Raw genomic sequence first — 57249 nt, forward strand, 5'->3', positions numbered from 1 at the left:
TGACCTGGTCGCCGCGGGTCGCGTCGACGCCGGCGGCGTTCGCCACCAGGTCGTTGATGCTCTGCAGGTTGACGCCCTGCACGGACTTCGCCTTGGAGTTGAGCGCGACGGAGATCGTCTGGCGGTCCATCGCACCGGCCGGGATCTGCGTCGTCTCGGTGGTCTTGTCGACGGCGTTGTTCTTCGTCGCGGACTGGTTCTCGTACCCGCCGTCGCCGTTCCCGGTGCCCGAGTTGGCGGTGCCGTTCGGGACGGCGATGTTGTCCGGTCCGAGGACGCCCGTCGCGCCGGCGCCGGCACCGGTGGCCCCGGCGCCGTACTGCTCCTTCGTGGACGACTCGTTGAGCGCCACCGGGCCGGTCGTCGGCGTCGTGTAGGACTCGGTCGTGCGGGTGCCGGAGTTGTCGCTCATCGTCGCGGCGACGACGACGCTGGCGTTGCCGGCACCGAGCGTGGTGTCGAGCAGGTCCTGCACCTTCTTGCTCGTGGCGGCGTCGTAGTCGGCGGCCTGGTCGGTACCGGAGCCGGTCGCGCCGGTGCCGACCGCCGACAGGGTCTGGCCCTTCTGGTCGACCACGGACACGTCGGTCGGCTGCATGCCCTCGACGGCGGCGCTGGTCAGGTGCACGATGGCCTGGACCTGGTCGGTGCCGAGTTGGGCGCCGTTCTTGGTGGCGATGAAGACCGACGCGGTGGGGTCCTTCTCCTCGGACACGAACACGGACTTCTTCGGGATCGCCAGCTGCACGCTCGCGGTCTGCACGCCGTCCATCGCGGAGATCGTCTTGGCGAGTTCGCCCTCGATCGCGCGCTTGTAGGTGACGTCCTGCTGGAACTCGGAGCTCGTCACGCCCATGGTGTCGAGCAGCGAGTAGCCGCCCTCGTTCGACGACGGCAGCCCGTTCGAGGCGGCCTTGAGTCGCTCCGTGTAGACCTTCGCCTGCGGGACCAGGATCGTCGCGCCGCCGTCGGTGAGTTGGAAGGGCACGCCGTCGGTGGTGAGCTGGTCGGTGACCGAGCTCGCGTCGGCAGCGGCCAGACCGGTGAACAGCGGCGCGTACGACGGCTTGCCGAGCCAGGACGCGAGCGCGATGCCGCCGAGCACGAGTGCCGCGACGCCGATGACCGCGATGGTCCGCTGCGCGGCGGTGAACCCCTTGACGTACGCGCCGAGGCGGCCGAGCACGTTCTGCATGCCGGCGGGCATCAGGCCTGCATCCGCATGATCTCGTTGAACGCGTCGACGCCCTTGTTGCGGACGGCGGCGACGAGTTCGAGGGTGACCTGCGCACGGGTGGACGCGATGGTGGCGTCGTGGATGTCGTCGAGGTTGCCCGTGACGGCCTTCAGGGCCAGCGTCTTCGAGTCGCTCTGCAGCTGCTGCAGCCCGTCGACGGCGTTGCCGAGGCTGGCGGCGAACCCGTCGCCCCCGGTCCCGGTCACCGGGGACGAACCGAGGTCGCTGCTGGTGCCGGTGACGTTCGTCACGGCGTTCGTCATCGCGTTGGTGGTCACACCGTTCACGGCGTCGATGGGCATCAGTTCTTCCCGATCTGCAGTGCCGCCTCGTAGGCGGTCTTGGCACGGTCGACCACGGCGGCGTTCGCCTGGTAGCCGCGCTGGGCCATGATGAGGTCCGCCATCTGCGTGCCGAGGTCGATGTCCGGCATGCGGACGTAGCCTTCGGCGTTCGCGAGCGGGTTGTCCGGGTCGTAGGTGACCCGGCCGGCGGCACTGCCGAACGCGGCGCCCTTGACGTAGGCGCCGGAGACGCCGTTGCCCTCCTGGACCTCGACGTAGCGGGCCTGGAACGCGGAGTCGTCCATGGACCGGACGGTGTTGACGTTGGCGATGTTGTCGGAGATCGCGTCGAGCCACTTGCGGTGCACGGTCATGCCGGTGCTCGCGATCCCGATCGCGTCGAAGGTCGTCACGAGTTGGTCCGCATCGCCGCACGGACGCTGGTGAGCTCGGAGTTCATCGCCTGCGTCGCGAACTGGTACCGCAGCACCGTGTCGACGTTCGACAGCGTCTCCTCGTCGAGGTTGACGTTGTTGCCGTTCGTGTTCGTCGGCTCCAGGCTCCGCGCGACGGTCGGCGTGGCGCGGCCGTTGCCGTCGACGATCGACTTCGCGAGCGCGTCCTCGAACTGGACCTTGCCGGCCCGGAAGTCCGTGGTGTTGATGTTCGCGATGTTGTCGGCGATCACGCGCTGACGCATCGACAGGCCGTCGAGTGCACTCTGCAGCGCGGCAGACGTCACGGAGTCGAACACGGATGGGTCCCCTCGTCGGGCGTCGTCGGGGTGACGTCGCCGTGGCGGTGGTGGCCGATCCGTGGCCGGTGGTCGAGCGATCCGTGCTCAGAGAGGCCTATCGGCGGCTCCGCTGAGCCGTGTAAGCCGTCGCCCCGAACGGGGGCCGGTATGGCGTCAGGCGCTCGCGTCGAGGTAGACGGAGGCCTGCGGCGTGCGCGTGGCGTCGACCGCGCGGAGCGCGCCGAGGTGCTCGAGCGTCACGCGTCGGGCGTCCTCGACCGCCGTCATCCGGTCCCGCTGCGCGGCGAGCAGACGGGAGGCACGACCCACCAGGTCGCGTGGGATCGGTCCCAGCCCGGTCGGCTCGGGCCACGGGGTGCTGTCACCGGCCGCGGCGGTCACGTCGGCGGTGTCGCGCTCGAGGGTTGCCTCGAGGTCAGCGAGGGCCGCTTCCCAGCGGTCGTGGGTGTCCTGGTCAGGCGACACCGAGCGCCCCGCCCGCGGTGTGCTGCGGTGCGACCGGGGCCGCCGGCAACGAGGCAGCGGCGTCGTGCCACGCCTGACGGAGCGGGTCGAGGATCCGGATGCAGTCCCGGGTGGCCTGGACGTCACGGTGGACGTTCGCGGTGATGAGCGACGTCGACGCGTAGTTGTACACGGCGAGCAGTCCCTCGCCGCCGTCCCACACGTCGATCTTCAGCGTCGAGGACAGCTCCCCGACGATGGCCTGCGCGTGCAGGAGCTGCTCGCGGGCGGCGTCCCAGTCCGCGGCGACCTGGGCGGTCTCGGCGCGGTGCAGGTCGAGCAGCAGGCGGTCGTACAGCATCGTGACGAGCTGCGCGGGCGTCGCCGACAGCACGGCCTCGTTCGTGTACTGGGCGCGGCGCTGGTCGGTGACGGACCGGGGCTGCGCGGCCTGCCGGAAGGCGGCGGCGGCGCTGAGGTCGAAGGCGTTCATGACGGTTCTCCTGCGGCTCAGCTGGACAGTGCCGACAGCTGACCGGCCAGCCAGCTCGACTGCGACTGCAGTTTGCTGAGGCTGGTCTCGAGCGCGGCGTACTGCGTCTGCAGGGTCGCGCGGCGCAGGGTCAGTCGGTCGGTCCAGGAGTCGATCTGCGTGTTGAGGTCCTTGACCACGGACTGCTTGCCCGTGATCGCGGTCGTGATGGAACCGGTGTACTTGTCACTGGCGGCCGTGGCGGCGTCCGAGACGGCTTTCGCCACGCCGGACAGCATCGCCTGCGTGCCGGCCGGGTCGGCGGCGAGGGCCTTCTGGAACGCGGCGGCGTCGAAGTCGAAGTCGCCGTCCTTCGAGATCACGATGCCGATCGACGACGGCGACTTCCCGTTGACCGGGGTCGACATCGCGCTCGTCAGCCGCTGGACGGCGGAGCGCGTCGTGCCGTCGCCGAGCAGGACCCCCGCCGTGGTGCTCGTCGTCCCGCTCGTCGGACTCGTGGTGCTCGTGACGCCGGTGTTGGACGCGTAGTACGACGTGACGGCGTTGATCGCGTCGACGAGCCCGGAGGCCACGGCCTGCGCCTTCGTGCTGTCCCGTCCGACCGTGATCGTGACCGGGTCCGTCGACGCCTTCGAGACGGTGACGTCGACGCCGGGCAACAGGTCGTTGAACGCGTTCGTCGCACTGGTGACGGTCTGCGCGGCCGCGGTCCCGGCCCACAGGGTCACCGACGCGTCAGCGGCCCGGGTCACCACGGCCGCACCGGTCTCCGACAGCACGTCGGTCGCGGTCCCCGCGGTGACGTCCGCCGCGGTCCCCCGGTGCAGGGTGAACCCGTTCGCGGCACCCGTCGCGGTGCTCGTCACCTGCAGCCGGTAGAGTTTCGTGCCGCTGGCGTCGGTCCCCGCGGCGACCTTCGTCGCGGTGACCCCGGCGGCGGAGCCGTTGATCGCCGTCACGGTGTCGTCGAGCGAGCCCGACGCCGGGGTGATCGTCGTGCTGGTGCCGTCCGGCTTCGTGAAGGTCAGCGGCGCCGCGGTGTCCCCCCAGGACGACATCGCGGCGGTGACGCCGACCTGCGCGGCGGCGGTCTGACCGACCGTGAAGGACACCGAGCCCGCGGTGGCGCTCGCGCTCGTCGACACGCTGGCGTTCGTGGCGCTCGACGTGGCCGTGAAGGTGTCGAGCGAACCGGCCTTCGCGGCGGCTGAGGCCTTCGTCGCGAGGGACTGCACGAGTCCGTTGATCGTCTGCAGCGACGAGATGAAGGAGTTGGTCGTGGTGACCTTGGACTTGAGCAGGGTCTGCGGGACCTGCTCGACGCTCATCAGCGAGTTGATGAGGTCGGTGGTCTTGAGCCCGGAGACCAGGCCGTCGATCGCGAGCGAGGTGCTCGTCGCGGACGTGGTGGACATCGCTGGCTCCCCGGTGGGCGGCGGCTCGGAGTGTGGGCGGACCGACCGAGGTCAGTCCGCAGGGGTGGGCGCCACCACCGAGGAGCACCCGAACGGCTCCTCGGTGGTGACGACCGATGCGACTAGCGGAGCAGCGACAGGACGCCCTGCGTGCTCTGGTTCGCCTGCGCGAGCATCGACGTGCCGGCCTGGCTGAGGATGTTGTCGCGCGTGTACTTGACCATCTCCTCCGCCATGTCGACGTCGGTGATGCGGGACTTCGCCGCGGTGAGGTTCTCCTTGGCCACGTTCGTCACGTTGATGGCGTGGTCGAAGCGGTTCTGGATCGCACCGAGGTTGGAGCGGGCCGACGAGACCTGGGCGATCTGCTGGTCGATCAGCTTGATCGAGGCCTGGGCGTTCGCCGCGGTGTCGAACTTGACCCCGCCGGTCACGGCCGTGCCAGCAGCGCCGGCGCCGAGGCCGTCGCCAGCGGTGGCGTTGTCAGCGGTGGCGAGGGTGCCACCGTCGAGTGCCGTGACCACGATGCCGACACCGGCACCGTTGTCGTCCTTCTTGACCGCCACGGAGAAGTGCGACGAGAAGTCGGCGTCCGAACGGAGTGCCGACGCGTACTCGTCAACGCTCTGGAACTTGGCGGCTGAGCCGTCAGCGGTGTCCTTGAGCGTGCCGGTCTTGACCGTGGTGCTGACGCCGTCCTTCGTCGAGGTGAACGACACGGAACCGGTGGTCAGGTCCGCGACGTCGTCGATGGCGAAGGTGGTGCCGGTCAGGTCGAGGTCGCCTCCGGAGAGTGCGTTCGAGATCGACTTGACGTTGGCGCCCGACAGGTCGACCGTGATCTGGCTGTTCGCGTCACCGTTCGCGCCGACCTGGAACTTCATGTTGGTCTGGGACCCGTCGAGCAGGTTGATCCCGTTGAAGTTCGTGGACGTCGCGATGCGACCGAGTTCCTTCTGCAGCTGGTCCGACTCGGTCTTGATCGCCGCGCGCGACGTGTCGTTGTTCGAGTCGTTGCCGGCCTGGACGGCCAGGTCGCGCATGCGCTGGAGGATCGAGTGGGTCTCGGTGAGGCCACCTTCAGCGGTCTGCACGACGGAGATGCCGTCCTGCGCGTTGCGGGCGGCGACCGTGAGGCCACCGACCTGGGACTTCAGTCCCTCGGAGATCGACAGCCCGGCAGCGTCGTCGGCAGCACGGTTGATGCGGAGGCCGCTCGAGAGCTTCTCGAGCGACTTCGACAGGTCGTTCTGCGTCGCGTTGAGGTTCCGGTACGTGTTGAGTGCCGAGAGGTTGGTGTTGATGGACATACCCATGATGTGTTCCTCCGTGAAACTGGGCCGATCGTCAGCCCGTCCGTGGGCTGACATGTGTTCCTCTCGGCCGTTCCGCCGGAGGCGTTAGACGATCCGTCGGACGAGTTCGCGTCCGCTGGACCGCCGGACGGTCAACTGGCCGCGACGACGCCGACCGAGGTCGCGTCCTGCACCGCACGGGTGACCCCGGCGGCGGCGTTCGTGGCGACGCGGGCCAGGTAGGCGCTCCGGCGGGCGGCGGTGGTGCGGGACGCCGGCTCGGGGGCGGCACCACCGTCGCCGTAGTGCTCGGCGAGGCCGTCGCGGAGCAGGCGCATCGCCTCCGACCGCTGCTGCGAGACGGCGGAGTGGGTGATGCCCAGCTCGGCCGCGACCTCGGTGACCGTGCGGTCGGCGAAGTACACGGCCTCGACGATCAGGCGCATCCGGTCGGGCAGCGCCTGCACGGCGGCGACCAGGTAGCGGCGCTTCTCGGCTTCGAGCAGGTCCTCGCCGGGCAGTGGCAGGTCGGCGGCGACGGTGTCGTGCACGGTCTCGTCGATCGGGCTGACGGTGCGCGCGGCGTCGGTGAGGGCGTCCACGGCCGTCTGCCGGTCGACGCCCATCGCGTCGGCGATCTCCTGCGGGGTGACACGGCGTCCGAGCCCGGCGGAGAGGGCCTCCTGCGTGGCGAGGGTCTCCCGGATGCGCTTCCGGGTCCCGCGGCTGGCCCAGTCGCCGGCGCGCAGGTCGTCGGCGATCGCACCGGTGATGCGCGTGCGGGCGTACGCACCGAACGGCACACCGAGGGTCGGGTCGAAGGCTTCGGCGGCCTGCACCAGTGCGACGGAGCCCACCTGTCCGAGGTCGTCGCGGCTGAGGTGTGTGGCGCGAGCGCAGGTCTCGGCGACGATGTGCCCGACGAGCGGCAGGTGCTCGACGATCATCGCGTTGCGTTCGTTCCGGTCCATGGTGTTCCCCTGGTCGTCCTGTGTCGACTGACCCGTCCCTGGGCATGACGAGCACCGGCGTCGGGACCGCCGGATACGTCGAAGAACCGCCGGGATCCGTCCCTGCGGTGCGCTCGCGCCCGTGGACGCGAGTGTGGGGTTGTCCCCCGGTGCTGATCTCGAACCTATCGGCTGCCTGAGCGCCGGACGAGACCACTTCCGTACCCAATGCGGGGGGAGGTGCCCCCACGCCGGTCCGCCTTTCGGGGGACTGCGTGGTGTTTGTCCCCCGGTCGGAGGACGCGGTACCCGGTGCTTACGCCGGAGCGGTCAGCGTCGATAACTCCTGGTGACCGCAGCTGGCGGTCGCCTGATCCCGGAGGGAGCTGATGAGCGTGAACGACCTGTCCGCCGTCCTGTGGCGCGAACGCGAATTGCTCGAACTGCTCACGTTCAAGCTCGAGGAGGAGCAGCTCCTGCTCGCCGCCGGGCGCTCCCGCTGGATCTCGCACGCCAGCCGTGAGGTCGAGCAGGTCCTCGACCGGCTCCGCACCACCGGCCTCGAGCGCAGCGCCCAGAGCGCCGCCGTCGCCGAGGAGTGGGGCATGCCCTCCGACGCTCCCCTGCGTGAGGTCGTCGCCGCCGCACCGTCCGGCCCCTGGGGCGAGATCCTCGCGTCGCACCTCACCGCGATGCTCGAGCTCACCACGCACATCGGGTCCCTGCGCGACGAGAACGACCGCTTCCTCCGCGTCGCCGTGCAGGCGACGCAGGAGACCCTCGCCGGCACCGTGACCGATGCCGACACCTACGACGCCAGTGGGTCGTCCGGCAACGCCACCGACGGCGCACGACTCTTCGACGGGAACCTGTAGCGATGGTGAGCACCTTCGGCTCCCTCCAGACCGCCTACTCGGGTCTCGCCGCCGCCCGCGCGGGCCTCGACGTCACCGGCCAGAACATGGCGAACGTCGGCACCACCGGCTACACCCGGCAGCGGATCGTGCAGACCGAGGTCGGCGCTCCCGCCCAGACCGGGTTCGTCCGCGGCACCGCGGCGCTCGCGGGTCAGGGTGTGTCCGTCGACGCGATCGCCCGGCTGGCGTCCTCGACCCTGGACACCCGTGTCCGGTTCTCGGCCGGCGCCGCCGCGTACGCCGACACCCGGAGCGCCGCGCTCGACCAGCTCGAGACCGGTCTGCACGAGCCCGGCGCCGACGGCCTCTCCGCGAAGCTCGACGGGCTCTGGTCCGCCTGGAGCGACCTCGCGACGCACATCGACGACCCGGGCTCGGCCAGCGCGCTGATCGGCGCGGCGAAGACCGTCGCCACCGCCCTGTCCGCCGGCTCGTCCGCGATCGACGCGCAGTGGTCCGCCACCCGCTCGGCCCTCGCGACGCAGGTCGGCCAGCTCAACGACGCCGCGAAGCAGGTCGCTGACCTCAACGGAGCGATCCGCACCGCGGTGGCATCCGGCGGTACGGCGAACGAGCTCCTCGACCAGCGCGACCAGCTGACCGAGAAGATCGCGACCCTGACCGGCGCGGCCGTCCGCGACAACGGCGACGGCACGGTCGACGTCGTGATCGGCGGCAACCCGCTCGTGCAGGGCACCACCGCGCGCGGCGTCACGCTCGACGGACCACCCACCCTCGACGCCATGAACACGACGACGAGCACCGGGCAGCCGTCGGCGCTGTCCCTCGAGTGGGTCGGCGGCTCGGTCGGCCCGGTCGCCCTCGACGGTGGCTCGATCGCCGGCGGCCTGTCGCTGCTCGCACCGGCGGACGACGCCCACACCGGCGGCACCCTCGCCGAAGCCTCTGCCGCGTACGACCGCGTCGCCACCGACCTCGCCACGAAGGTCAACGCCCTGCACGCCACCGGCACGACCCCCTCGGGTGCGACCGGCACCGCGTTCTTCGCCCTCGCGACCGGCGTCCCCGCCGCCCAGGGTCTGTCCGTCGTCCCCACCGACCCCGGCGGCCTGCCGACCCGGAGCGCGACCGGACAGTTCGATGCGTCGGTACTCACCGCGATCGCGGGCATCGGCTCCGGCGCCGGAGCGCCGGACACGACCTGGGCGACGTTCGTGACGGGGGTGGGCAGCGCCTCCCGGACGGCCTCGTCGGAATCGACGCTCACCGGACTCGCCCTGACCAACGCGCGGACGCAACAGCAGTCCAGCGCCGGCGTCGACATGGACGAGGAGAACGTCTCGCTGCTCGCCTACCAGCACGCCTACCAGGGTGCGGCGCGGGTCCTCACCGCCGTCGACGAGATGCTCGACACCATCATCAACCGCCTCGGCCTCGTCGGGAGGAGCTGACCGTGATCGCCCGTGTGACCACCCAGATGACCATGGCGGCGGCGCAGGCGCGGCTGCAGGCCGGTGCCGCGAAGGTCGCCGACCTGACCGACCAGGCGACCACGCTCAAGGCGATCCGGAAGCCCTCCGACGACCCGGCCGGCACGGCCACCGCGATGCAGGTGCGCAAGGAGCAGGCGCAGGCCGCCCAGCACGCCCGGAACGCGGACGACGCCGCCGGTTGGCTGGCCACGACCGACTCCGCCCTCGCCGACGTCGGCGACGTCCTCGGCAAGGTCCGCGACCTCACCGTGCAGGCGGCGAGCGACGGCACCATGAACCCCACCGCCCGCGACGCGTTCGTGAAGGAGTTGCAGGGGCTGAAGGCCGACCTGCTCAGCACCGCGAACACGAAGTACGGCATCCGCTCGGTCTTCGCCGGGTCCTCGCCCGCCGGCACCGCCTACGCCGACGACACCACGTGGGCCGGCAGCTCGAGCTCGAGCGTCACCCGCACCATCGGCACCGGCGAGCAGGTCCGCGTCGACACCGACGGCAGCGCCGTCTTCGGGACCGGCAACTCGTCGGTCTTCGCACTCCTCGACGGCATCGTCGCCGACCTGCAGGCAGGCACGAACGTGAACCCACGACTCAACCAGATCGATGCCGCCCAGCTCGCCGTCCGCGGGGCTCAGGCCGACGTCGGCGTCCGGCACTCGGCCGCGCTGTCCGCGCAGGACTCGCTGAAGACCCTGTCCACCACGCTGGAGGGACGCCGGTCCGGTGTCGAGGACAAGGCCCTCGCCCAGGCCGTCCTGGACCTGCAGGTCCAGAGCACCAACTACCAGGCAGCCCTCGCCGTCACCGCGAAGGTCCTGCAGCCGACCCTGATGGACTACCTCCGATGAGCATCGACCTGACCTTCCTCGTCGCACCGTTCGGCCTCGAGCCGCTGCGCGCGTTCACGCTCGACCTGGTGGAGGGTGCCGAGGGCCTGTTCGCCCTGGTCGGTTCCGGCACCACGGCCTCCGGGGTGGACGCCCCGCGGCTGTACCTGCTCGACGCCGCGGTGCACCTGCCCGACTACGCGCCGCGTCTGTCCGACGAGCAGGCCGACGTCATCGGGCTGACCCGCGCCGAGGAGGCGATGCTGCTCGTCGTCGCGAACCCCGACGCGTCGGGCACGACGGTGAACCTCCTGGCACCCGTCGTCGTGAACGCCCGCACCGGTGTCGGCGCGCAGTTCATCCTCGAGGACCAGGACCTGCCGCTCCGCGCGGAGCTCGCGCGCCACTGACGCCCAGCGTCCCCGGGCACCCCCGGCGTAGCGTCGTCGGCATGTCCAGCACCCCTCGTGACCACGACGCACTCGTGCCGACGCCCGCAGCACCCGTCCAGTCCGCTCCCTCCCCCGATGGCGGGCACCTGCAGCCCGACGCCCCCGCCTGGAACGGCTGGCTCGACCGGGCCATCTCGGTCCAGCGTCCGGCCGTCGTCGCGCACGTCGCCCGTGTCCGTCGCCGGCACCCGGACGCGACCCCCGCGCAGGTCATCGAGATCCTGGAGCGCCAGTACCTGACCGCGGTCACGTCCGGCGGGGCCGCGGTCGGTGCCAGCGCGGTCATCCCGGGCGTCGGCATGATCGCGAGCCTCGGGCTGAGCGGCGCCGAGACCGTCGGGTTCCTCGAGGCCAGCGCGCTCTTCGCCCAGTCCGTCACCGAGGTGCACGGCATCACCGTCGAGGACCCCGAGCGGGCCCGCGCCCTGGTCATGGCGATGATGCTCGGCGCGCCCGGCTCGCAGCTCGTCAAGCAGCTCGCCGGGCAGGCCGGCGGCGGGCAGGGTCGGACCGCCTTCTGGGGTGAACTCGTCACGTCGTCCCTGCCGAAGCAGGCCGTCAGCGGCATCGGCGGCCGACTCCGCGCGTCCTTCGTGAAGCGGTTCCTGACCCGTCAGGGCACGTCGATCCTCGGCCGCGCGATCCCGTTCGGCATCGGTGCGGTCGTGGGCGGGCTCGGCAACCACGCGCTCGGCCGCAAGGTCGTGCAGACCTCCCGCAGCGCCTTCGGTCCGCCGCCCGCACACTTCACCGTCGTGCTGCCGCCGCAGGCCGGCGGCGTACCGAAGGACACGAAGCCGCTGAGCAAGCGGCAGCAGCGCGCCCTGGACCGCGGACGCGGCCGCTGACGCAGACGAGGCGGGAGGCCCGCCACCAACTGGTGGCGGGCCTCCCGTCCGTCGTGCGGTCGCGACCGGCGGCGCGTCAGCGCCGGACCGGCGTCATGACGACCTGACCGGCGTGCGCGAACCCGCCGCCGAAGCCGAACAGCAGTGCCGGGACGCCCTCGGGGAGCTCCCCGCGGTGCCAGGCCTTCGACAGCCCGAGCGGGACGCTCGCGGCCGAGGTGTTGCCGGACTCGACGACGTCGCGGACGACGTACTTGCCCTCGCCGCCGAGCGCGGTGACGAGCGGCTCGATGATCCGGAGGTTCGCCTGGTGGAACGCGAACACCCCGATGTCGTCGAGCGTCAGGCCGGCGCGCTCGACGACGGCGCGGGCGTGCCCCTCGGCCTCGGTGATCGCCCACCGGTAGATCGAGCGGCCCTCCTGCTGGAAGATCTCGGGGTCGTGCGTGACGCGGACGGCGTCCTGCAGGTGCGGCACGCTGCCCCACGACACGGAGCTGATCTGCGGCTCGTCGGACACGCCGAGGACCGCTGCGCCCGCGCCGTCACCGACCAGGACACAGGTCGAACGGTCGGTCCAGTCGGCGATCCGGGAGAGCGTCTCGGAGCCGATCACGAGTGCGGTGTCGGCGGCACCGGTGCGGATCGCCTGGTCGGCCGTCGCCATGGCGTACTCGAAGCCGCTGCACGCGGTGTTGATGTCGATCGGCGCGGGACCGTTCGACATGCCGAGTGCCGCCGCGACCCGGCCGGCCGTGTACGGCGAGCGGTCCCGGTGGGTGGTCGATGCGACCACCACCAGGTCCACGTCGGTCGGCGCGACGCCGGCGTCCGCCAGGGCGTTACGCGCTGCCTCGGTCGCCATCGACGTGACGCTGTCGTCGGGCCCGGCGATGTGCCGCGTCTTGATGCCGGTGCGGGTGGTGATCCACTCGTCGTTCGTGTCGACCATGGTCGACAGTTCGTCGTTGGTGAGGATCCGGTCGGGCTGGTGGTGGCCGAACCCGATGATCCGGCTGCCTCGGAGTGCTGGGATGTTCACACCCGGCACGCTACGCCTGTCGTCCAGCGCCGCATGCCCGGCACGGCATGCTCACTCCCGGGCCTTCGCCGTCGCACGACGGTTCGCCTTCTTGATCGCGTCCACGAGCTCGTCCTTCGTCATGCCGGAACGGCCGCTGACGTCCAGACGCTTCGCGACGTCGAGCAGGTGCGCCTTCGAGGCGTTCGCGTCCACGCCCTCCTCGGTCGTGCCGGAGCCGCGGGACCCTGCGGCGCCGGAGTCCGACGGGCCGGAGGAGCCCTTCTCCTCCCAGTGGTCGCCGACCTTCTCGTACTCGTGCTTCACCGCGGCCCAGGCCGTGCGGCCGGCGCGCTGCCCGTCGCCGTACTCGGCCTCGGCGGACTCCCGGGCGGCGCGGTAGATCTCCTGCGCGTGCTCCGGGGACCGCTGCAGGGTGCTGGGGAGGTCGTCGTCGGCGGGCATGGTCGCTCCTTCGTTGCGCGCTGGTCCGGCTCCTCACGGGTACTCCCAGTGCCTGGCAGGGCATCGAGGCAGGGGCGTAGACCTGGACCATGGACTACACACACCTCGGGCGGACAGGGCTGTCGGTGTCACGGGCAGTGCTCGGCACGATGAACTTCGGACCGGAGACCGGCGAGGACGACTCGCACGCGATCATGGACCGGGCCCACGAACTCGGCGTCAACTTCTTCGACACCGCCAACGCGTACGGCGGCTCGGTGGGCAAGGGCGCCACCGAGGAGATCATCGGACGGTGGTTCGCCCGGGGCGGCGGACGCCGCGAGAAGACGATCCTCGCCACGAAGGTCTACGGCGACATGACCGGCTGGCCGAACGGCGAGAAGCTCAGCGCGTACAACATCCGCCAGTCGATCGACGCCTCGCTCCGACGCCTGCAGACCGACCACATCGACCTGTACCAGATGCACCACGTCGACCGGGACACGCCCTGGGACGAGATCTGGCAGGCGATGGAGATCGCGGTCGGCCAGGGGAAGATCCTCTACGTCGGCTCGTCGAACTTCGCCGGGTGGCACATCGCCCAGGCGCAGGAGGCCGCGAAGCACCGGAACTTCCTCGGGCTCGTCAGCGAGCAGTCGATCTACAACCTGGTCGTCCGGGACATCGAGCGCGAGGTCCTGCCGGCCGCACAGCACTACGGCCTCGGGGTCATCCCGTGGTCGCCGTTGCAGGGCGGTCTGCTCGGTGGTGTCATCGAGAAGACCGAGAACGGGTCCCGCCGCCTGTCCGGCCGCAGCGCCGAGTACGTCGACGCGCACCGTGACCAGCTGACCGCGTACGAGTCGTTCGCGAAGGAGCTCGGACACACGCCGGGTGAGGTCGCGCTCGCGTGGCTGCTGCACCAGCCGGGCGTCACCGCGCCGATCACCGGCCCCCGCACGATGGAGCAGTGGGAGTCCGCGGTCCGTGCCGTCGACGTGCGCCTCGACCAGTCGGCGCTCGACCGCCTCGACGAGCTCTTCCCCGGCCACAAGACGTCCCCCGAGGACTACGCCTGGTGACCTGACCTCCCGCAAGACGCAACGTGGGCGGTGTCACGCAACGGTGTTCCGTTGCGCGGTGCCGCCCACGTTGCGTTTCCCGGACGGCTCGGGTGCGGGTCCAGCCGGCCGGGGCTACGGATGGCTCGACGGAACCACCGACGAAGGGACACGCACGATGACCACCTCGATGCCCAACGACCACGGCGGCGACGGCGGCAACACCGAGCTCGGTGAGGCGATGCAGCACGAGGCTGCGACCACCGGGGACACCGCAGGCGGCAGCACCCACGTCGAGGAGCGCGCTGACGACGACCGCTCCGGCCTCGATCTGGAGGACCGTGGGGACCAGGAGCAGTCCGCTCTGGCCGCCCTGGGGAACGACGCTCGTGGTGGCGATGCCCTCGTCGGCGGTGGCGACGACCTCGGCGACACCTCCGCCGGCACCCAGACCGACGACCAGGCAGCACCGGGCGGCTCGCGCGAGCGTGGCGCCGACACGGACTGACCTCGTCCCGTCCAGCCCCGCGAAACGCAACCGCGGCGGCACCGCGCAGCGGTACTCCGTTGCGCGGCGTCGCCGCCGTTGCGTTTCGCGGGCGCACGCACGACGACGGCCCCCGCTCGGGTGAGCGGGGGCCGTCGTCGTGCGGGAACGCGTGTCAGCGGACGCCGACCGGGCTCTTGTCCTCCTCGTCGTAGAGGACGTAGCCCTCTTCGCCGTGGACCGCGGTGTCGATGCCGGCGACCTCGTCCTCGGTCTTGACACGGAAGCCGATCGTCTTCTCGATGATGAAACCGATGACGAAGGCCAGGACGAAGGAGTAGACACCGACGGCTGCGGCGGCCGCGGCCTGCTTGCCGAGCTGCTCGAACGAGCCGGAGTAGATCAGGCCGGTGTCGTTGGCGAAGAAGCCGAGGAACAGCGTGCCGAAGATGCCGCCCACCAGGTGCACGCCGACCACGTCGAGCGAGTCGTCGAAGCCCAGGCGGTACTTCCAGTCGATCGCGAAGCAGCAGACGATGCCGGCGAGGAAGCCGAGCACCAAGCCCCATCCGGGCGTCAGGTTGGCGCAGGCCGGGGTGATCGCGACGAGACCGGTGACGGCACCCGAGGCGGCTCCGACGGAGGTGGCCTTGCCGTCCTTGAGCTTCTCGACGAGCAGCCAGCCGAGGATCGCGGCAGCCGGGGCGGCGAGCGTGTTCACCCAGGCGATCGAGGCGATGCCGTCAGCGGCACCCTCGGAGCCGGCGTTGAAGCCGAACCAGCCGAACCAGAGGATGGCGGCACCGAGCAGGACGAAGGGCGGGTTGTGCGGCTTGTGCGCACCCTTGGCGAACCCGACACGCTTGCCGAGCACCAGCGCCAGGGCGAGGCCCGCGGCACCCGCGTTGATGTGCACCGCGGTGCCACCGGCGAAGTCGATGACGCCCCAGGTGGCGGCCCAGCCGGAGGTCAGGTTGAACACCCAGGAGGCGACCGGGAAGTACACGACCGTGACCCAGACGCCGGCGAAGACCATCCACGCGCCGAACTTGGCGCGGTCGGCGATCGCGCCGGAGATGAGGGCGACGGTGATGATCGCGAACGTCGCCTGGAAGCCGACGAAGGCCATCGACGGGTAGGACGCGTCGATCTTCGAGGCCGTGGCCTCCTCGAACGCCTGGCCGAGGCCGAGCTGGTTCCAGTCGATGCTGAAGAAGCCGACGACGCCGGAGATCGCCGTGTGGTCGCCGGGGTTCGCGAAGGCGATCGCGTAGCCGTAGAGCACCCAGAGGACGCTCACCAGGGCGATCGCTCCGAACGACATCATCATCATGCTGATGACGGACTTCGCCTTCACCAGTCCGCCGTAGAAGAAGGCCAGGCCGGGTGTCATGAACAACACCAGGGCCGCCATGACCAACACGAACGTCGTGTTGCCCTGATCAAGCATGTGTGCACCTCTCGTCGCTGTGCGGCTCTCGTCCGCCTCGGGTGCGACCGAGTCTGGCGACGACGTGTTTCACCGGAGCGCTCGGTCTGTTTCGCGGAGGTAACGTCACGGCGCGTTCTGTGAACGCTGTGTTTCGTGGACCGGTCAGCGCGGTGTGCAGGCGCCCCGAGCGACGTGCGAGGACGGTCAGGAGGCCCGGGGCTCGGTCTCCGCGCTGGCTTCGGTCTCCGCGCGCGTCAGCGCCACGACACGACTGGCCGCGCGCAGGTACTTCTTGCGGTACCCGCCCTCGAGCATCACCTCGGGGTAGACAGTGTCGAGCGGGATGCCGGAGGCGACGATCCGCACCTGCGCGTCGTAGAGCCGGTCGACGAGCGCCACCCAGCGGAGGGCATCGGTCTGGTCGGTGAACGCCTGCACGTCGGTCAGTCCGACGGCGTCGAGGCCGTCGACCAGCGCGACGTACTTCGACGGGTGCACCGACGCCAGGTGGGCCACGACGGAGCGGAAGTCGTCCTGCGTGACGCGGGCCGGGCCTCCCGACCGGGACGTCGTCACCGAGGACAGGGTCGCCAGGACGGACGGGACGTCGTCGACCACCGAGGCGGACTCGTCGACGGCACGGCGACGGAAGTCGAGGCCGTCGATCCGCATCGTGTCGAACCGGTCCGACATCGCCTGGATCTCCCGCAGGAAGTCCTGCGCCGCGAACCGGCCCTCGCCGAGCGCTCCCGGCGGGGTGTTCGACGTCGCGGCGAAGCGGGTGCCGGTCTCGGACAGCTCCTTGATGAGCCGCGTCATCACCATCGTGTCGCCCGGGTCGTCGAGCTCGAACTCGTCGATGCAGACCAGCGAGGTGCCGCGGAGCAGGTCGACGGTCCCCTGGAAGCCGAGTGCGCCGACGAGGGCGGTGTACTCGATGAAGGTGCCGAACGTCTTCCGGCCGGACGCGGCGTGGTAGGCGGCGGCGAGCAGGTGGGTCTTGCCGACGCCGAACCCGCCGTCCAGGTACACGCCCGATCGCGCCGGGGTCTCGGGCTCCTTGCGCTTCCGGCCGAACAGGCCGCGCTTGGCGGGCTCCGGCTGTGTGGCGACGAACGCTTCGACCGCGTCGCGGACCTCGGCCTGCGACGCGTACTCCGGGTCGGGGCGGTACGAGGCGAACGACGCGGTGGTGAACTGCGACGGCGGCACCAGGGAGTCGGCCATCTGCTGCGGGGTCACCTGCGGGTCGCGGTCCACGAGGTGGGCGACGGGAGCGAGTTCGGGCAAGACGGCCTTCCGGTGCGGAGCGTGCGTGTCGTGTACGTCGTGCGTGTCGTCTACGTCGTGGAGTGTCACGGTGCGGCGGGGACTCGGCCCGTCCGCGTACCGTTGCCGTTGACGCGCAAGGACCGATCGTAGTCCGCGCGCCACCGATCCCCAGGAGGTACCCCCGATGACCGCACCGGTCGACCCGTCCGAGAAGTTCCGCTCCTACGCGCACCCCGAGCGCCTGGTGTCCACCGAGTGGCTGCAGGAGCAACTCGACGACGGAGCCGGATCGCCGGAGCTCGTCGTGGTGGAGTCCGACGAGGACGTCCTGCTCTACGAGACCGGGCACATCCCGGGCTCGGTGAAGATCGACTGGCACACCGACCTCAACGACCCGGTGCAGCGCGACTACATCGACGGCGAGGCCTTCGCCCGACTCGTCGGCGGCAAGGGCATCGGCCGCGACACCACCGTCGTCATCCACGGCGACAAGAACAACTGGTGGGCGGCCTACGCCCTCTGGGTCTTCACGCTCTTCGGGCACGAGGACGTCCGCCTGCTCGACGGCGGCCGGGCGAAGTGGATCGCCGAGGGCCGCGCGATGACCACCGACCGGACGTCCGTCGAGCCGGTCGAGTACCCCGTCGTGGAGCGCCACGACGAGCCGGTCCGCGCCTTCAAGGACGACGTCCTCGCCCACCTCGGCAAGCCCCTCATCGACGTCCGCAGTGCCCCGGAGTACTCCGGTGACCGGACCACCGCGCCGGACTACCCGGAAGAGGGCGCCCTCCGCGGCGGCCACATCCCCACCGCCGTGAACATCCCGTGGGCGACCGCCGCCGCCGCGGACGGCACGTTCAAGTCGCGGGACGAGCTCGACGCCGTCTACCGCGACGGCGCCGGCATCGGCGACGCGGACGAGGTCATCGCCTACTGCCGCATCGGTGAGCGCTCGAGCCACACCTGGTTCGTGCTGCAGCACCTGCTCGGCTACGAGAACGTCCGCAACTACGACGGATCCTGGACCGAGTGGGGCAGCGCGGTCCGCGTCCCGATCGCGGTGGGATCCGAGCCGGGTACGCTGCCTGCTCGATGACGGACGCAGCACTCCCCCAGCCCCTCGCCGAGATCCGCGACGACTTCCTCGCGCTCTCGTTGAACGACCGCCTGCAGCTCCTGCTCGAGTTCTCCGACGAGCTGCCTGCCCTCCCGCCGCGCCTGCAGGGACACGAGGACGAACTCGAACGTGTCGAGGAGTGCCAGTCCCCGGTCTTCATCTCCGTCACGGTCGGTGCGGACGGCGACGCACCCGACGTCGTCCGGATGCACGCCACGGCGCCGCGCGAGTCCCCCACCACCCGGGGGTTCGCCTCGATCCTGGCGCAGGGGCTCTCCGGCCTCACCGCCGAGCAGGTGCTCGCCGTGCCGTCCGACTACCCGCTCACGATCGGGCTGTCCGAGGCGGTCAGTCCGCTGCGGATCCGCGGCATGGTCGGCATGCTCGGCCGGGTGCAGCGGCAGGTCACGGCGGCGGTCGCGTAGCCGCCTCGTTCCGGACGGGCGCGGCCCGCTCAGCGGTCACGCGCCAGCGTCACGCGGGCCGCGCCGACCGAGCCTGCGAGGGAGGACGGTGCCAGCTGGTACCGCGCCTCCCGTCCGTCGTTCCCGCCGTCTGCTGAGCGTTCCGGTGGAGCGCACGGTGCACGTGGCAGGATGGGCCCGTCAACCGACGAGGGGAACGGGACGACATGGGGAAGATCCACGGCAACGACCCGACGGGGTACTCATACGGAGACGCCGACGCGCTGAAGTCCGCTACGACAGGGCTCGCGAGCGCGATCAGCGGCCAGAAGGGGTCACGGGCGTCGTACGTCACGACCGCGAGCCGGGAGTTCCGGGGGTACTTCTCCCAGGTCTTCGCGGACAACGCCGATGTCGCCTCACGCGGGGCGTCCGAGCTCGTCGACGCGCTGCAGAGTCTGTCGGGCTTCGTCGAGCAGCTGCGTGAGGCCGCGAAGCAGGAGGACGACCGGCGGGCGAAGGCGAAGGCCTGGGCGGCGCGCAAGAAGGAGCGCGAGGACAACTTGTTCGTCGCCGCGACCCACGAGGTCGGGACGTGGTTCGGCGCCGACGACGACCCGAAGCCACCGGAGCCGGAGCCAGAGCCGCACCGCCAGGCCGACGCCGTGACGGTGAGCGGCCGGACCATCCCGGCCGGTGGGGGCGGCGGAGGCGGCGGCACGTCGTCGGCGGTGCCCGCAGACCTCCGGTCGTTCCAGTCCGGCATCCGGTCGTGCGACGAGTCACTCGCTGGTGCGGTCTCGACCTTCCGCAACGCGCTGACCGACTACGAGTCCGGCTGCAACCCGTGCTGGGGCACGCTCAACGCGCAGTCGCTCGTGACCGCCGTGAACGACTGGCTGACCGCGAACGGGCAGGACGCCGCCTGGGCGGGCACCGTCGCGGCGCAGTTCGAGGCCGCAGGCGGTGGCACCGGACCCGCCACGCTGTCGGACGCCTCGATCTCGGCGGCCCTGGCGGCGGCCGGCATCGACGCCACCCGCGACGACCTGACCATCGGCCCGTTCTCGGCGATGGGCACCCCGCCGACGAACGGCTTCGCCGACGACCCGGTGAACACCGCGACGGGGAACTTCCTCGAGCCGGAGACCGATCTGCGCTTCGGCGGGGCCGCGGCAGCGCTGCACTTCTCACGGATGTACAACTCGCTCGACACTCGGGTGGGCTGGTTCGGCATCGGGTGGTCGTCGGTGCTCGACGTCCGGTTGGAGCTCGGGGACGAGGTCGCGTCGATCGTGCTCGAGGACGGGCGCCAGGTCGACTTCCCCCGGGACGACGACGGCTGGGCACGCGGGGTCGGCGAGGACCTCTGGCTCCGCCGCGAGGACGCCGTGCTCGTCGTCGCCGACAACGCCGGCGGCCGATGGACGTTCACGCCCGCCGGGCTCTGGCTCGGCACCGACCGGGGGCCGGGCACCGGCGTCTCGGTCGTCCGGGACGGCGACGACCGGATCACCCGGCTCGAGCACGAGCTCGGCCGCGCGCTCCACGTCGAGTACCAGGACGACCGCGTCGCCTCCGTCTCGGCGTCGGACGGCCGCCGCGTCGAGTACCGGTACGACCACGCCCGACGCCTCGTCGCCGCGCAGGACGCGGTCGGCACGCGACGCTACCGGTGGGACGACGCGGGCCTGGTCGACCAGGTGACCGCGGCCTCCGGCGTCGTCGAGTGCGTCAACGTGTACGACGCGCAGGGCCGCGTGGTCGAGCAGCGCACCCCGTTCGGACGCACCGTCCGGTTCGCGTACCTGCAGGGCCGGGTGACCTCGGTGTCGGACACTGACGGAACCGCCACGAACACCTGGATCTCGGACCGGAAGGGCCGCGTCGTCGGGATCGTCGACGCCGACGGCCGCCGTCAGTCGATGTCGTACGACCCGCACGGCAACCTGGTCTCGGTCACGGAGCGCGACGGCCAGACGACCGTCCACGGGTACGACGACCGTGGCCGACGCGTCCGCACCGTGACGCCGGAGGGCGCCGACCTGACGTACGGCCACGACGAGCAGGACCGCGTCACGACGATCGTCACGGCGGCCGGTGGCGTCGTCGAGTACGAGTACGCCGACGCAGCGGACCGCAACCCGTCGGTCGTCGTCGACCCCGTCGGCGGTCGGACCGAGCTCGAGTGGCGCGGCGGTGTGCTCGTCCGGTGCACCGACCCGACCGGGGTGACCGTCACCTTCCACCACGACCGGTTCGGCGACGTCGTCGGCATCGAGAACGCCGACGGCGCGGTCGCACGACTCGAGCGCGACGACGCCGGTCGTGTTGTCGAAGCCCGGACGCCCCTCGGCCACCGCACGCGCTACCGGTACGACGCCTCCGGACTGTTGACCTCGCGTGAGGAGCCCGACGGCGGCGTGTGGCGGTACGAACACGGTCCGGGCGGCCGGGTCACCGCGACGATCGACCCCACCGGTGCACGGACCGAGCTGAGCTACGGACCGCACGGCCAGGTCGTCGCGACGACGGACCCGCTCGGTCGGGTCGTCACGAAGGACTTCGACGCGCTCGGCAACGTGACGACGGCGACCCTGCCGGACGGGGCCGAGTGGCGCTTCGTCCACGACGCGCTCTCGCGTCTCGGCACCGTGGTCGACCCGGCCGGCGGCAGCTGGGCCCGCGAGTACGACGCAACCGGGCAGGTCAGCGCGACCGTCGACCCGACCGGCGTCCGGACCGAGACCGAGCGCGCACGTGTCGACGGCATCGCGGTCGTGCGGAACGCGTTCGAGGACGTCACCGTCCGCACGGACGAACTCGGTCGGCCGCTGTCGGTCGAACACGCGGACTCCTCCGCGGAGCTGACCACCCACGACGCCGCAGGACGCCCGGTGGAGCTCGTCGACGCCGACGGTGGTCTCACGGTCATCGAGCGCGACCGGGCCGGTCGGGTCGTCACGGTGACCACGCCCGCCGGGCGGACGAGCCGCTACGAGTACGACCGCTGTGGTCGTCCCGTCGCCGCCGTCGACCCGGCCGGCGCCCGCACCACGCTGACGTACGACGCCGATTCGCGGATCACGGCGCGGACGATGCCCGACGGGACGGTCGCACGGACCGAGTACGACGCCGTCGGCCGTGTCGTGCGCTCCCAGGTGCCGGGCGTCGGCACCGCGGAGTACCGGTACGACCGGGTCGGTCGGGTCGTCTCGGCACGTGACTCCCGGTTCGGGCAGCGGTCGTTCCGGTACGACGCCGCCGGCCAGTTGACCGCCGCGGTGAACGGGCTCGGTGGGGTGACCCGCTACGAGTACGACGAGCGCGGCCGACTCGTCCGCACCACCGACCCACTCGGCGGTGTGACGGTCCGGACGTACACGCAGCTCGACAAGGTGTCGTCGTCCTCTGATCCCCTGGGACGAACGACCACCGCGACCTACGACGCGGCCGGCCGCCAGCTGACCCAGACCGACCCCGACGGCAGGACCCTGCGATGGGAGCACGACGCCGCCGGGCTCGAGGTCGCCCAGTACGCCGACGACGCACTGCTCGCCCGCATCGACCGCGACCCGCGCTCCCGGACCGTCACGATCACCGACCACACCCGTGGCGGGGATCCGGTGGACCACACGCTGGATTACAGCCGGCTCGGACAGCTCGTCCGTCGCAGCACCGGCTCCCGTGAGACCCGGTGGAGCCACGACGCCGACGGCCTCCGCACCGCCGTGTACTCCCCCGACGGCACGGTCACCCGGTACGACCGCGATGCCGTGGGTCGTGTCAGCCGTGTCGAGCACACCGCCTTCGGCGAGGTCCGGTACGACCACGACCCTGCCGGACGCCTGACGGGCCTCCGGGCCGGTGACCAGCTGCAGTCCTGGCGCTACGCGGACGGCCAGCTCGTCGAGCACACGACGACCGACGCCGACGGGTCCGACGTGACCCGCATCGAGCGGGACCCCGACGGGCGGATCCTGTCGGTGGACGGCCCCGCCGGACGGACCAGGTACGGCCACGACGACGGGGCACAGCTGGTCTCCGCCGAACTCGTGTCAGCTATGGGTTCTGACCACCGGTCCGACTGGGTCTACGACGCAGCCGGACGGCTCGTCGAGGAACGCACCGATGATCGAGTCCGCCGGTTCCACCACGACGCGGCAGGTCAACTCCTCCGGGTCGAGGACGGTGACGCGTCCGTCACCTACGAGTACGACGGGCGCGGCCAGCGCACGCGCGAACTCCGGAGCGACGGCAGCACCACCGACTCACTCTGGGACGCCCGCGGGTGGCTCACGGGCACCCGGACACAGGGTCCGGATGGCTCAGCGTCGACCAACCTGACGGTCGATGCCCTCGGCGAACTCGCCGATGTCGACGGTGTCCCGATCGCCTGGGACACCGCGGCGGCCACGCCGACGCTCCTCGCTGTCGGCGACGCTCCGGTCCTCCGTGCTCCCGGTGGCATCACCGGAGTCGGTGACGCCTGGACGACCGCCGGTTGGCGCAGCGCTCGTGCCGCATCGGAAGCGGACCCGTGGCAGGTCCTCGCCGACGTCGGAGGCGCGTCCCTGCCCGCAGCCCTCGGTCTGGGTGCCGACGGCACGCTGCAGGTCGCCGGCCTGGAGTGGATGGGCGCCCGCGCCTACGACCCGACCACGCGCGGGTTCCTCTCCGTCGACCCGCTCGCTCCGCCCGCCGGAGCCGCGTGGGGTGGCAACCCGTACTCGTTCGCCGGGAACGACCCGCTGCACGCGCTCGACCCGCTCGGGCTCGCGCCGATCACCGACGCCGAGCTCGAGGCCTACGCCGCCAGTGAGCAGGGTCCCCTGGCCCGGGCTGCAGCGGCCACGGGCGAATGGTTCAAGGACAACTGGGAGTACGTCGCCGGTGGCGCGATGGTCGTCGGCGGTGGGCTCCTCATGGCCACCGGGGTCGGCGGCCCGGTCGGCATGATGCTCATCAGCGCCGGCGCGGACACCATCATCCAGAAGGCCACCACCGGCGAGGTCAACTGGGGGCAGGTCGCGGTCAGCGGGGCGTTCGGCGCCGTCGGCGGCGGCTTCGGTGCGGCGATCGGGAAGCACTTCGTCGGGAACGCGGTCGAGGGTGCTGTCGAGAACGTCGCGAACACCGTCGTCAGTGGGCAGCCGGTCACACCGGGCAGCCTGCTGCGGAACGCTACCGAGGGCGCCGCGACGTCGGCAGCCACCGGCGGGGTGCTCAACAAGGTGCATCTGCCGACAGCGGTGAACAAGCTCGGCGACGAGCTCCCGACGCCCTTCGAAGGTCAGAAGATCTACCGTGTCTACGGCGGAGATGCTCAGCCGACCGGTGCCTCATGGTCGCCGTCCCACCCTGGGTCTGTTGCCAACTACCGCGACGTCGCAGGACTACCGTCAGGGAAGACCGGGCCCGATTACAGCGTGAACTCGGGGCGGTTCCTGCTCGAAGGGACGTTGCGCGACCCCAGCGCGGTGGTGAAGACGAGGGCAGCGCTTCCCCTGGACGGCAACCGAGGCGGACTAGACGAGTACATCATCCCGAACGGCATCGACAAGGGCGCGATCCAGCTCGATCGCGTCAGCGGCATCAATCCGGAGTTCTGACATGCAAGAAGTCTTCTTCCTCTCGTCCATGGACAGCAAGCGGTTCTCGTCCGTCTTCCGGTGCGAAGTGGAACGACCGATCGAGCTCCCGAACGGTCACCATGCACTGATGGTCAGCTGCGATCCGCCGCTGAACGGTCAGGAGCTCGGCCATCCACTCGGCATCGGGGAGTTGTTGCTCTGGAGTCGGTTCGAGGACGAAGACCTCTGGACCTTCCCCGCCTTCCCGCACTTCGTGCAGATCTGTCTCCCTGACGTCGATCTGCCTGCCCATGCCATGCCTCCGAGCATCGCATGGGGCGAGATCTACAAGACCGAGGCCGACGCGCATGCCCACGAGATGAGCGCTCGCACGCGTTCCTCCCCGACGTGATCGAGTTGGTCGGCAAGCTCCCGCAGACTCGCGAACCGCTCTACGAGGCAGCAAGAAGCGATCCGTGCGAGCGAGCGAGCGAGCGAGTGAAGGTCATGTCGTTCCGAAGGAGATCAGGCAGTCCGACCACCAGGCGGCCGGAGCCGGGATTCGTCACCTACCACCGCTTCATCGGTTCGCAACCGACGGGCGCCCTGGAGTTCCGCAACGTCGTCATCAGAAACGATGAGATCATTTCCGGATTCCCTACCAACACACCGAAATACTCACGATGTGCGACCTTGGCAATTACCGAAATCAGGCACTCCGCATCATTAGCGGGCTCGAAGAGCGGCTCGGAATTCAAGCGCTGGAGGATGCGCGCGATCTCGTTGAATGCAACGAAGCCCCTCTCGGTCTGAGTATCGCAGCAGGGCTCATCGCGGAGCGCAACCTCAAGGTTCCCATGTGGATCGTCGAGGACATCAAACGTCTCTTGCAAGAGTGGCCAGAGGAACTCGCTGAGCTTCCCGAACACTTCGAGACGCACGGCTCTGATCTCCTCCGCGGCGATGTGCCACCCGAAGGGCCGAGCACCTGATCGAGGGTTCCGTTCAAATTTGTCGCGACCAGCGGGGCCGCGAAGGTAGGGGAATTTGCTGCTGGGTTGACTCACGTCTGTGGTCGCCGCCCCTCCTGGACACCGGGGCCTTGAACTGATGCCTGCTGAGAACCTTGCTCGGCAATGAGTCGAGCTCGGACGGCGTGAGCCGGCTCATCCTGGACAGCTTTGTCGTGAACGCCCGCGATCCCGGGAAGGAGGTCGACCTCGTCGACGCGTCGACCCGCGAGTTCGACGTCACCTGGCGGGTTGAGCAGGAGCGGATCGTCGCGTTCCGGGGTGCGCACCAGGATCGAGGCTGAACGTGGGTGTCCGGCGCGGATGGAACGAGAACGAATCTGAAGCCCTCACCCGCGGAGTGATCCGCGATACGAAAGTGGAGAGGTACGGCGACTGATGGGTGTCCTGACCGTCCGGGATCTCGACCGGATCCTCGCGCACTCGACGGTTCCCGTACCACCGGAGGTCGGGTCGGTGCTGGCTCGCGCTGAGAAGGGCGACGAGGTCTTCGCCAACCGCTTCAGCGCAGCGGAGTTCGTGACCATGGTGCGCACCCGGTACCTGGCCCGCGAACCGAACCTCCAGGAGCTGATCGAGCCGCTCGGAGGCCTGGGCAGCGCTCCGGTCCTCTTCTGCCAGGTGGAGTCCGGCGAGGAGGTGGTGTCGCTCGTGCTCGACGAGCACGAGCACGAGGTGCTCGCTGTGACCTACCTCGATCGATCTCGGACGGCGAGGACAATCTCGGTCGGGGACTTCCGCGGGCTCCTTCGGGCGTCGACACTCCCGGCCGCAGCCCGCGCCCGGTCCGCGATCGAAGCGCTGCCCGACGACCGGCTCCTCCGCCTCGGCGAGACCGAGGCCGCCAGCATCGCGAGGACGCTGTGGACGAAGTACAACCTGGCGCGCGAGAAGGGGGTCGCGGTGGTCGGACTCGAACAGTTCACGAAGGACCTCTCTGATGCTGGATCCATGGACGTTCTGCTGGGCTCGATCTGGCTACAGGAATCATTGGTGACCGCAGCCCTGGACGCGACTACTCGTCAGATCGTCGGCGTGCTCTACATCACTGATTTCCTGCCCTCGGCCGGACGCACTTCCCCCGCCCGATGATTGCCGAAGTGGCCCGGAGGAGGCGACGCAGCTTGAGCAGCAGGAAACAGCCGTACGAAGCACGGCCGGGAGACGTGTTCGGCATACCGTTCCAAGGCCGGCATCACCATGCAGAACTGTTCGACTGACGACCGGAAAGCCCTATCGTGGTGTCACTCGACAGCAGCGGAGGACCCCTATTGAGTACGAGCAAGGCGCTGAATGTCACAGCAGGCGATGTCTTCATGATCCCGATCAGCGACTCATCGGCGCATCTGGGACAGGTGATCGCGGAACGCGGCGTCAGCCTCTACATGATCGTGTTCGACCAGGTCGTGCAGATCAATGCACTTAGTGACAGTCGCTCATGGCCGCTCGATACGGAACCGTTGTTCGCCATCCAGACCTTCGATGGGAGATTCGACGAAGGAGCATGGCAAGTGATCGGCCACGCTGAGCCGGACCGTGTACGCTTCCTTCCGGCCTTCACGCACGGCCTCGTGGAGACCGGAGGGGTGCGCGTCACCGATTTCAGCGGCACTCGAGAACGCCTCGCGACGCCGGAAGAGTCAGCAACTGTCCCACACATGATCACTCGCTCTTCGCTACTGCTCGAGATGGCCGTTCGTGCGCAGGCTGGCTTGGAACCGTGGCTTCCAGCTTTCGACGGCATCCGATACAAGAAAACGCCTACTTCTGCAGAGCTCTTCGGCGCATGACACAAATGGCTGGTTGGCGAGCAGAGGACACCACATGCGCGAGCAACGTCACCGATTTGCAGGAGGAGGCCCGCATTGGACATGACGGAACCGGGGAATCTCGCGAATGCCGGCGACGTGTTCCTCATCCCCGTGGACAGCAGCCGGGGCTACCCAGGCGTGGTGGTTGCAGAACGAAACGCCAGCCTCTACGTCCTCGTGTACGACCAAACCCTTCCATTGCACAGCAGTGGGAACGCGTCCTCCTGGAACTTCACGGTCGATCCGCTCTTCGCTGTGCTCACGTTCGATGCCCGCTTCTACCACGGCGACTGGAAGATCATCGGGCAGAGAACTCCGGAGCCGGACCGCTTCCTACCAGCGTTCTGCTACGGATCCCCAGAAACCGGAGGAGCACGAGTCTCCAACTTCACCGGGACGACCAGCCGATCAGCATCCCCGGCGGAGATGCAGACCATCTCACCCGAGATTTATCGGAGTCCGATGCTTCTCGAGAGGGCCGTGCGGGCTCACGCAGGCCTCGACCCCTGGTACCCGGTGTTCGACGAGATCCGTTACACGAAGACGCCGACATCAGCCGAGCTGTTCGGCTCCTGATTCCGATCGCGCATCGCCGCCTGCACGCACGGGGCCCATGCAACGAACAGACACCAGCTGTCACAGCAGGATCGCCCTGTCTCCCCTTGAGCAGATAGGTTACCGATGCTGCGCCTCTTCACTCTCGACTTGATCCAGAACGAAGACGTGGATGTCGAACTCGACGACATCTTGGGATCTCTGTGTCTCCCCGAACTCTCTTGGACAGCCGAGGACATCTTCGTCAACGTCTCCCCTGGTTCCGGATTGGAGATTGGTGAACTCGAACGAGTGTCCAGCACGCCAGGTCTTCCGAATCCAGTGCTCGACCACGCCACGTTCACTCGTCTCGTTGCAGCCACGGTGCAGTTCATCGAGGGCGAGTTCATCGGCTTCGAGGAAGCCGATGTCGGTCAGCTCGACAAAGCCGTCATCGTCATCGATGTGGTGGACGGAGCGTGGTGGACGGGGATCCTCGACCTGGATCGAGTCGGAGTGCAAGACGGGTTCACTTCGATCTTCGGGGAAGGGACACCGGCGGCGGCCATGTCCCGCCGGCCACACGACGCCTGAAGGAAGGCCCGTGGTCGTCTTCGACTGGGTCGAGAACACCCCAGCGCGGCGGTGAGACGAAGGCACCGGTTCCCCTGGACGGCAACCGAGGCGGACTTGACGAGTACATCGTCCCGAACGGCATCGAGAAGGGCGCGATCCAGTTCGATCGCGTCAGCGGAATCAATCCGGAGTTCTGACATGCAAGAGGTCTTTTTTCTCTCCTCCATCGACAGCAAGCGATTCTCGTCCGTCTTCCGGTGCGAAGTGGAACGACCGATCGAGCTCCCGAACGGTCACCATGCACTGATGGTCAGCTGCGATCCGCCGCTGAACGGTCAGGAGCTCGGCCACCCGCTGGGCATCGGGGAGCTGTTGCTCTGGAGTCGCTTCGAAGACGAAGACCTCTGGACCTTCCCCGCCTTCCCGCACTTCGTGCAGATCTGTCTCCCCGACGTCGATCCGCCTGTCCATGCCATGCCTTCGAGCATCGCATGGGGCGAGATCTACAAGACCGAGGCAGACGCGCACGCCCACGAGATAAGCGCTCGCCCGCGCTCCTCGACGAAGTGATCGAGTTGGTCGGCAAGCTCCGGCAGACTCGCGAACCGCTTCACGAGGCAGCAGGAAGCGATCCGTGAGAGTGAGCGAGTGAAGACCATGTCGTTCCGCAGGAGATCAGGCCACCCGGCAACCAGGAGACCCCAGCCCGACTTCGTGACGTACCACCGCTTGATCGGCTCGCAACCGATGGGCGTCCTGACGTTCCGAAACATCGTCAACGGGATGACCATCCCCCCGCTGCGCTGGCTCGTCACCGACCTGGACATGGTCGCGCTGCCGGACTCGGACATCAACGTCCTCGAGTGGGAGCAGAAGCTGCGCGACAGCAGCGGCGCCGGACTGTGGATCACCGACGACGACATGCGGCGCTTCGTCCGGGACAACCACCAGATGATCGACGGCGAGTTCTTCGGCTCACCGGTCGGCAGCACCACGACGGACGCTTCGCAGGCCGTGACCCGCATCGACTTCTTCGACAGCACGACGGTCACGGTCACCCTGGATCGTTCGGTGATCGGGACCTCCTGGGAGTTCGAACTGTTCCTCGGACCCGGCGTTCCCGCGTCTGGCATCGGGAGCCGCGACGAGGAGATCGCGGACGAGCAGCGCCACGCACAGGAGGCACGCGACGGTCAGCAGATCCGCGCACTCGTCCGCGCGTGCCTCCAGAACGCTCGGATCGACGAGGCGCCGGCGCTCCTCACCCAGCTCGGCGCAGTGGTCGACGTCACGCCGTCCGGGCCGCGCGCGTGGGCGCTCGCGCTCGAACTCGCCGAGGCACCCCGCGTCGACCTCCCCGACGGACCACTGCCGGAAGCCGCCAGTTACCGAACCGACGCCGAGGCAGTCGGGGGCGAGTTGCTCATCTGGGCGCACGACGGCAGGATCCAGATGGTCGAGCTCCCGTGGTTCACCGACGAGATGCCGACCGAACTGCCGCGTCTCGATCAGCTCGTCTTCCCCGCAGAGCGAGACGCCGGAGACGGCGAGAGGACACCGTGACCAACACCACGTCGGCCCCCATCCAACTGCACGTCGCCGGCGACACGCTCGACGCCATCGTGATCGACACCGCTGTCACCGTCCGCTTCTCGAGCGGGGCGACCCTCCGGTTCGAGACTGCCTTCTCGCTCACCGAGACCGACGGCACGCACACCTTCATGGAACCCGGTGATCCGCCCTCGCTCCTGCCGCTCCTCGCTCTGCACACGAAGGAGGTGGAACGCGGCACCGTCACCGGCGCCCGCATCGCCGTCCGCTTCGCATCGGGCGAGTTGCTGGAGGGGTGGTCCCACCGCGACCGGCCCTCGTGGCACTGGTCCGAACCAGGACGAGCACGCCTGGACATCGACGTCCTGACCGGCGGCGAGGTCGTCGCCCGCACGCTGCCGGGAGGGATGCCGTTATGACGGACGTCGTGTCGGTCGACGTCCTGCGCCGACTCATCCCGTCGTCCGATCCGGTCGTCCCGGGCCGGGTGCAAGAGGTCTTGTCCGCCGTCGCCGACGATGCCGAGGTCCTCACCTACGACGTGCCGGCACGCTCCTTCGCCGAGGTCGTCCGGCGGAGCTACGCACAGGACGAACCCAACCTGCTGCCACTGGTCGAACCACTCGGGCCGCTCGGGGACGCACTCGTGCTCGTGTGCCAGGTCGAGTCCGGGCCGGAGATCATCACCGTCCTCCTCCGTGCTGCCGACCGTGGTTTCCTCTCCGCGACGGCGTACGACCGTTCGGCGATCACCAGATCGCCCATCCGACCGACGGAGGAGGCTCCGTGACCGACGATCTCCCACTCGAGTTCACCGCTGCGCAGGTGGACTTCCTCAGCTTCACCTTCCAGACGACCATCGGGTTCTCGAACGGCACGACGGTGCAGTTCGAGGCCGAGTTCGCGATCACCGGTCCGGACGGGGAACGCCGGCTCGTGGACCCGACGGACCCGACGTCGCTCGCACCCGTCCTGGCCCTGCCCGGCGACACGGTCACGAACGCGACACTCGACGGCGCCGACCTCCGGCTCCACTTCGCATCCGGGACGGTCCTCGAGGCCTGGCCCGACGAGTCGTACGAGTCCTCGAACTACCACGGTGCCGGGCCGGAGCGGCGGATGATGATCGCCATGCCCGGCGGTGGCCTGGCAGTCTCCGGACCACCAGCAACGTCCGACTGACCAGTCGTGCCACGATGAGGGTGTCATCGGACGAGGGGAACGGACGACGTGTTCGGCAAGCGCAAGAAGGACCAGCCATCGGGCTCCGAGTTCCACCAGACCAACAGTGAGCAGCAGCTCTTCGCGCAGTTGTTGGCCGAGACCCGGGCCGACCCGGAGAAGCTGTTCACGATCGAGATGATCGATCGTGGCAACCCTGGCCGCGACCTCGACGATCGTCTGAAGCGACTCCGCCACGCGGGCGTGACGATGACGCGGCCGTCCCCCGCCGAGGGTGTCCCGCCACGGTCGTCGTCGCACTCCGAGTCCGGGACCGCCGAGACGCCCGCCGACGAGCTGCTCCCGCTCAGCCGCGAGCCCTTCACCGCCGAGACCGGTGACGTCTTCTTCATCCCGGACGGCGGCGGCCGCGTGCTGCTCGGGCACGTCCTCGCGACGCTGCACGACGCCGTCTACGTCGCGGTCTTCCAGCGCCCCGAGGACCTGCCGCGCCCCGCCGACCCGCTCGTCGTGCTCGCCACGCAGCCGGTGGTGGCCGGGCTGACCCTGCCGGCACGGTTCCAGCCGGGCATGTGGGAGGTCGTCGGCAACGTCACTCCCGACACCGCCCGCCTGCTGCCCGCGTACACCTGGGGCACGGACCTCGACGGCGTGCACGTCACCGACTTCGACGGGTCGCGTTCCCGACCCGCGACCGAGATCGAGGCGACGACGATCCCCCGCCGCGTCGTCGTGTCGCCGTACTTCATCGACATCGCCGTCCGCGCCGTGGTCGGCCTCGTCGACTGGCACCCGGACTTCGAGCACCTCCGCTACCGCTCCACCCCGCGCTCCGTCGACCTCTTCCCCGCGCGCTGATCCGGGCACGCGCTGAAGCCGGACAGGCCGCCACCGACGGCGGGTGATGACCACCCGTCGGACGGGAGGCCCGTCACCGCTGGTCCCGCGCCTCCCGTCCGACGTCGGTCACCGCACGCGCGTCACCGCGCGTCGGCCGCCGGCCGCGACGCCACCACCTCGGTGAGCCACGCCAGGATCCGCGCGTCGAACCAGTCCGCGTCGTGGTTCCAGAGCTTGGTGTGCCGGGCGACGTGCGCGACCTCGAGCCGCACCAGGTCCGGTCGGGCAGCGGCGAGGGCGTAGGACGCCGATGCAGGCACGAACCCGTCGTCGTCGCTGTGCAGCAGCAGGATCGGCACCCGCAGTTCGTCGGCGCGGGCGACCATGTCGAGTTCCCGCAGGTCGATCGGCTGGTCGAGTCCGGCGACCCGGTGCAGCACGGGCGTGCGGAGCACCCACTGCGCCACCTTCCGGACCGGCCGGGGCAGCCGGAGCGCACGGCTCTGCGACTTGAGGACGGCGTTCCAGTCGACGACGGCCGAGTCCAGTACGACGCCGGTGACCAGACCCGCGAGCCCCGAGCGCACCAGGGTCTGCAGGACCACGGCACCGCCCATCGACCAACCCATCAGGACGATGCTCGTGGCACCCTGCTGGGCGACCCAGTCCAGGGCGGCGTCGACGTCCTCCCACTCGGTCGACCCGAGGCCGTACCGGCCGTCGGCGCTCGGGGGCGCGACGCCGTCGTTCCGCCACGACACCAGCAGCACCGAGTAGCCGGCAGCGCGGAACACCGGGACGGCGCGGATCGTCTCGGCGCGGGTCACGCCCCGTCCGTGCACCAGAACGGCCCAGGGCGCGGCCGGGTCGTCGGCGCGGACCACCCAGGCGGGCGCCGGGCCGTTCGGGGTCTGCACGTCGACGTCCTCGACCGGCACCCCGAGCTCCCCCGGGGTCAGGTAGAACCAGCCACCCCACCGGCCGCGTCGGGCCACGGTGGGGTCGCCGGCGTCCACGGCGATGACCCGCCGGGTGACGGTCGTGTCCGTCATGTCGAGCACCTCGCCGACGCGCATGTGCCCGGTCGCGCCGCCGAACCACAGGCTGTACCGACCCGGGGACTCGGTGTCGGGACTGCGTCCCAGGGAGACGGTGCGTGCCTCCAGGTCGACGGCGGTGATCGGCACCCGCTCGGCGCGCTTGCGGTCCGGGGTGACCACGGCCCGTGCGACGGCGGCGACCGACCCGGCGACGACGGCGACGCCGACCGCGGCGGTGGTGATGCCGGCACCCAGCGCGAGGAGGCCGACGGACCGGACGGCATCGGGACGGCGGGCCATGCGGGCCTTCCAGGACGAGGACGACTGCGGGCAGCACGACTGCGCGCGGAACGGCGTGCCGCCCGCGCCGGTGCTCGGTCCGGAGCCTAGTCTGCATCCGTGCCCGAATCCCGAGACCCCGACGCCGAACCGGAGGCGTTCGCGCGTCTCCGCGCGTTCGTGTCGAGTGGCAGGACCCGCACCGAGACCACGGTCACCGAGATCCCGTCGCCGAGCCGCATCGCACCCTTCTCACTCGCCCTGGCGGCGGACGTGTCGGGCGTCGTGCACGGTGTGGACTCGGACCTCGGCACCGGACGCTTCATCGCCCTGCACGACCCCGCGGAGCCGGAGGGGTGGGGCGGCGCGTACCGCATCGTCACCTTCGCGCAGGCCCCGCTCGAGCCGGAGATCGGCGTCGACGAGTTCGTCGCCGACGTCACCTGGAGCTGGCTCGTCGACGCCCTCGAGGCGCACGGTGCCCGGTACGGCAACGCGTCCGGCACCGCGACGAAGATCATCTCCCGCGGCTACGGCGAACTCGCGGCTCAGGGCGACGGCGCCCAGCTGGAACTGCGGGCGTCGTGGACGCCCCTCGACGACGACCTGACGCCGCACGTGCAGGCCTGGGAGGAGATCGTGGCGATGCTCGCCGGACTCCCCCCGGCCTCGGACGGTGTCTCGCTCCTGGCCCCCCGGAGGCTCGCCCGTGACTGACGCCGATCCCGCATACGAGGACGCGCACGCCGCCGTCCACGTCATCGAGGAACGCGACGAGTACCTCGACGCCGTCGCACGGCTCGCCGCCGGTACCGGCCCGGTCGCGGTCGACGCCGAGCGTGCCAGCGGCTACCGCTACTCGCAGCGCGCCTACCTGATCCAGATGTTCCGCCGCGGGTCCGGCTCGTTCCTGTTCGACCCGATCGCGATCGGTGACTTCAGCGACCTGCAGGCCGCACTCGTCGACGAGGAATGGGTGTTCCACGCCGCGTCCCAGGACCTGCCCTGCCTCCGCGAGGTCGGCCTCGTCCCGACCCGCATCTTCGACACCGAACTCGGGGCCCGGATCGCCGGGTTCCCCCGTGTCGGCCTCGGCGCGGTCGTCGAGCAACTGCTCGGCATCACGCTCGCGAAGGCGCACTCCGCCGCCGACTGGTCGACCCGCCCGCTCCCGCAGGCGTGGCTCGTCTACGCCGCACTGGACGTCGAACTGCTGCCCGACCTCCGCGACTCGCTCGCCGAGGTCCTGGACGCCGCCGGCAAGACGCGGATCGCGGAAGAGGAGTTCGCGGCCGTCCTCGCTCGCGGCCCGAAGCCCCCGCGTGCCGAACCGTGGCGTCGACTGTCCGGCATGAACGTGCTCCGCGGCGCCCGGGCCCTCGCGATCGCCCGGTCGCTCTGGGAGGCGCGGGACGCCTACGCGCAGGAGACCGACATCGCCCCGGGACGCACCATCCCGGACTCGGCGATCGTCGCCGCCGCCGCTGCTGCCCCGGCTTCACGTGCCGAACTCGGTGCGCTGAAGGCCTTCACCGGCCGCGCCAGCCGCTCCGAGCTCGACCGCTGGTGGGCCGCCGTGGAAGCGGGCCAGACCACCGAGGACCTGCCACGCCTGCGAGGCGGGAGCGAGCCGAGCCTCCCACCACCCCGCGCCTGGGCCGAACGCAACCCGGCCGCCGACCGTCGGTACCGTGCGGCCCGCGCGGCCGTCACGGCGCGTGCGGCGGAGCTCGACCTCCCCGTGGAGAACCTGCTGACGCCGGAGACGCTCCGTCTGGTGTCGTGGAACCCGCCGAAGACCGTCGCGACCGAGACCGTCGGTGCGACGCTCGCATCGCACGACGCCCGGCCGTGGCAGGTCGAGGAGACCGCGTCGGTCATCGCGCACGCGTTCGAGGTCGCCGCGGACCGGTCCGTCGAGGACCCGGCGGCCGCGGTCACGGCGACCACGGCCTCCCGTCCGGACGAGACGACGGCGGACGCCGACCACGCGACGCCCGACGCCGGCGCGCCCGGTGCGGTCGGTCTTGTCGCAGACGGACAGACCGACGCCACGACCGGGACGACCGGCTCGTAGGAACCGCCCAACCGACGTGCCCCCGCCCAGCCGGGGGTACTAGCGTCGGAGCGTCGCCGGGCGAGGCCCGGCCGGTCGGGGTGACACGTCGCTCCGGCCCGATCGTTGTGGATCTGGAGGCTCGCATTGCCGAAGACATCAGACGTCGTGTTCGTGGACGGTGTCCGTACCCCGTTCGGCCGCGCCGGTGAGAAGGGGGTGTTCTGGCGGACCCGCGCCGACGACCTCGCCGTGCACGCGATGCGTGGCCTGCTCGACCGGAACAGCTCGCTCGACGGTGCCGCCGTGGACGACGTCGCCGTCGCCGCGACCACCCAGCAGGGCGACCAGGGCCTGACCCTCGGCCGCACGGTGGGCATGCTCGCCGGCCTGCCGAAGACCGTCCCCGGGTACGCCATCGACCGCATGTGCGCGGGTGCGATGACGAGCGTCACGACGCTCGCCGGTGCCATCGCCTTCGGTGCCGCCGACGTCGCCATCGCCGGCGGCGTCGAGCACATGGGACGCCACCCGATGGGCTTCAACGCCGACCCGAACCCCCGCTTCGTCGCGGAGCGCATGGTCTCCAGCGACGCCCTCGTCATGGGCGCCACCGCCGAGCGTCTGCACGACCGCTTCCCCGCCATCACGAAGGACCGCACCGACGCCTTCGCCGTGCAGTCCCAGCAGCGCTACGCCGCCGCCTGGGGTGCCGGCAAGCTGCAGCCGGACGTCATCCCGGTCGAGGTCAACACCGGAGCGGGCTGGGACATCGTCTCGGCCGACGAGCCGCCGCGACCCGGCACCACCCTGGAGGCCCTGGCCGCGTTGAAGACGCCGTTCCGGCCCCACGGACGGGTCACCGCCGGCAACGCCGCCGGGCTCAACGACGGCGCGACGATGAGCCTCCTCGCGTCCGAGGACGGCGCGAAGCAGCACGGTCTGCCGACGAAGATGCGCATGGTCTCCTTCGCCTTCATGGGCGTGGACCCCGAGGTCATGGGCGTCGGCCCGATCCCCGCTACCGACAAGGCGCTGCGGAAGGCCGGGCTGTCGATCGACGACATCGGTCTGTTCGAGATCAACGAGGCCTTCGCCGTGCAGGTCCTGGCCTACCTGGACAACTACGGCATCGCGCAGGACTCCCCGAACGTGAACGCCTGGGGTGGCGCGATCGCCGTCGGGCACCCGCTCGCGTCGAGCGGCGTCCGCCTGATGAACCAGCTCGCAGCCCAGTTCGCCGAGCGCCCCGACGTCAAGTACGGCATCACCACGATGTGCATCGGGCTCGGCCAGGGCGGCACCGTCATCTGGGAGAACCCGAACTTCAGCAAGTCCGCGGCACGGAAGGCGGCCTGACCATGACCACCACCCCGATCGACCAGCTGACCGCCCTGAGCGAGGACGAGGTCGTCACGCATTCGTACGTCAAGCACGTCGCGCTGCCCTCGGGTGGCACGCTCGCGCTGATCACGCTCGACAACGGCAAGGACTACAAGCGGCCCTCGACGCTCGGCCCGCGCACGATGCGCGAGCTGTCGGACGTGCTCGACGCGCTGCGTGACGCCGCGTCGACGGGCACGATCCAGGCCGTCGCGATCACCGGCAAGGAGTACTGCTTCGCGGCCGGTGCCGATCTCTCCCAGGCGGCGGCGCTCCCCTCCCGCGAGGTCGCACACGAGCTCGGCGTGCTCGGCCACGCGACGCTCCGGAAGTTCAGCGAGCTCGGTGTGCCGTCGTTCGCGTTCGTCAACGGCATCGCGCTCGGCGGCGGGCTCGAGGTCGCGCTGCACTGCACCTACCGGGTGTTCTCGTCCGCTGCGCAGGGCATCGGGCTGCCCGAGGTCTTCCTCGGCATCATCCCCGGCTGGGGCGGTGCGACCCTGCTCCCCCGGCTCATCGGCCCGGAGAAGGCCCTGCGGGTCATCGTCGAGAACCCGCTGAAGAACAACCGCCTGATGGACGGCCCGGCCGCGGTCGACCTCGGCATCGGCGATGTGCTGATCCCCTCGGTGACGTTCCTGCCGTCCGCGGTCGCCTGGGCTGACGGCGTCGTGTCCGGCCGCACCAAGGTCGTGCGGAAGAACGAGCCCGGACTGATCGAGAAGGCCGCCTGGGGCACCGTCGTCAAGGTCGCCCGTGGGCAGGTCGCGTCGAAGATCGGCACGGTCCCGAAGTCGCCGTTCCGCGCGCTCGACCTCGTCGCCGCCGCTCGCAGCGGTTCACTGGAGGAGCGCTTCGCCGGTGAGGACGACGCCCTGGCCGACCTGCTCGCCGGGGACCAGTTCGCCGCGTCGATGTACGCGTTCGACCTCGTGCAGAAGCGGGCGAAGCGTCCGGTCGGCGCTCCCGAGGGCGTCGACGCGAAGAAGATCACCAAGGTGGGCGTCCTCGGCGCCGGGCTCATGGCGTCCCAGTTCGCGCTGCTCTTCGCCCGTCGTCTCGGCGTGCCGGTCGTCATCACCGACGTCTCGCAGGAGCGCGTCGACGCCGGTGTCGCCCGGATCCGCCAGTCCGTCGACGAGATGCTCGCCAAGGGCCGGGTCTCGCAGGACGACGCCAACCGCATCACCGCACTCGTCAGCGGTTCGGTGTCCTACGACGCCTTCGCCGACGCCGACTGGGTGATCGAGGCCGTGTTCGAGGAGATGAGCGTCAAGCAGGACGTGTTCCGCAAGATCGAGCAGGTCATCGCTCCGGACGCGATCCTCGCCACGAACACCTCGTCGCTCTCCGTCGACGAGATGGCCTCGGTGCTGACGAACCCGGAACGCCTGGTCGGCTTCCACTTCTTCAACCCGGTCGCGGTGATGCCGCTGCTCGAGGTCGTGCGGGCGGCGAAGACCTCCGACGAGGCCGTCGCCACCGCCCTCGCCGTCGCGAAGACGCTGAAGAAGACCGCCATCGTCACGGCCGACCAGCCGGGCTTCGTCGTCAACCGGGTCCTCGCACGCGTCCTCGGTGAAGCGATGCGTGGCGTCGAGGAGGGCACCTCGTTCGAGATCGTCGCCGACGGTGCCGCTCCCCTGGGCCTGCCGATGTCACCGTTCGAACTGCTCGAGCTCGTCGGTCTGCCGGTCGGTGCGCACGTGCTCGACTCGCACCACGCTGCGTGGCCGGAGCGCTTCTACCCGGGCGACGGGCTGAAGCGGATCGCGGAGCACGGCACGATCCTCACCCGCGACAAGAAGGGCAACGCGAGCGGGTACGACCCCGCTGCCGTGAAGCTCGTCGCACCGGCGAAGAAGGACGCGAAGCCGGTCGACGCTGCCGAGATGCAGCGCCGGTTCGAGGACGCCCTGGCCGACGAGGTGCACCGCATGCTCGAGGACGGGGTCGTCCAGCACGTCGAGGAGATCGACCTCGGGCTGATCCTCGGCGCGGGCTACCCGTTCCAGGCCGGTGGCATCAGCCCGTACCTCGACCGCTCCGGTGCGTCCGAGCGCGTCTTCGGCGGCACGTTCCACGAGCCGCCGATCGTCGGCCCCGCCTCCCGCTAGCCCGCACGGCGCTGCCCGGCGCACGGCGCTGACTGGCTCCGCACAACAGGAACCGCCCCGAACCACGGGATCCCGTGGTTCGGGGCGGTTTCTGTTGTGCGACGCCGAAGTGCACCGGGCGCGACGGGCGTCAGCGCTCGGGCGTCAGCGCTCGGCGGACTCCCGCGACCGCGCCGGCTTCGCCTGGGGCACCTTCGTGCCGACGACCTGGTCGATGACGTCGCGGGTGATCGCCTGCGCGGTCAGCCCCGCATCGCTGAGGATCTGACTCCGGCTGGCGTGGTCGATGAACGCGTCCGGCAGCCCGAGCTCGTTGACGCCGGTGTCGACCCCGGCAGCGCGGAGGTCCTGCCGCAGCCGGGTCCCGACACCACCGACACGGACGCCGTCCTCGATCGTGATGACCAACCGGTGGTCGCGGGACAGGTCGATGAGCGACGCCGGGATGGGCACCACCCAGCGCGGGTCGACGACGGTCACACCGATGCCCTGCGCCTCGAGCAGCGCGGCGGCCTCGAGCGCCGTCGGCACCATCGACCCGACGGCCACGATCAGGACGTCCTCGGCCGAGGTGGGCTCGTGCAGCACGTCGACACCGTCGCCGAGCCGTCGGAGTGCGGGGATGTCCGGCCCGACCTGACCCTTGGACCACCGGAGGACCGTCGGCGCGTCATCGACCGCCACGGCCTCCCGGAACTCCTCACGCAGGGTGACGGCGTCGCGCGGGGCGGCGATCCGGATGCCAGGGACGACCTGCAGCAGCGCCAGGTCCCACATGCCGTGGTGCGAGGGCCCGTCGGGGCCGGTGATGCCGGCACGGTCGAGCACGAAGGTGACGCCGGCCCGGTGCAGGGCGACGTCCATGAGCACCTGGTCGAACGCCCGGTTGAGGAACGTCGCGTAGAGCGCCACGACGGGGTGGAGTCCCCCGTACGCCAGCCCTGCGGCCGTGGTGACGGCATGCTGCTCGGCGATGCCGACGTCGATGACCCGGTCCGAGTGCGCCTGCTGGAACAGGTGCAGTCCGGTCGGACGGAGCATCGCGGCGGTGATGGCCATGATCCGCGGGTCCTCGTGGCCGACCTCGGCGAGCGTCGCGGCGAAGACGGAGGTCCACGACGGACCCGAGGCCTTGTCGAGCGACTCGCCCGTCTCCGGGTCGATGTGCCCGACGGCGTGGAACTGGTCCGCCTGGTCGCGGAGGGCGGGCTCGAAGCCGTGGCCCTTCTCGGTGATCGCGTGCACGATGACGGGCGAGCCGTAGCCCTTCGCCTGCCGGAGCGCCGCCTCCATCGCCTGCTGGTCGTGCCCGTCGACGGGTCCGACGTACTTGATGTCGAGGTTCGAGTACAGCGCCTCGTTGTTGGTGAAGCGCGACAGGAAACCGTGCAGCCCGCCGCGGAGCCCGCGGTACACAGCCCGTCCGGGCGCACCGAAGTGGTCGGCTGCGGCCCGGCTCTTCTCGTACAGGGTGCGGTACTCGCGACGGGTCCGGACGGAGCTGAGGAAGCGGGCCATCCCGCCGATCGTCGGCGCGTAGGAGCGGCCGTTGTCGTTGACCACGATCACCAGTCGGCGGTCGTTCTGGTCGGAGATGTTGTTGAGCGCCTCCCACGTCATGCCACCCGTGAGGGCGCCGTCCCCGACCACGGCGACGACCGTGCGGTCGGACTGCCCGGTCTGCTGGAAGGCACGGGAGATCCCGTCCGCCCAGGACAGCGACGAGGACGCGTGCGACGACTCGACGATGTCGTGCTCCGACTCGCTCCGCTGCGGGTAGCCGGCGATGCCCCCACGCTCCCGCAGACGCGAGAAGTCCTGCCTGCCGGTGACGAGCTTGTGCACGTACGACTGGTGACCGGTGTCGAAGACGAACGGGTCGTGCGGCGAGTCGAAGACCCGGTGCATGGCGAGGGTCAGCTCGACGACGCCCAGGTTCGGCCCGAGGTGCCCGCCGGTCTTGGCGACCTCGGCGACCAGGAAGGTGCGGATCTCCGCGGCGAGGTCGGTCATCTGCGCGTCGGAGAGACGCTTCAGGTCGCGCGGCGACGTGATGCTGGCGAGCAGGCTCACGGGCGCTCCTTTCGTACGGCGGTCGGCCCACTCTATGCGCGCGACCAGCGGACGGACTGGAGGCGCGGTGGCAGCCCGCCACGCGCCTCCCGTCCTCCGCGAAACGCAACGAGAGCGGCTCCCCGCAACGGAGTACCGCTGCGGGGAGCCGCCCAGGTTGCGTTTCGCGGAAGGGGTCAGACGAGCGAACGGAGGACGTACTGCAGGATGCCGCCGTTGCGGTAGTAGTCGGCCTCGCCCGGGGTGTCGATGCGGACGACCGCGTCGAACTCGATCGGCTGCTTGCCGGCGGGCGAGTGCTCGGTCGGCTCCGCCGTGACGTGCACGGTCTTCGGCGTGGTGCCCTCGTTGAGCGCGGTCAGACCGGAGATCGAGATGGACTCGGTGCCGTCGAGCCCGAGGGACTCGATCGACTCGCCGGCCGGGAACTGCAGCGGGACGACGCCCATGCCGATGAGGTTCGACCGGTGGATCCGCTCGAAGCTCTCGGTGATGACCGCCTTGACGCCCAGGAGGCTCGTGCCCTTCGCCGCCCAGTCACGGGAGGAACCGGAGCCGTACTCCTTGCCGCCCAGGACGACGAGCGGGGTGCCCTGCGCCTGGTAGTGCTCGGACGCGTCGTAGATGAACGACTGCGCACCGTCGGGCGTGGTGAAGTCGCGGGTGTAGCCACCCTCGACGCCGTCCAGGAGCTGGTTGCGGAGTCGGATGTTCGCGAACGTGCCGCGGATCATGACCTCGTGGTTGCCGCGGCGCGAGCCGTAGGAGTTGAAGTCCTTGCGGTCGACGCCGTGCTCGGCGAGGTACTTGCCCGCCGGGCTGTCGGCCTTGATCGATCCGGCTGGGGAGATGTGGTCGGTCGTGACCGAGTCGCCGAGCTTGGCGAGCACGCGGGCACCGGAGATGTCCGACACGGCGTCGGGCGTCATCGTCATGCCCTCGAAGTACGGGGGCTTCCGCACGTAGGTCGACTGCGCGTCCCACTCGAACGTGTCACCGGTCGGGGTCGGCAGGTTCTTCCACCGGTCGTCGCCCTCGAACACGGAGCCGTACTCGTGGGTGAACATCTCGGTGTCGATCGACGAGTCGATCACCTGCTGGACCTCGGCCGTGTCGGGCCAGATGTCCTTGAGGAAGACGTCGTTGCCATCGGTGTCCGTGCCGAGCGCGTCGGTGTCGAAGTCGAAGTGCATCGAGCCGGCGAGGGCGTACGCGATGACCAGCGGCGGGGACGCCAGGTAGTTCATCTTCACGTCCGGGTTGATGCGGCCCTCGAAGTTGCGGTTGCCCGAGAGCACCGCGGTCACGGCGAGGTCATTGTCCTGCACGGCCTGCGAGATCTCCTCGGGCAGCGGGCCCGAGTTGCCGATGCAGGTGGTGCAGCCGTAGCCGACCGTGTAGAAGCCGAGGTCCTCGAGGTAGGTCGTCAGACCGGCCTTCTCGTAGTAGTCCGTGACGACCTTGGAGCCCGGCGCGAGGGTGGTCTTGACCCACGGCTTGGCCTTCAGGCCCTTCTTCGACGCGTTGCGCGCGAGGATGCCCGCGGCCATCATCACCGACGGGTTCGACGTGTTGGTGCACGACGTGATCGCGGCGATCGCGACGGCACCGTGGTCGATCGTGAAGGGGTCACCTTCGGCGATCGCGACCGAGGTCGGCTTCGAGACCGTGCCGGGCGCACTGGACGCGTGGACCGGGACCTCGGACGCCGGAGCGTCCTGCAGGTCGTCGACGGCGTGCTCGTCACCGGGGGCAGCGGCGACCGGGTCGGACGCCGGGAACGTGTCCGCGACGGCCTTGTCCTCTTCGGTGTGCTCGATGCTCGCGTAGTTGGCGAGGTCGACCTCGAACTGGTCCTTCGCCTCGGACAGGACGATGCGGTCCTGCGGGCGCTTCGGGCCGGAGATCGAGGGGACGACCGTCGAGAGGTCGAGCTCGAGGTACTCCGAGTACGCCGGCTCGACCGAGGGGTCGTGCCACAGACCCTGCGTCTTCGAGTACGCCTCGACCAGGGCGATCTGCGCCTCGTCGCGACCGGTCAGCCGCAGGTAGTCGAGCGTGACGTCGTCGACCGGGAAGATCGCGGCCGTCGAGCCGAACTCGGGGCTCATGTTGCCGATGGTCGCGCGGTTCGCGAGCGGCACCGCGCCGACACCCTCGCCGTAGAACTCGACGAACTTGCCGACCACACCGTGCTTGCGGAGCTGCTCGGTGATCGTGAGCACCACGTCGGTCGCGGTCACACCGGCGGGGATCGCACCCGAGAGCTTGAAGCCGACGACCTTCGGGATGAGCATGGAGACCGGCTGACCGAGCATCGCCGCCTCGGCCTCGATGCCGCCGACGCCCCAGCCCAGCACGCCGAGGCCGTTGACCATCGTGGTGTGCGAGTCGGTGCCGACGAGGGTGTCCGGGTAGGCGTAGGTCTCGCCGTCGAAGTCACGCGTGTAGGTGACCTTCGCCAGGTACTCGATGTTGACCTGGTGGACGATGCCGGTGCCCGGCGGGACGACCTTGAAGTCCTCGAACGCCGTCTGGCCCCAGCGGAGGAACTGGTAGCGCTCCCCGTTCCGCTCGTACTCGAGGTCGGTGTTGCGCTGGAGGGCGTCGGAGCTGCCGAAGAGGTCCGCGATCACCGAGTGGTCGATGACCATCTCGGCCGGGGACAGCGGGTTGATCTTGTTCGGGTCGCCGCCGATCTCGGCCATCGCCTCGCGCATGGTGGCGAGGTCGACGATGCACGGGACACCGGTGAAGTCCTGCATGACCACGCGGGCCGGGGAGAACTGGATCTCGGTGTCCGGGTCTGCCTCCGGCTTCCACGAGCCGAGGGCGCGGATCTGGCCTTCGGTGACGTTCGCGCCGTCCTCGGTGCGCAGGAGGTTCTCGAGCAGCACCTTGAGGCTGTACGGGAGCTTCTCGTGCCCGGGCACGGCGTCGATCCGGTGGATGGCGTAGTCGACACCCCCGACCGAGAGCGTGTCCTTCGATCCGAAGCTGTTGACTGCAGCCACTGTGCCGCCTCCTGAGTTGATCGGTGTGCCCTCATCCTCGCGGGCCGCGGGACGTCCCACCAGCAAGGTGAACCTAAACCCGGGGACTCCGTCGTGCCCGGAGGAAAGTGTCTTGACGTCGAGACAACTCTACACCGCGGCGGGTTCGTCCCGGACGAAGACGGTCCGGACGAGCAGCCACGTCACCCAGAGCAGGGCTGCGTAGAGCGGGACGCCGGTGATCAGCTTGATGCCGGCGAGCAGCTCGACCTGCGCCGCCAGCCAGAGCGGGATCTCGAACGCGAGCCGGAAGGCGAAGAGCCCGGCCCACATCCAGGTCGCGACGGTCAGGACGCGACGCTTCGCCGGGTCGTCCCGCCAGTCGTGACCGTCGTCGTCGCCGGGCACGAGCAGGCCGACGACCAGGCCGATCAGTGGCCGGCGGATCGCCAGCGTGACGAGGATGACCGCCAGGAAGACGGCGTTGATGACGATGCCGGGGATGAAGTTGCTCTCGGCGCGACCCGTCAGCAGGGCGAGGCCCGCCGAGATCGCGACGCCGAAGATCCCCGCGAAGGACATCATGATCGACTGCCGCTGGAGCAGCCGGAGCACCACGAAGACGAGCCCGATCGCGACCGGGACGACGACGCTCGGCACGACCTCCTTCGTGATCGCGTAGACGATCAGGAAGGCGAAGCCCGGCAGCACCGACTCGGCGAGCCCGCGGACACCCCCGACCGCGGTCAGCAGGGCCTTGCCGGAGGGCGCCTCGCCCGGGGCGACCTGACCGATGCCGGCGTTGCGCACCGCGTCCCGCAGCTGGGCCTGCAGTGACAGCGGCTCCGCGCGCTCCTCGACGAACGGATCCGACGCGGCGGAGCCGGTGGTCGGGGTGACCCCGTCGGGACGGGAGCGGTCGTCGTGGTCCGTCACCGGGCCTCCAGGCTGGTTCGTCGGGTCGGCCGCAGCCGAGTCAGATGGTCGACTGGGTCGACTTCGGCATGTGCAACGGGATGAGGTCGCGCGGCGGCATCGGGGTCGTTCCACGAACGACGACGACGCTGCGGAAGAGCTCCTCGATGTCGGCGGCGTCCTCGGGCTGCTCGGCGGCCTTGCCGGCGATGACCCCACGGAGGAACCAGCGCGGGCCGTCGACCCCGACGAAGCGGGCCGCTCGGACCCCGTCGGTGACCCCCGCGCCGCCCACGACGGGCACCTGCGCGCGGAGTTCCGGACCGAACGGGCCGTCGACCTCCGTGACGACACCGCCCTGCTGCTGGATCTGCTCGGCGATCTGCGCACGGATCTCGTGCCAGAGGCCGGTCGAGCGCGGCGCGGCGAACGGCTGCACCTGCAGGGTCGACTCGTCGTAGTCCAGGCCGACGGCGACGACACGCTGCGAGTCCTCTTCGACCTCGAGGCGGAGGTGCAGACCCTCGCGCGGCAGGATCTTCACGCCGCCGAGGTCGACGTACGGTCGGACCAGGTTCGCCTCGGTCTCGTCGAGGGGACCGTTGTCGCCACGGTCCAGCGGAGCCGACTTGTCGGTCGACTCGGTGGCCAGGACCTCGTCGAAGCCCGCGTCGGCGTCGTCCGCGAGCTCGATCTCGGGCGAGGGCCCGGCGACCTCGACGTCGTCCACCACGGCCTCGGCGACCTCGACCTCGTCGCGCTTGCGTCGTCCGATCCTCATGACCGCGTCCCTTCCAGACCCTGCTCGTGCATGTCGACGGGCGTCACCGCTCCGTCGTTCCGATCGGCGTCCTGTCCGGCGCCGACGACGCCGGAGGACACCTCGTGACCGGTCCGGTCACCGTAGCCCGACGACCCGAACCCGCCCTGGCCGCGAGCGCTCTGCGGCAGCTCGGCGACCTGCGTGAACGTCACGCGGGGCACCGGCATGACGATCAGCTGTGCGATCCGGTCGCCGACCCGGACCTCGTACGGCTCGGTGGCGTCCGTGTTGAGCAACGCGACCTTCACTTCGCCGCGGTACCCCGAGTCGATCGTGCCGGGTGCGTTCACGATGGTGATGCCGTGCTTCGCGGCCAGACCGCTGCGGGGCACGACGAAGCCGACGTGCTGGTCCGGCAGGGCGATCGCCAGCCCGGTGCCGACCAGGCGGCGTTCCCCGGGCGCGAGCACGAAGGACTCGGCCGACACGAGGTCCGCTCCGGCGTCGCCGGGCTTGGCGAAGGCGGGAGCGGCGTTGCCGGTCCAGAGGACGTCGACTGCTTCGGTCACGAGTCGAGGGTAGTGCAGACCGTGACCGATCCGTGACCTGCTCGGAGCACGCAGCGGCTCGTGGTCGAATGGAGGGGTGACCGTGTACCGCGAACGACTGTGGGCTCCGCCCGCCCTGTACCTGGCGACGGCGCTCGTCATCCCCGCGAGCCTGCTCGTCTTCCTCCCCATCAGCGCGACGGCCGGGGTCGCCGTGGCCATCGGCATGGAGCTCGCTGTGCTCGTGCTCCTGTGGGCTCTCGCACCTGTCATCGAGGTGACGGACACCGAGTTCCACGCCGGTCGGGCCCATCTGCCCCGCTCGGTCGTCGGCGAGGTCGCCGGCTTCACCGGTGCGGCCGCGACCAGCCAGCGTGGACCGGAACTCGACGCCCGCGCCTGGACCCTGTTCCGCGGCTACGTGCACGGCGTCGTCAAGGTGGAGGTCCGGGACGCCGCCGACCCCACCCCGTACTGGCTGGTGAGCGTCCGTGACCCGGAGGCCGTCACCCGGGCCCTGACGACCGGCGCCGAGCGGACGAACCGGACCGAACCGGCCTGACGCGGGACCCCACACGCAGAACGGCCCGCATCCAGGAGGATGCGGGCCGTTCTGCGCTCGGTCGGTGCTTCAGAGTGCTGCGCACTCCATGCACACGGGGCCGAGCTTCGTCTCGTGGTCGAGCTGCGAGCGGTGCTTCACCAGGAAGCACTCGACACAGGTGAACTCGTCGACCTGCGGGGGCAGGACGACGACGTCGAGGTCGACGTCGCTGAGGTCCTGGCCCGCGAGCTCGAAGCTGCCCGGGTTGTCAGAATCGTCGTCGACGACTCCCGACATCTTGTCGGGGACGCGCTCCTTGAGGGCCTCGATCGACTCCGAGTCGGAGTTGTCGTCGGTCTTCCGGGGGGCGTCGTAATCGGTGGCCATGCCCATCCATTTCTCGTATCGAGAGGTCGTCGCCGGATTCGGCGGCGACAGTTTGCACCACGGCCCGTCCGAGTGCAAACCGAGTACTCGAGCGGTGCGTTCTGGCCGTGCAACCCGGCGCGCATCCCGACCATTCCCGAAGCCGGGGACGAGACGCACGGCACGCCGTGCGCCTGCGCGGAAAGTGCTGCAGCGGCCTGCATACTCCTCGGGTACGACGCACGACCGTACGCAGGCAGCGGAAGGCGGAACCATGCAAGACGTGAGAGTCATCGGAGTCGAATCCGGGTCACTCCTCCTGGCGACCGACGGCGGGACCGAGTTCCGGCTGCCCGTCACCGCGTCCCTCCCGGGTCAGGTCCGGCAGGCGAACCCCGACTCCGGGCCGCAGAAGCGCGTGTCACCGAAGGACGTGCAGGCGCGCATCCGCAGCGGTTCCGACGCCGCCGACGTCGCCGCGTCCCTCGGCGTCGAGGTCGACTACGTCCGCCGGTTCGAGGGTCCGGTCCTCGCCGAGCGCGCGTTCGTGCTCGACGCCGCCCGCCGGGTCAGCGTGACCCCGGTCGACGACGCGTCGCCGGACACCTTCGGCGAAGCCATCACGGCCCGCCTGGAGGCCGGGGACGCCACCGACATCGCCTGGTCGAGCTGGAAGCACGTCGAGAACGGCTGGCAGGTCCAGGTCCGGTACACCGCTGCCGAGGTCGAGCACGATGCCCAGTGGCGCTTCGACCCGAAGACCGCAACGCTCGTGCCGGACAACGGCGACGCGCACCGCCTGTCGCACACCGAGGACGAGGGCATCGCCCCGCGTCTCCGCGCCGTCGAGTACGAGCGTCAGGACGAGGACGGCACCCGCTTCGACTCCGGCGCCTTCCACGTCGAGGAGGCCGCAGCCGCCGAGGAGCCCACAGCCCCCGAAGCCGTCGAGCGCACCGCACTGCGCCCGCCGCTCCCCCGCATCGGCACCTCGTACGTCGAGGAGCGTGCGCCCGGCAACGAGACCGCCGACCTGCTGGAGGCCCTCCGCCGCCGCCGGGGTGAGCGCGAAGCCGCGACCTTCCCGGACCAGCAGGACGCCCCGCGCGGCACCTCGGTCGGCGTCGTCGACCTGCCCGTGTCGCCCGTCGACGACTCGGACACTGCCCCGCAGCCGGAGGCCCGCCCCACGGCCGTCCCGGACGCCGACGGCCGGTCCGACCGCCGCAAGCGCAACCGTCGCGCCATGCCCAGCTGGGACGAGATCGTCTTCGGCACCCGCCCGGACGACGACACCGTCTGACCCGTCCTGCCGACCGACCGGTCAGGAGGCCCGTCCCGCGTCCGTGGGGCGGGCCTCCTGTCCGTCCCGGCCTCGGTCCGTGCCGGCCCCGTCGGTTGCGGCGTCCGTTGCGGCGTCCGGACCGCCCGGGCCCCGGTCGGTCAGCGCTCCAGTCCGTCAGCGCGCGGGCTACTGGGCGAACGCGCCGGCCAGGCGCAGCGGGACGAGCAGTTCGTCGTCACTCATCGCCCCGTGCTGGCCGATCATCCGGCCGGGCTCCGTGCCCTCCGGGACCCCGCGGTCGTCGTTGAACGCCCACGATCCCTTCGCGACGAGCAGCACGTCGCCGATCCGCGGCATGACCTCCGGGTCGACCGGTCCGAACCACCCGGCGGCCACGGCTTCGTCGCGGCTGGCGACCACCGCACGCTTGCCCAGCGACGCCCGGAACGCCTCGACGAGCGCTGGCACGTCCGTTCCCGGCGCAACGGTCAGCTGACGGCAGCGTGGATCGCCCGCCACGCCGGCGACGTCCACCAGGAGTTCCGGGTCCATCGGGACGTTCGCGTGCGGCGGCACGTCGAGCACGCCGTGGTCCGCGGTGACGAGCACCCCGACGTCGGGCGCGATACGGTCGGCGAGGCGGGACAGCTCGGCGTCCACCAACTCGAGCGCCGCGGTCCACCGGTCGGACTGCCAGCCGTGCTTGTGCCCGATCGAGTCGAGCTCCGGGATGTAGAGGTAGACGAGCTGCTGCCCGGTCGCGGTCGCGTCGAGCGCGGCGTCGATGCGGGCCGGGATCGTGTCGCCGGGGACGAAGCGCGCGCCACCGAGGACGTTCGCCGTCATGCCCGAGGACCGGTAGCGGCTCGGGGCGACGACGACCGGGTCCACACCGAGGTCCGACGCCGCGGTGAACACCGTCTCGGAGCGCAGCCAGCCGGCGGGGACCTCGGTGTCCCACCCACTGAGCAGGTTCATCACCCGCGAGTCGTCCGGGTTCCACCCGCTGTACCCGACGACACCGTGCGCACCGGGTGGCCGGCCGGTCGTGAGCGTCGTCAGCGCCGCGGCGGTCGTCGTCGGGAAGCCGCTGCGCAGGCGCTTCTTCGTCGCGGTGAGGAAGCGCGCGTGACCCGCCCGTGCAGCGAGGGCGTTCGCGCCGAGGCCGTCGACCAGCACGACGATCGCGGAACGGGCGGGACGGAGGGCGATCCGGGCCTCCCGGCCGGTGTCCCGCAACCAGGCGTCGTCGGCGACGCCCAGCGCGACGAGGCAACTCGGCAGCACGTCGGCGAGGTTCACGGCGGCGTCGGGGGCCGTCGGTACGCTTGTTCCCACCCCCAGAGTCTTCCAGATCGAGCTGGGTCGGCAGGAAGGTGCCATGGCACGCACGGACGTCGTCGGACTGCCCGACGGTGAGCGCATCGAGGACGTCGACGTCTCGGAGGAGATGCAGGGCTCCTTCCTGGAGTACGCGTACTCGGTCATCTACTCACGCGCGCTCCCGGACGCCCGTGACGGCCTGAAGCCCGTGCAGCGCCGCATCCTCTACCAGATGGCGGAGATGGGCCTGCGGCCGGACCGCGGCCACGTGAAGAGCGCCCGCGTCACCGGTGAGGTGATGGGGAAGCTGCACCCGCACGGCGACGGCGCGATCTACGACGCGCTCGTCCGGCTCGCGCAGCCGTTCACCATGCGCGTGCCGCTGATCGACGGACACGGCAACTTCGGCTCCCTCGACGACGGCCCGGCTGCTGCCCGGTACACCGAGGCGCGCCTGGCCGAACCGTCGATGGCGATGACGGAGGGGCTCGGCGAGGACGTCGTCGACTTCGTGCCCAACTACGACAACCAGATCATGCAGCCGAGCGTGCTGCCAGCGACCTTCCCGAACCTGCTCGTCAACGGCGCCTCCGGCATCGCGGTCGGCATGGCGACGAACATGGCGCCGCACAACCTCGGCGAGGTCGTCGAGGCCGCGAAGCACCTGCTCATGCACCCGCGGGCCACGCTCGAGGAGCTCATGGAGTTCGTCCCCGGTCCGGACCTGCCCTCCGGCGGGACCATCGTCGGGCTCTCCGGGGTCCGCGACGCCTACGCGACCGGACGCGGGACCTTCCGGACCCGGGCGAAGGTCTCGGTCGAGAACCTCACCCCGCGCAAGTCCGGGCTGGTCGTCACCGAGCTGCCCTACCTGGTCGGGCCCGAGCGGGTCATCGAGAAGATCAAGGACGGGGTGCAGTCGAAGAAGCTCGTCGGCATCTCGGACGTCAACGACCTGACCGACCGCAACCACGGCCTCCGGCTCGTCATCGGCATCAAGTCCGGCTTCAACCCGACGGCCGTCCTCGAACAGCTCTACAAGCACACGCCGCTCGAAGAGAACTTCGGGATCAACAACGTCGCCCTGGTCGACGGCTCGCCCCGCACACTCGGGCTCCGCGACCTGCTCGACGTCTACGTCAAGCACCGCCTGTCCGTGGTCACCCGGCGCTCCCAGTACCGGCTGGCCCGACGTCGTGAGCGCCTGCACCTGGTCGAGGGGCTGCTCATCGCGATCCTCGACATCGACGAGGTCATCCAGGTCATCCGCACCTCCGACGACTCCGAAGCCGCACGGAACCGGCTCCGCGACGTCTTCGACCTGTCCGAGGTGCAGGCCGAGTACATCCTCGAGCTCCGTCTGCGCCGTCTGACGAAGTTCTCGCGCATGGAGCTCGAGGGCGAACGCGACCAGCTGCTCGCCGACATCGCCGCGCTCGAGGAACTGCTCGCGTCCGACGAACGGCTGCGCGCCCAGGTCGCGACCGAGCTGACCGCGGTGTCCGAGGAGTTCGCCACGCCCCGCCGCACCCTGCTCACCGAGGCCGACGCGCCCGTCCGTGGCGGTCGGAAGGCCACGGTGGACCCGGAGTCGCTCCAGGTCGCCGACGCCCCCTGCCGAGTGCTGCTCTCGACGACCGGACGACTCGTCCGTGTCGACATCCCCGCCGCGGAGTCTGGCATCGTGCACGTGCCGAAGCGCTCGAAGCACGACGCCGTACGCTCCGCCGTCGTCAGCACCGCCCGCGGGCAGGTCGGCGCGCTCACCTCGACCGGGCGTGTCGTGCGGTTCTCCCCCGTGGACGTCCCGGCCGTCCCGCCCGCGTCGGTGCGGCTCGACGCCGGAGTCCGGGTCAGCGACTACCTCGGTGTCTCGAAGAGCGAGACCGTGGTCGCCCTCGTGTCGCTCGACGCGTCCGTCGCGGACTCGGTCGCCATCGGCACCGCGCAGGGCATCGTCAAGCGCGTCGTGCCGGCGGCCTGGCCCGACAAGCCGGACTTCCCCGCCATCGGGCTGAAGCCGGGCGACCACGTCGTCGGCGCCACCCAGGCACCCGAGTCGGACGACCTGGTGTTCATCACCTCGAACGCCCAGCTGCTCCGGTTCCCGGCCGCCGCCGTCCGACCGCAGGGCCTCCCGGCCGGCGGCGTCGCGGGCGTGTCGCTCGCCGGTGGTGCCACCGTGGTCTGGTTCGGCTCCGTCGCCCTGACCGAGGACACCGTCGTCGCCACCGTCTCCACCACCTCGAGCGCCCTGCCGGGCACCGACGCGGGTCGCGCCAAGGTCTCCGCCCTCACCGAGTTCCCGGCGAAGGGCCGTGGCACGCAGGGCGTCCGGGCACACGCGTTCCTCAAGGGCGAGGACGGCCTCAGCGTCGCCTGGGCCGGCGTCGCGCCGCCGCATGCGGTCGGCTCCGACGGTGCTGCCCGGACCCTGCCGGACTGGCTGTCGAAGCGCGACGGGTCGGGCAGTCCGCTCGACGCCGAGGTCGTCACCATCGGTGGCAGCGCCGCCGCGGTCGATGGGACCCCGGGCGAGGTCTGACACGCCTTCGGCTCCGCGAGACGGCGCCGTGACTGCGGGACGCCGCCGTGTCCGGCGGCGTCTCGACATCGTGGCGGCGTCTCGACGTCACCGGTCAGGCGTCGATGCGCTCGCGGTCCAGGCCCTCGCCCGCCAGGATGAACTCCTTGCGCGGCGCGACGTCGTTGCCCATGAGCAGCTCGAACACCTTCGCCGCCGACTCCGCGTCCGACACGTTCACCCGACGGAGCGTCCGGTGCGCACGGTCCATCGTCGTCTCGGCCAGCTGGTCGGCGTCCATCTCGCCCAGCCCCTTGTACCGCTGGATCGGCTCGAGGTACTTCTTGTTCGACCGCTCGAGCTTCTTCAGCAGCGTCGTGAGCTCCTGCTCGGAGTACGTGTAGAGCGTGTCGTTCGGCTTGCCACGGTTCACCACGACGACCCGGTGCAGCGGTGGCACTGCGGCGAACACCCGACCCTGCTCGATCATCGGACGCATGTAGCGGAAGAACAGCGTCAACAGGAGCGTGCGGATGTGGGCGCCGTCGACGTCTGCGTCGGACATGATGATGACCTTGCCGTACCGGGCCTGGTCGAGCTCGAACGTGCGCCCGGACCCGGCGCCGATCACCTGGATGATCGACGCGCACTCGACGTTCGAGAGCATGTCCGACACGGACGCCTTCTGCACGTTGAGGATCTTGCCGCGGATCGGCAGGAGCGCCTGGTACTCGCTGTTCCGGGCGAGCTTCGCGGTACCCAGGGCCGAGTCACCCTCGACGATGAACAGCTCGGTGCCCTCGACGTCGTTCGACCGGCAGTCCGCGAGCTTCGTCGGCAGCGAGGAGTTCTCGAGCGCGTTCTTGCGGCGTTGCGTCTCCTTGTGCGCACGGGCCGAGATGCGCGTCTTCATCTCGGCGACGACCTTCTCGAGGAGTCCGGCTGCCTGTGCCTTCTCGGTGCGCTGCGTCGAGGTGAGGATCTCGGTCATCCGCTTCGACACGACCGAGTCGACGATGCGTCGGACCGCCGGCGTGCCGAGGATCTCCTTGGTCTGTCCCTCGAACTGCGGCTCGGGCAGCCGGACGGTCAGCACGGCGGTGAGACCGGCGAGCACATCGTCCTTCTCGAGCTTGTCCTGACCGACCTTCAGCTTGCGGGCGTTCGCCTCGACCTGGGTGCGGACCGCCTTGACCAGACCTGCTTCGAAACCCGTCTGGTGCGTCCCGCCCTTCGGCGTGGCGATGATGTTGACGAAGCTGCGGAACATCGTCTCGTAGCCGTCGCCCCACCGCAGAGCGACGTCGACCTCACAGGTGCGCTCGACCTCAGTGGAGACCATGTGGCCCTTGTCGTCGAGCATCGGCACGGTCTCCTTGAAGGTGCCGGAACCCTGGATGCGCCAGACGTCGGTCTTCGCGCCGTCGACCGCCAGGTGCTCGACGAACTCGCCGATGCCGCCCTCGTAGCGGAAGCGCTCGACGACCGGGCCCTGCTCCACGCGGGCGCTCGGCTCGCCGTCCAGGGGCGGCGCCGCCAGCGCGGCTCGTTCCGCGGCGGCCGACATCGAGGCGGGGCGGGCATCGGTGATGGTCAACCCGAGTCCGGGGACCAGGAACGCCGTCTGGCGTGCCCGGTTCACCAGGTCGCCGGTGCTGAACGCGGCGTCCTTCGTGAAGATCTGCCGGTCCGCCCAGTACCGCACCCGGGTGCCGGTGACGCCCTTCTTCACCTTGCCGATGACCCGGAGTTCGCTGCCCGAGGTGAACGGCGCGAACGGCGCGTCAGGCCCGATGCCCTGCGCGTCGTCGAAGATGCCGGGCTCCCCACGGTGGAACGACATGGCGTAGGTCTTGCCGCCCCGGTCGACCTCGACGTCGAGGCGCTCCGACAGCGCGTTCACGACGGAGGCACCGACCCCGTGCAACCCGCCGGAGGCCGCGTACGACCCCGAGCCGAACTTGCCGCCGGCGTGCAGCTTCGTGAACACGACCTCCACCCCGGTCAGGCCGGTCTTCGGTTCGACGTCGACGGGGATGCCACGAGCGACGTCGGAGACCTCGACCGACCCGTCCGCGTGCAACGTCACCCCGATCTCGTCACCGTGCCCCGCGAGGGCTTCGTCGACCGAGTTGTCGATGACCTCCCACAGGCAGTGCATCAGGCCGCGGGAGTCCGTCGAGCCGATGTACATGCCGGGACGCTTCCGGACCGCCTCGAGTCCTTCGAGGACGGAGAGATGCCGTGCGGAGTAGTCGGAGCTCACCTGACGAGCGTATCGAGCATCGCCGACACGGCAGGGAGGCGCGGGCGAAATACACATGGTTCACCAGCAGAAGCAGGAAGCATGTAGTACTTCAGTATGAAACCGACACGGGCGTCGCGGACGCTTGCCTCGACCTTCGACCCAGCCGCGAACTCCTTGAACGCCGCCCGACTGCTGTTCGCCGGACTGGTGCTCGTGTCGCATGCGGTGGGGATGGCCGGGGTGTCCGCCGAGCCCGAGCTCGGCGGGATGACCGTGGGACGTTGGGGTGTGATGGGTTTCTTCACCGTGTCGGGGTACCTCATCTGCCGGAGTCGCGACAACACGCGGTCGATGCTCGACTTCGCCGAGGCCCGCGCGGCTCGCATCCTCCCCGGACTGTTCGCCACCCTCCTCGTCACCGCCTTCGTCTTCGCCCCGATCTCGGTCGGATACGAACCCGACGCGAGGTGGGACCCGTCGAGTGCCGTCCGGTACGTCCTCCACAACGCGCCGCTCTACCCGCCGAGGTTCCTGCAGGAGGGCATCGACGACACCCTGGTCGGCGTGCCGTACGAAGGCATCTGGAACGGCTCACTGTGGACGCTCTTCTGGGAGGCCGCCTGCTACGTCGCGGTCGCTGTCGCCTTCTCGCTGGTCCCGGTACGGGTCCGACGCGTGACCTCGGTAGTCGCCCTCGCCGTCGCGATGATCGCGGCGCTCCCGAACACCCTCGGGATCATCGAGTACCCAGGCCTCGGTTCTGCCATCGACGTCTGTGTCGCGTTCGCAGCGGGTGCCGTCGCATACTTCTGGGCCGGCGCGATCCGTGTCTCGGCAGTCACGGTCGTGGCGCTGCTCACGGTGATCGCGGCGTCGATCGTGACCGGGACGAGTGCGGACATCGCTCCGCTCCCGTTCATCATCCTGCTGCTCCCGCTCAGCACGGCAGTACCCCTGCATCGGGTTGGATCACGGTTCGACGCCTCGTACGGCTTCTACGTCTACGCCTGGCCCGTGCAACAACTCACCTGCCTCGCACTCGGTCCGGTGCTGCCGTTCCCACTCCTGTTGATCCTGCAGATCCTGTCGACTCTCGGCTTGGGGTACCTGTCCAGTCTGCTCGTCGAGCGACCGGCGCAACGTCGGGCGCGGGCGCGCCGCCTGCGCCGTGCGGTGCAGCACGAACAGCTCCGCAGCCGTCCCGACACTCGTACTGGGGATGATCGGTCCGCGCTGAGCGAAATGAGCGCCCCGGATGCCGCACATCCAGGCAGGACGTGTTGAGATGGTGCAACCAAGAAGCACCACCTGCAATCCGTGAGGAGCACAGCAATGACCCAGACCGTGCAGGACCTCTCCATCGACGAAGTCAGCAACCACCAGCTCACCGCTGCCGACCGGTGTGACAGCTGCGGAGCGCAGGCGTACATCCGAGCCACCATGGCGAGCGGCGAACTGTTCTTCTGCGCCCACCACGGGGCTGAGTTCAAGGACAAGCTCGCCGCCACCGCGATCGAGTGGCACGACGAGAGCAGCCGACTCCACGAGTCGAAGTAAGCGCGACGCACCACACGACGGGCCCGGATCCACATGGATCCGGGCCCGTCGTCGTCCTGGCATCCGTCATGTGACGGACGAAACCGCCTGGAGGCACGGCACCGGTCTCCCACACCGATGCCGGGCCTCCAGGCGGCCGCCGTCGACCACCGGCTACGCGATGCGCTTGAACGCCTTGTCGACGTACCGGTCGATCGTGGCGCGGGCTTCACGTGCGTACTCGTCGATCGTCGCCGTCCGACCCGGGTCCGGCGTGTAGTCGCGGCCGAGTCGGGCCGTCGCCGCGGCGAGCACCGCGTCGGTCAGCTGCGGGTTGAGCGGCAGGATCGGCCCCTGTGTGTGCGTGCCGAACGAGTTGCCGGTGACGGCACCCTCGACCGGCGAACCAGCCTGGTTGCCCCCACCGGAGACGACGTCCGCGAACGGCGCGACGCCGTCGGCGAGCTCGATGCGCGCAGCGTGGTCCTCGAAGCCGGCCAGCCGGGTCGACGCTCCCGGCAGCAGCGGGTACCGCGACTCGAGGACGAGGTAGTTCACACGGCGCTCTGCCCCACGAACGGCTCGGGCGTCGAACACGCCGAAGCCGTCGATCGGGGCGCCGTCGGTCGGGACGACCTGGTTCGTGGCGAGGTCGAACCCGCCGCCGACCGCCACCACCGGCACCCCGGCGGTCGCGAAGTCGCGCAGGACCGAACCGACCCGGGTGACGTCCGTACCGAGCGAGCGCATCGCGCTGAGCGGTCCGTTGCCCACCACCACCACATCGGCCGCCGAGGGCAACTCGTCGCCCGGGGCGTACTCGACGACCTCGGTGACGATGTCGGCGGTGGCGGCGCGACGGACGAGGGCTGCGACGTTGCCGCGGTCCCCCGACACCCCCATCTGCCGCGGGTAGACGTGCAGGATGGTCAGGCGATCGGCCGTCATGCGGTCTTCTCCATGTCCGGGTGGCCGAGGGCCTTCCGGGCGATCATCATGATCTCGTAGTTGACGATGAAGTTCTTCGTGCCCGTCGTCGTGGAACCAAGGCCCTGCATGTGCCGGATCGCCGACTCGACGTCAGGCTCGACACGACCGATGCGGACACCGGCGTGCTCGAGGGCGATCGCGATCTGCCAGGCCTTGTCGCCCGAGACGACGTCGACGTGGTCGAGCTTCGAGAAGTCGATGTCGTAGATCCAGGAGATGTCGGGCGTGCCCTCGTCGATCGCCATGAGGACCTGCTCCGGGTGCGCCGGCAGGGCGTCGAGGTTGAGCTGCAGGCTCGCGGCGTTCTTGAACATCGTGAACTCGGCGGACTCACCGGCGATCGGCAGTCGCTCGCCACGACCGTAGGCCGGCTTCATCCGCTCGAACGCCTTGGTGACGGCGGCCGGACGGAACTGGTCGCCCAGTGCGGCACTGGCCGTCGCAGCGGCAGCGGCGGCGTCCACCGCGTAGTGGAGGCCGCGGGCCGGCAGGCGGACCGGGATCTCGGAACCCGCGAACGCGATGGTGGCGCCGTCCCCGGTGAAGGCCACGACCTC

The 57249-nt window shown here is 70.2% G+C and carries 56 protein-coding genes and 1 pseudogene (2 of these 57 cut by a window edge); 31 read left to right on the forward strand and 26 right to left on the reverse strand.

Features of this window, described 5'->3' with window-relative positions:
* From fliF to DEJ25_RS06890, 10 genes and pseudogenes are all read right to left on the reverse strand, one after another.
* Positions 1-1207 carry the 5' portion of a flagellar basal-body MS-ring/collar protein FliF gene (gene fliF, locus DEJ25_RS06850; RefSeq protein ID WP_111044203.1) on the reverse strand. Its footprint begins 470 nt before the window's first position, so the window shows 1207 of its 1677 coding nt (coding positions 1-1207); its start codon is at positions 1205-1207; the stop codon falls past the left edge of the window.
* Positions 1207-1539, reverse strand: a complete 333-nt coding sequence (gene fliE, locus DEJ25_RS06855) for a flagellar hook-basal body complex protein FliE (RefSeq protein WP_181427364.1) — start codon at positions 1537-1539, stop codon at positions 1207-1209. Before fliE ends, fliF begins: the two co-directional genes overlap by 1 nt.
* Positions 1539-1934 carry a flagellar basal body rod protein FlgC gene (locus tag DEJ25_RS06860; RefSeq protein WP_111044204.1) on the reverse strand — a complete coding sequence of 132 codons (396 nt, stop codon included), beginning with the start codon at positions 1932-1934 and terminating at the stop codon, positions 1539-1541. Before DEJ25_RS06860 ends, fliE begins: the two co-directional genes overlap by 1 nt.
* Positions 1931-2275, reverse strand: a complete 345-nt coding sequence (locus tag DEJ25_RS06865; RefSeq protein ID WP_111044205.1) for a flagellar basal body protein — start codon at positions 2273-2275, stop codon at positions 1931-1933. Before DEJ25_RS06865 ends, DEJ25_RS06860 begins: the two co-directional genes overlap by 4 nt.
* A 156-nt stretch (positions 2276-2431) precedes the next feature.
* Positions 2432-2743: a hypothetical protein gene (locus DEJ25_RS06870; RefSeq protein ID WP_111044206.1), complete on the reverse strand. Its 312-nt coding sequence runs from the start codon at positions 2741-2743 to the stop codon at positions 2432-2434.
* On the reverse strand, positions 2733-3215 hold the full coding sequence (gene fliS / locus DEJ25_RS06875; RefSeq protein WP_111044207.1) for a flagellar export chaperone FliS: 483 nt from the start codon (positions 3213-3215) through the stop codon (positions 2733-2735). The genes DEJ25_RS06870 and fliS overlap by 11 nt, the downstream gene beginning before the upstream one ends.
* Before the next feature lie 17 nt (positions 3216-3232).
* A complete protein-coding gene (gene fliD, locus DEJ25_RS06880) occupies positions 3233-4633 on the reverse strand; it encodes a flagellar filament capping protein FliD (RefSeq protein WP_111044208.1) in 1401 nt (466 codons plus the stop codon).
* A gap of 122 nt (positions 4634-4755) precedes the next feature.
* Positions 4756-5352, reverse strand: coding sequence for a flagellin (locus DEJ25_RS17210; RefSeq protein WP_375334545.1), 597 nt, complete (start codon positions 5350-5352; stop codon positions 4756-4758).
* 107 nt (positions 5353-5459) lie between these two features.
* Positions 5460-5949, reverse strand: a pseudogene (locus DEJ25_RS17215) (flagellin); the annotation flags it as partial.
* 131 nt (positions 5950-6080) lie between these two features.
* Entirely contained in the window at positions 6081-6899 is an 819-nt protein-coding gene (locus tag DEJ25_RS06890; RefSeq protein WP_111044210.1) for a sigma-70 family RNA polymerase sigma factor, read from the reverse strand.
* Positions 6900-7267: 368 nt separating this feature from the next.
* On the opposite strand from DEJ25_RS06890, the gene DEJ25_RS06895 reads away from it, so the two are divergent.
* Genes DEJ25_RS06895 through DEJ25_RS06915 form a run of 5 tightly spaced genes read left to right on the forward strand, consistent with a single transcriptional unit; the run spans position 7268 to position 11373 of the window.
* Positions 7268-7753, forward strand: a complete 486-nt coding sequence (locus DEJ25_RS06895; protein ID WP_111044211.1) for a flagellar protein FlgN — start codon at positions 7268-7270, stop codon at positions 7751-7753.
* A gap of 2 nt (positions 7754-7755) precedes the next feature.
* A complete protein-coding gene (gene flgK / locus DEJ25_RS06900; RefSeq protein WP_181427365.1) occupies positions 7756-9207 on the forward strand; it encodes a flagellar hook-associated protein FlgK in 1452 nt (483 codons plus the stop codon).
* A gap of 2 nt (positions 9208-9209) precedes the next feature.
* On the forward strand, positions 9210-10094 hold the full coding sequence (gene flgL / locus DEJ25_RS06905; RefSeq protein WP_111044212.1) for a flagellar hook-associated protein FlgL: 885 nt from the start codon (positions 9210-9212) through the stop codon (positions 10092-10094).
* Complete coding sequence (gene fliW / locus DEJ25_RS06910) at positions 10091-10483, forward strand: flagellar assembly protein FliW (RefSeq protein ID WP_110902404.1); 393 nt, start codon at positions 10091-10093, stop codon at positions 10481-10483. The genes flgL and fliW overlap by 4 nt, the downstream gene beginning before the upstream one ends.
* 41 nt (positions 10484-10524) lie before the next feature.
* Entirely contained in the window at positions 10525-11373 is an 849-nt protein-coding gene (locus DEJ25_RS06915; RefSeq protein ID WP_181421460.1) for a hypothetical protein, read from the forward strand.
* 76 nt (positions 11374-11449) lie between these two features.
* Here the strand turns inward: DEJ25_RS06915 and DEJ25_RS06920 are convergent, their stop codons facing one another.
* Positions 11450-12415, reverse strand: a complete 966-nt coding sequence (locus DEJ25_RS06920; protein ID WP_111044213.1) for a beta-ketoacyl-ACP synthase III — start codon at positions 12413-12415, stop codon at positions 11450-11452.
* Between the two features lie 51 nt (positions 12416-12466).
* A complete protein-coding gene (locus DEJ25_RS06925) occupies positions 12467-12859 on the reverse strand; it encodes a ChaB family protein (RefSeq protein ID WP_110902406.1) in 393 nt (130 codons plus the stop codon).
* An 89-nt stretch (positions 12860-12948) separates the two neighbouring features.
* Here DEJ25_RS06925 and DEJ25_RS06930 point away from each other — a divergent pair, with 89 nt between their 5' ends.
* Both DEJ25_RS06930 and DEJ25_RS06935 read left to right on the forward strand, forming a co-directional pair.
* The gene (locus tag DEJ25_RS06930) at positions 12949-13920 is read left to right on the forward strand and encodes an aldo/keto reductase (RefSeq protein WP_111044214.1); all 972 of its coding nucleotides are present in this window, start codon (positions 12949-12951) and stop codon (positions 13918-13920) included.
* A gap of 157 nt (positions 13921-14077) precedes the next feature.
* Positions 14078-14407, forward strand: coding sequence for a hypothetical protein (locus tag DEJ25_RS06935; RefSeq protein ID WP_111044215.1), 330 nt, complete (start codon positions 14078-14080; stop codon positions 14405-14407).
* Between the two features lie 154 nt (positions 14408-14561).
* Here the strand turns inward: DEJ25_RS06935 and DEJ25_RS06940 are convergent, their stop codons facing one another.
* Together DEJ25_RS06940 and zapE are read right to left on the reverse strand one after the other, a co-directional pair.
* Positions 14562-15836: an ammonium transporter gene (locus tag DEJ25_RS06940; RefSeq protein ID WP_110902409.1), complete on the reverse strand. Its 1275-nt coding sequence runs from the start codon at positions 15834-15836 to the stop codon at positions 14562-14564.
* Between the two features lie 186 nt (positions 15837-16022).
* Positions 16023-17108, reverse strand: coding sequence for a cell division protein ZapE (zapE, locus tag DEJ25_RS06945; RefSeq protein ID WP_258366440.1), 1086 nt, complete (start codon positions 17106-17108; stop codon positions 16023-16025).
* Between the two features lie 166 nt (positions 17109-17274).
* Here zapE and DEJ25_RS06950 point away from each other — a divergent pair, with 166 nt between their 5' ends.
* The 4 genes from DEJ25_RS06950 (at position 17275) to DEJ25_RS06965 (ending at position 24596) form a co-directional block, all read left to right on the forward strand.
* Positions 17275-18186 carry a sulfurtransferase gene (locus tag DEJ25_RS06950; protein WP_111044216.1) on the forward strand — a complete coding sequence of 304 codons (912 nt, stop codon included), beginning with the start codon at positions 17275-17277 and terminating at the stop codon, positions 18184-18186.
* Positions 18183-18632 carry a SufE family protein gene (locus DEJ25_RS06955; RefSeq protein WP_110902411.1) on the forward strand — a complete coding sequence of 150 codons (450 nt, stop codon included), beginning with the start codon at positions 18183-18185 and terminating at the stop codon, positions 18630-18632. Before DEJ25_RS06950 ends, DEJ25_RS06955 begins: the two co-directional genes overlap by 4 nt.
* Positions 18633-18838: 206 nt before the next feature.
* On the forward strand, positions 18839-24223 hold the full coding sequence (locus DEJ25_RS06960) for a DUF6531 domain-containing protein (RefSeq protein WP_111044217.1): 5385 nt from the start codon (positions 18839-18841) through the stop codon (positions 24221-24223).
* A 1-nt stretch (position 24224) separates the two neighbouring features.
* Positions 24225-24596 (forward strand): hypothetical protein, encoded by a 372-nt coding sequence (locus DEJ25_RS06965; protein WP_111044218.1) that lies wholly within the window; start codon positions 24225-24227, stop codon positions 24594-24596.
* 157 nt (positions 24597-24753) lie between these two features.
* Here the strand turns inward: DEJ25_RS06965 and DEJ25_RS06970 are convergent, their stop codons facing one another.
* Positions 24754-25125 carry a hypothetical protein gene (locus DEJ25_RS06970; RefSeq protein ID WP_111044219.1) on the reverse strand — a complete coding sequence of 124 codons (372 nt, stop codon included), beginning with the start codon at positions 25123-25125 and terminating at the stop codon, positions 24754-24756.
* 215 nt (positions 25126-25340) lie between these two features.
* Between DEJ25_RS06970 and DEJ25_RS16615 the strand changes: the two genes are divergently transcribed.
* The 11 genes from DEJ25_RS16615 (at position 25341) to DEJ25_RS16620 (ending at position 31727) form a co-directional block, all read left to right on the forward strand.
* On the forward strand, positions 25341-25499 hold the full coding sequence (locus tag DEJ25_RS16615) for a hypothetical protein (protein WP_181427366.1): 159 nt from the start codon (positions 25341-25343) through the stop codon (positions 25497-25499).
* A 94-nt stretch (positions 25500-25593) separates the two neighbouring features.
* Positions 25594-26307 carry a hypothetical protein gene (locus DEJ25_RS06975; protein WP_111044220.1) on the forward strand — a complete coding sequence of 238 codons (714 nt, stop codon included), beginning with the start codon at positions 25594-25596 and terminating at the stop codon, positions 26305-26307.
* A 179-nt stretch (positions 26308-26486) separates the two neighbouring features.
* Complete coding sequence (locus DEJ25_RS06980; protein ID WP_110902418.1) at positions 26487-27005, forward strand: hypothetical protein; 519 nt, start codon at positions 26487-26489, stop codon at positions 27003-27005.
* A gap of 81 nt (positions 27006-27086) precedes the next feature.
* Complete coding sequence (locus tag DEJ25_RS06985; protein ID WP_110902419.1) at positions 27087-27602, forward strand: Imm26 family immunity protein; 516 nt, start codon at positions 27087-27089, stop codon at positions 27600-27602.
* 105 nt (positions 27603-27707) lie between these two features.
* Positions 27708-28154 carry a hypothetical protein gene (locus DEJ25_RS06990; protein ID WP_110902420.1) on the forward strand — a complete coding sequence of 149 codons (447 nt, stop codon included), beginning with the start codon at positions 27708-27710 and terminating at the stop codon, positions 28152-28154.
* Positions 28155-28334: 180 nt separating this feature from the next.
* A complete protein-coding gene (locus DEJ25_RS06995; protein WP_111044222.1) occupies positions 28335-28706 on the forward strand; it encodes a hypothetical protein in 372 nt (123 codons plus the stop codon).
* A 213-nt stretch (positions 28707-28919) separates the two neighbouring features.
* Positions 28920-29699: a hypothetical protein gene (locus DEJ25_RS07000; protein ID WP_146236661.1), complete on the forward strand. Its 780-nt coding sequence runs from the start codon at positions 28920-28922 to the stop codon at positions 29697-29699.
* Positions 29696-30106, forward strand: coding sequence for a DUF6188 family protein (locus tag DEJ25_RS07005; protein WP_111044223.1), 411 nt, complete (start codon positions 29696-29698; stop codon positions 30104-30106). Before DEJ25_RS07000 ends, DEJ25_RS07005 begins: the two co-directional genes overlap by 4 nt.
* Complete coding sequence (locus DEJ25_RS07010) at positions 30103-30477, forward strand: hypothetical protein (protein ID WP_111044224.1); 375 nt, start codon at positions 30103-30105, stop codon at positions 30475-30477. The genes DEJ25_RS07005 and DEJ25_RS07010 overlap by 4 nt, the downstream gene beginning before the upstream one ends.
* A complete protein-coding gene (locus tag DEJ25_RS07015; RefSeq protein WP_111044225.1) occupies positions 30474-30869 on the forward strand; it encodes a DUF6188 family protein in 396 nt (131 codons plus the stop codon). The genes DEJ25_RS07010 and DEJ25_RS07015 overlap by 4 nt, the downstream gene beginning before the upstream one ends.
* A 48-nt stretch (positions 30870-30917) precedes the next feature.
* Positions 30918-31727 carry a hypothetical protein gene (locus DEJ25_RS16620; protein WP_111044226.1) on the forward strand — a complete coding sequence of 270 codons (810 nt, stop codon included), beginning with the start codon at positions 30918-30920 and terminating at the stop codon, positions 31725-31727.
* A 122-nt stretch (positions 31728-31849) separates the two neighbouring features.
* On the opposite strand, the gene DEJ25_RS07025 is transcribed toward DEJ25_RS16620, so the two are convergent.
* A complete protein-coding gene (locus DEJ25_RS07025) occupies positions 31850-33049 on the reverse strand; it encodes a S9 family peptidase (protein ID WP_111044227.1) in 1200 nt (399 codons plus the stop codon).
* Positions 33050-33148: 99 nt separating this feature from the next.
* Here DEJ25_RS07025 and DEJ25_RS07030 point away from each other — a divergent pair, with 99 nt between their 5' ends.
* The 4 genes from DEJ25_RS07030 to DEJ25_RS07045 all read left to right on the forward strand — a co-directional run bounded on the left by DEJ25_RS07030 (position 33149) and on the right by DEJ25_RS07045 (position 38584).
* Positions 33149-33745, forward strand: a complete 597-nt coding sequence (locus tag DEJ25_RS07030; protein ID WP_110902428.1) for a DUF3000 domain-containing protein — start codon at positions 33149-33151, stop codon at positions 33743-33745.
* Positions 33738-35105, forward strand: coding sequence for an HRDC domain-containing protein (locus tag DEJ25_RS07035; RefSeq protein WP_111044228.1), 1368 nt, complete (start codon positions 33738-33740; stop codon positions 35103-35105). The genes DEJ25_RS07030 and DEJ25_RS07035 overlap by 8 nt, the downstream gene beginning before the upstream one ends.
* A gap of 126 nt (positions 35106-35231) precedes the next feature.
* Positions 35232-36443, forward strand: a complete 1212-nt coding sequence (locus DEJ25_RS07040) for a thiolase family protein (RefSeq protein WP_111044229.1) — start codon at positions 35232-35234, stop codon at positions 36441-36443.
* Between the two features lie 2 nt (positions 36444-36445).
* Positions 36446-38584, forward strand: coding sequence for a 3-hydroxyacyl-CoA dehydrogenase NAD-binding domain-containing protein (locus tag DEJ25_RS07045; protein ID WP_111044230.1), 2139 nt, complete (start codon positions 36446-36448; stop codon positions 38582-38584).
* 144 nt (positions 38585-38728) lie between these two features.
* Here DEJ25_RS07045 and dxs read toward each other — a convergent pair whose 3' ends face one another.
* The 5 genes from dxs to dut form a co-directional block, all read right to left on the reverse strand.
* Complete coding sequence (dxs, locus tag DEJ25_RS07050) at positions 38729-40657, reverse strand: 1-deoxy-D-xylulose-5-phosphate synthase (RefSeq protein ID WP_111044231.1); 1929 nt, start codon at positions 40655-40657, stop codon at positions 38729-38731.
* Positions 40658-40833: 176 nt separating this feature from the next.
* Positions 40834-43671, reverse strand: coding sequence for an aconitate hydratase (locus DEJ25_RS07055; RefSeq protein WP_111044232.1), 2838 nt, complete (start codon positions 43669-43671; stop codon positions 40834-40836).
* A gap of 129 nt (positions 43672-43800) precedes the next feature.
* Positions 43801-44586, reverse strand: a complete 786-nt coding sequence (locus DEJ25_RS07060; RefSeq protein WP_258366441.1) for a DUF3159 domain-containing protein — start codon at positions 44584-44586, stop codon at positions 43801-43803.
* A 40-nt stretch (positions 44587-44626) separates the two neighbouring features.
* Positions 44627-45346: a DUF3710 domain-containing protein gene (locus DEJ25_RS07065; protein ID WP_110902434.1), complete on the reverse strand. Its 720-nt coding sequence runs from the start codon at positions 45344-45346 to the stop codon at positions 44627-44629.
* A complete protein-coding gene (gene dut, locus DEJ25_RS16975; protein WP_375334542.1) occupies positions 45343-45897 on the reverse strand; it encodes a dUTP diphosphatase in 555 nt (184 codons plus the stop codon). Before dut ends, DEJ25_RS07065 begins: the two co-directional genes overlap by 4 nt.
* A 76-nt stretch (positions 45898-45973) precedes the next feature.
* Between dut and DEJ25_RS07075 the strand changes: the two genes are divergently transcribed.
* Positions 45974-46438: a DUF3093 domain-containing protein gene (locus DEJ25_RS07075; protein ID WP_110902436.1), complete on the forward strand. Its 465-nt coding sequence runs from the start codon at positions 45974-45976 to the stop codon at positions 46436-46438.
* Positions 46439-46507: 69 nt separating this feature from the next.
* Here the strand turns inward: DEJ25_RS07075 and DEJ25_RS07080 are convergent, their stop codons facing one another.
* A complete protein-coding gene (locus DEJ25_RS07080; RefSeq protein WP_110825450.1) occupies positions 46508-46807 on the reverse strand; it encodes a DUF4193 domain-containing protein in 300 nt (99 codons plus the stop codon).
* Between the two features lie 262 nt (positions 46808-47069).
* Here DEJ25_RS07080 and sepH point away from each other — a divergent pair, with 262 nt between their 5' ends.
* The gene (sepH, locus tag DEJ25_RS07085; protein ID WP_181427367.1) at positions 47070-48089 is read left to right on the forward strand and encodes a septation protein SepH; all 1020 of its coding nucleotides are present in this window, start codon (positions 47070-47072) and stop codon (positions 48087-48089) included.
* A gap of 168 nt (positions 48090-48257) precedes the next feature.
* On the opposite strand, the gene DEJ25_RS07090 is transcribed toward sepH, so the two are convergent.
* Positions 48258-49409, reverse strand: coding sequence for an alkaline phosphatase family protein (locus DEJ25_RS07090; RefSeq protein ID WP_220033182.1), 1152 nt, complete (start codon positions 49407-49409; stop codon positions 48258-48260).
* 43 nt (positions 49410-49452) lie between these two features.
* Here DEJ25_RS07090 and DEJ25_RS07095 point away from each other — a divergent pair, with 43 nt between their 5' ends.
* Positions 49453-51939 carry a DNA topoisomerase (ATP-hydrolyzing) subunit A gene (locus tag DEJ25_RS07095; protein ID WP_111044236.1) on the forward strand — a complete coding sequence of 829 codons (2487 nt, stop codon included), beginning with the start codon at positions 49453-49455 and terminating at the stop codon, positions 51937-51939.
* 94 nt (positions 51940-52033) lie between these two features.
* Here the strand turns inward: DEJ25_RS07095 and DEJ25_RS07100 are convergent, their stop codons facing one another.
* Entirely contained in the window at positions 52034-54241 is a 2208-nt protein-coding gene (locus tag DEJ25_RS07100; protein ID WP_111044237.1) for a type IIA DNA topoisomerase subunit B, read from the reverse strand.
* Positions 54242-54280: 39 nt separating this feature from the next.
* Here DEJ25_RS07100 and DEJ25_RS07105 point away from each other — a divergent pair, with 39 nt between their 5' ends.
* Entirely contained in the window at positions 54281-55450 is a 1170-nt protein-coding gene (locus tag DEJ25_RS07105; protein WP_111044238.1) for an acyltransferase, read from the forward strand.
* Between the two features lie 48 nt (positions 55451-55498).
* Complete coding sequence (locus DEJ25_RS07110; RefSeq protein ID WP_110902441.1) at positions 55499-55723, forward strand: hypothetical protein; 225 nt, start codon at positions 55499-55501, stop codon at positions 55721-55723.
* Positions 55724-55876: 153 nt separating this feature from the next.
* Here the strand turns inward: DEJ25_RS07110 and DEJ25_RS07115 are convergent, their stop codons facing one another.
* Positions 55877-56650, reverse strand: a complete 774-nt coding sequence (locus tag DEJ25_RS07115; RefSeq protein ID WP_111044239.1) for a type 1 glutamine amidotransferase — start codon at positions 56648-56650, stop codon at positions 55877-55879.
* On the reverse strand, positions 56647-57249 hold the 3' end of the coding sequence (locus DEJ25_RS07120; RefSeq protein WP_111044240.1) for a MurT ligase domain-containing protein. Its footprint extends 660 nt past the window's final position; the window shows 603 of its 1263 coding nt (coding positions 661-1263); its start codon lies beyond the right edge, outside the window — the gene reads right to left on this strand; it ends in the stop codon at positions 56647-56649. The genes DEJ25_RS07115 and DEJ25_RS07120 overlap by 4 nt, the downstream gene beginning before the upstream one ends.

Origin of the sequence: Curtobacterium sp. MCPF17_011 (assembly GCF_003234145.1) — a bacterium.
Taxonomy (GTDB): Bacteria; Actinomycetota; Actinomycetes; order Actinomycetales; family Microbacteriaceae; genus Curtobacterium.

Coding starts and splice junctions, on each gene's coding strand:
- fliE (WP_181427364.1), bottom strand. CDS start 1,539: ATGCCCATCGACGCCGTGAACGGTGTGACCACCAACGCGATGACGAAC.
- fliS (WP_111044207.1), bottom strand. CDS start 3,215: ATGAACGCCTTCGACCTCAGCGCCGCCGCCGCCTTCCGGCAGGCCGCG.
- fliD (WP_111044208.1), bottom strand. CDS start 4,633: ATGTCCACCACGTCCGCGACGAGCACCTCGCTCGCGATCGACGGCCTG.
- DEJ25_RS06890 (WP_111044210.1), bottom strand. CDS start 6,899: ATGGACCGGAACGAACGCAACGCGATGATCGTCGAGCACCTGCCGCTC.
- DEJ25_RS06895 (WP_111044211.1), top strand. CDS start 7,268: ATGAGCGTGAACGACCTGTCCGCCGTCCTGTGGCGCGAACGCGAATTG.
- flgK (WP_181427365.1), top strand. CDS start 7,756: ATGGTGAGCACCTTCGGCTCCCTCCAGACCGCCTACTCGGGTCTCGCC.
- fliW (WP_110902404.1), top strand. CDS start 10,091: ATGAGCATCGACCTGACCTTCCTCGTCGCACCGTTCGGCCTCGAGCCG.
- DEJ25_RS06915 (WP_181421460.1), top strand. CDS start 10,525: ATGTCCAGCACCCCTCGTGACCACGACGCACTCGTGCCGACGCCCGCA.
- DEJ25_RS06925 (WP_110902406.1), bottom strand. CDS start 12,859: ATGCCCGCCGACGACGACCTCCCCAGCACCCTGCAGCGGTCCCCGGAG.
- DEJ25_RS06930 (WP_111044214.1), top strand. CDS start 12,949: ATGGACTACACACACCTCGGGCGGACAGGGCTGTCGGTGTCACGGGCA.
- DEJ25_RS06935 (WP_111044215.1), top strand. CDS start 14,078: ATGACCACCTCGATGCCCAACGACCACGGCGGCGACGGCGGCAACACC.
- DEJ25_RS06940 (WP_110902409.1), bottom strand. CDS start 15,836: ATGCTTGATCAGGGCAACACGACGTTCGTGTTGGTCATGGCGGCCCTG.
- DEJ25_RS06950 (WP_111044216.1), top strand. CDS start 17,275: ATGACCGCACCGGTCGACCCGTCCGAGAAGTTCCGCTCCTACGCGCAC.
- DEJ25_RS06955 (WP_110902411.1), top strand. CDS start 18,183: ATGACGGACGCAGCACTCCCCCAGCCCCTCGCCGAGATCCGCGACGAC.
- DEJ25_RS06960 (WP_111044217.1), top strand. CDS start 18,839: ATGGGGAAGATCCACGGCAACGACCCGACGGGGTACTCATACGGAGAC.
- DEJ25_RS06965 (WP_111044218.1), top strand. CDS start 24,225: ATGCAAGAAGTCTTCTTCCTCTCGTCCATGGACAGCAAGCGGTTCTCG.
- DEJ25_RS06975 (WP_111044220.1), top strand. CDS start 25,594: ATGGGTGTCCTGACCGTCCGGGATCTCGACCGGATCCTCGCGCACTCG.
- DEJ25_RS06985 (WP_110902419.1), top strand. CDS start 27,087: ATGACGGAACCGGGGAATCTCGCGAATGCCGGCGACGTGTTCCTCATC.
- DEJ25_RS06990 (WP_110902420.1), top strand. CDS start 27,708: ATGCTGCGCCTCTTCACTCTCGACTTGATCCAGAACGAAGACGTGGAT.
- DEJ25_RS06995 (WP_111044222.1), top strand. CDS start 28,335: ATGCAAGAGGTCTTTTTTCTCTCCTCCATCGACAGCAAGCGATTCTCG.
- DEJ25_RS07000 (WP_146236661.1), top strand. CDS start 28,920: ATGACCATCCCCCCGCTGCGCTGGCTCGTCACCGACCTGGACATGGTC.
- DEJ25_RS07010 (WP_111044224.1), top strand. CDS start 30,103: ATGACGGACGTCGTGTCGGTCGACGTCCTGCGCCGACTCATCCCGTCG.
- DEJ25_RS07025 (WP_111044227.1), bottom strand. CDS start 33,049: ATGGCCCGCCGTCCCGATGCCGTCCGGTCCGTCGGCCTCCTCGCGCTG.
- DEJ25_RS07045 (WP_111044230.1), top strand. CDS start 36,446: ATGACCACCACCCCGATCGACCAGCTGACCGCCCTGAGCGAGGACGAG.
- DEJ25_RS07065 (WP_110902434.1), bottom strand. CDS start 45,346: ATGAGGATCGGACGACGCAAGCGCGACGAGGTCGAGGTCGCCGAGGCC.
- DEJ25_RS07080 (WP_110825450.1), bottom strand. CDS start 46,807: ATGGCCACCGATTACGACGCCCCCCGGAAGACCGACGACAACTCCGAC.
- DEJ25_RS07095 (WP_111044236.1), top strand. CDS start 49,453: ATGGCACGCACGGACGTCGTCGGACTGCCCGACGGTGAGCGCATCGAG.
- DEJ25_RS07100 (WP_111044237.1), bottom strand. CDS start 54,241: ATGTGTATTTCGCCCGCGCCTCCCTGCCGTGTCGGCGATGCTCGATAC.
- DEJ25_RS07105 (WP_111044238.1), top strand. CDS start 54,281: ATGAAACCGACACGGGCGTCGCGGACGCTTGCCTCGACCTTCGACCCA.
- DEJ25_RS07110 (WP_110902441.1), top strand. CDS start 55,499: ATGACCCAGACCGTGCAGGACCTCTCCATCGACGAAGTCAGCAACCAC.
- DEJ25_RS07115 (WP_111044239.1), bottom strand. CDS start 56,650: ATGACGGCCGATCGCCTGACCATCCTGCACGTCTACCCGCGGCAGATG.